The sequence below is a fragment of the Moellerella wisconsensis genome, from assembly GCF_022592395.1.
Taxonomy (GTDB): Bacteria; Pseudomonadota; Gammaproteobacteria; order Enterobacterales; family Enterobacteriaceae; genus Moellerella; species Moellerella wisconsensis.
Window position 1 is genome coordinate 1,557,127 of the sequence record NZ_CP093242.1, and the last position, 57,671, is coordinate 1,614,797.

The 57,671-nt window shown below is 38.8% G+C and carries 56 protein-coding genes and 2 tRNA genes (2 of these 58 only partly in view); 32 read left to right on the forward strand and 26 right to left on the reverse strand.

The window, feature by feature from the left end; translation table 11 throughout:
- The 9 genes from ydiJ to MNY66_RS07030 form a co-directional block, all read left to right on the forward strand.
- Positions 1 to 447: the 3' portion of a D-2-hydroxyglutarate dehydrogenase YdiJ gene (gene ydiJ, locus MNY66_RS06990; RefSeq protein ID WP_241501769.1), read on the forward strand. The gene continues 2,625 nt to the left of window position 1, outside the view; the window shows 447 of its 3,072 coding nt (coding positions 2,626-3,072); the start codon falls outside the window, past its left edge; the stop codon is at positions 445 to 447.
- Positions 444 to 860 (forward strand): hotdog fold thioesterase, encoded by a 417-nt coding sequence (locus MNY66_RS06995; protein ID WP_241501770.1) that lies wholly within the window; start codon positions 444 to 446, stop codon positions 858 to 860. Before ydiJ ends, MNY66_RS06995 begins: the two co-directional genes overlap by 4 nt.
- 499 nt (positions 861 to 1,359) lie before the next feature.
- Complete coding sequence (sufA, locus tag MNY66_RS07000; RefSeq protein ID WP_047255549.1) at positions 1,360 to 1,764, forward strand: Fe-S cluster assembly scaffold SufA; 405 nt, start codon at positions 1,360 to 1,362, stop codon at positions 1,762 to 1,764.
- Positions 1,765 to 1,777: 13 nt separating this feature from the next.
- On the forward strand, positions 1,778 to 3,277 hold the full coding sequence (gene sufB, locus MNY66_RS07005; RefSeq protein WP_241501771.1) for a Fe-S cluster assembly protein SufB: 1,500 nt from the start codon (positions 1,778 to 1,780) through the stop codon (positions 3,275 to 3,277).
- Positions 3,278 to 3,326: 49 nt separating this feature from the next.
- Positions 3,327 to 4,073: a Fe-S cluster assembly ATPase SufC gene (gene sufC / locus MNY66_RS07010; protein WP_047255551.1), complete on the forward strand. Its 747-nt coding sequence runs from the start codon at positions 3,327 to 3,329 to the stop codon at positions 4,071 to 4,073.
- Positions 4,048 to 5,358, forward strand: coding sequence for a Fe-S cluster assembly protein SufD (sufD, locus tag MNY66_RS07015; RefSeq protein WP_047255552.1), 1,311 nt, complete (start codon positions 4,048 to 4,050; stop codon positions 5,356 to 5,358). The genes sufC and sufD overlap by 26 nt, the downstream gene beginning before the upstream one ends.
- A gap of 2 nt (positions 5,359 to 5,360) precedes the next feature.
- On the forward strand, positions 5,361 to 6,623 hold the full coding sequence (gene sufS, locus MNY66_RS07020; RefSeq protein ID WP_241501772.1) for a cysteine desulfurase SufS: 1,263 nt from the start codon (positions 5,361 to 5,363) through the stop codon (positions 6,621 to 6,623).
- 33 nt (positions 6,624 to 6,656) lie between these two features.
- Positions 6,657 to 7,076 carry a cysteine desulfuration protein SufE gene (gene sufE / locus MNY66_RS07025; protein ID WP_241501773.1) on the forward strand — a complete coding sequence of 140 codons (420 nt, stop codon included), beginning with the start codon at positions 6,657 to 6,659 and terminating at the stop codon, positions 7,074 to 7,076.
- Positions 7,077 to 7,543: 467 nt separating this feature from the next.
- Positions 7,544 to 8,506 (forward strand): L,D-transpeptidase family protein, encoded by a 963-nt coding sequence (locus tag MNY66_RS07030; RefSeq protein WP_047255555.1) that lies wholly within the window; start codon positions 7,544 to 7,546, stop codon positions 8,504 to 8,506.
- A gap of 116 nt (positions 8,507 to 8,622) precedes the next feature.
- Here the strand turns inward: MNY66_RS07030 and MNY66_RS07035 are convergent, their stop codons facing one another.
- The 5 genes from MNY66_RS07035 to MNY66_RS07055 form a co-directional block, all read right to left on the reverse strand.
- Positions 8,623 to 8,859 (reverse strand): major outer membrane lipoprotein, encoded by a 237-nt coding sequence (locus tag MNY66_RS07035; protein ID WP_047255556.1) that lies wholly within the window; start codon positions 8,857 to 8,859, stop codon positions 8,623 to 8,625.
- A 411-nt stretch (positions 8,860 to 9,270) separates the two neighbouring features.
- On the reverse strand, positions 9,271 to 10,683 hold the full coding sequence (gene pykF, locus MNY66_RS07040; RefSeq protein ID WP_047255557.1) for a pyruvate kinase PykF: 1,413 nt from the start codon (positions 10,681 to 10,683) through the stop codon (positions 9,271 to 9,273).
- A 651-nt stretch (positions 10,684 to 11,334) separates the two neighbouring features.
- A tRNA-Val gene (locus tag MNY66_RS07045) sits at positions 11,335 to 11,411 on the reverse strand.
- Between the two features lie 42 nt (positions 11,412 to 11,453).
- Positions 11,454 to 11,530, reverse strand: a tRNA-Val gene (locus tag MNY66_RS07050).
- 174 nt (positions 11,531 to 11,704) lie between these two features.
- Positions 11,705 to 13,078: an MATE family efflux transporter gene (locus tag MNY66_RS07055; protein ID WP_047255558.1), complete on the reverse strand. Its 1,374-nt coding sequence runs from the start codon at positions 13,076 to 13,078 to the stop codon at positions 11,705 to 11,707.
- A 204-nt stretch (positions 13,079 to 13,282) separates the two neighbouring features.
- On the opposite strand from MNY66_RS07055, the gene MNY66_RS07060 reads away from it, so the two are divergent.
- The gene (locus MNY66_RS07060; protein WP_047255559.1) at positions 13,283 to 13,912 is read left to right on the forward strand and encodes a riboflavin synthase; all 630 of its coding nucleotides are present in this window, start codon (positions 13,283 to 13,285) and stop codon (positions 13,910 to 13,912) included.
- Positions 13,913 to 14,060: 148 nt separating this feature from the next.
- On the opposite strand, the gene cfa is transcribed toward MNY66_RS07060, so the two are convergent.
- Complete coding sequence (gene cfa / locus MNY66_RS07065) at positions 14,061 to 15,209, reverse strand: cyclopropane fatty acyl phospholipid synthase (protein WP_047255560.1); 1,149 nt, start codon at positions 15,207 to 15,209, stop codon at positions 14,061 to 14,063.
- Between the two features lie 376 nt (positions 15,210 to 15,585).
- Entirely contained in the window at positions 15,586 to 16,809 is a 1,224-nt protein-coding gene (gene punC, locus MNY66_RS07070; protein ID WP_241501774.1) for a purine nucleoside transporter PunC, read from the reverse strand.
- A 309-nt stretch (positions 16,810 to 17,118) separates the two neighbouring features.
- On the opposite strand from punC, the gene punR reads away from it, so the two are divergent.
- A complete protein-coding gene (gene punR, locus MNY66_RS07075) occupies positions 17,119 to 18,021 on the forward strand; it encodes a DNA-binding transcriptional activator PunR (protein WP_047255562.1) in 903 nt (300 codons plus the stop codon).
- Between the two features lie 4 nt (positions 18,022 to 18,025).
- On the opposite strand, the gene purR is transcribed toward punR, so the two are convergent.
- Both purR and sodB read right to left on the reverse strand, forming a co-directional pair.
- Positions 18,026 to 19,051, reverse strand: a complete 1,026-nt coding sequence (purR, locus tag MNY66_RS07080) for an HTH-type transcriptional repressor PurR (RefSeq protein WP_047255563.1) — start codon at positions 19,049 to 19,051, stop codon at positions 18,026 to 18,028.
- Positions 19,052 to 19,574: 523 nt separating this feature from the next.
- Complete coding sequence (sodB, locus tag MNY66_RS07085; protein ID WP_241501775.1) at positions 19,575 to 20,153, reverse strand: superoxide dismutase [Fe]; 579 nt, start codon at positions 20,151 to 20,153, stop codon at positions 19,575 to 19,577.
- A gap of 615 nt (positions 20,154 to 20,768) precedes the next feature.
- On the opposite strand from sodB, the gene MNY66_RS07090 reads away from it, so the two are divergent.
- Complete coding sequence (locus MNY66_RS07090; protein WP_047255565.1) at positions 20,769 to 21,116, forward strand: Grx4 family monothiol glutaredoxin; 348 nt, start codon at positions 20,769 to 20,771, stop codon at positions 21,114 to 21,116.
- An 84-nt stretch (positions 21,117 to 21,200) separates the two neighbouring features.
- On the opposite strand, the gene rnt is transcribed toward MNY66_RS07090, so the two are convergent.
- Both rnt and gloA read right to left on the reverse strand, forming a co-directional pair.
- A complete protein-coding gene (gene rnt, locus MNY66_RS07095) occupies positions 21,201 to 21,851 on the reverse strand; it encodes a ribonuclease T (RefSeq protein WP_047255566.1) in 651 nt (216 codons plus the stop codon).
- A gap of 192 nt (positions 21,852 to 22,043) precedes the next feature.
- Positions 22,044 to 22,451 carry a lactoylglutathione lyase gene (gene gloA / locus MNY66_RS07100; protein ID WP_047255567.1) on the reverse strand — a complete coding sequence of 136 codons (408 nt, stop codon included), beginning with the start codon at positions 22,449 to 22,451 and terminating at the stop codon, positions 22,044 to 22,046.
- 166 nt (positions 22,452 to 22,617) lie between these two features.
- Between gloA and MNY66_RS07105 the strand changes: the two genes are divergently transcribed.
- Both MNY66_RS07105 and slyA read left to right on the forward strand, forming a co-directional pair.
- Positions 22,618 to 22,857, forward strand: coding sequence for a DUF1289 domain-containing protein (locus tag MNY66_RS07105; RefSeq protein WP_047255568.1), 240 nt, complete (start codon positions 22,618 to 22,620; stop codon positions 22,855 to 22,857).
- A gap of 473 nt (positions 22,858 to 23,330) precedes the next feature.
- Complete coding sequence (gene slyA / locus MNY66_RS07110) at positions 23,331 to 23,762, forward strand: transcriptional regulator SlyA (protein ID WP_047255569.1); 432 nt, start codon at positions 23,331 to 23,333, stop codon at positions 23,760 to 23,762.
- 734 nt (positions 23,763 to 24,496) lie between these two features.
- Here the strand turns inward: slyA and MNY66_RS07115 are convergent.
- Positions 24,497 to 24,964 (reverse strand): outer membrane lipoprotein, encoded by a 468-nt coding sequence (locus tag MNY66_RS07115; protein ID WP_047255570.1) that lies wholly within the window; start codon positions 24,962 to 24,964, stop codon positions 24,497 to 24,499.
- Positions 24,965 to 25,263: 299 nt separating this feature from the next.
- Here MNY66_RS07115 and anmK point away from each other — a divergent pair, with 299 nt between their 5' ends.
- The 4 genes from anmK to pdxY all read left to right on the forward strand — a co-directional run bounded on the left by anmK (position 25,264) and on the right by pdxY (position 29,492).
- Entirely contained in the window at positions 25,264 to 26,385 is a 1,122-nt protein-coding gene (anmK, locus tag MNY66_RS07120; protein WP_241501776.1) for an anhydro-N-acetylmuramic acid kinase, read from the forward strand.
- 18 nt (positions 26,386 to 26,403) lie between these two features.
- Positions 26,404 to 27,057: a pyridoxamine 5'-phosphate oxidase gene (gene pdxH / locus MNY66_RS07125; RefSeq protein WP_047255572.1), complete on the forward strand. Its 654-nt coding sequence runs from the start codon at positions 26,404 to 26,406 to the stop codon at positions 27,055 to 27,057.
- Positions 27,058 to 27,244: 187 nt separating this feature from the next.
- The gene (tyrS, locus tag MNY66_RS07130) at positions 27,245 to 28,519 is read left to right on the forward strand and encodes a tyrosine--tRNA ligase (RefSeq protein ID WP_241501777.1); all 1,275 of its coding nucleotides are present in this window, start codon (positions 27,245 to 27,247) and stop codon (positions 28,517 to 28,519) included.
- A gap of 109 nt (positions 28,520 to 28,628) precedes the next feature.
- Positions 28,629 to 29,492, forward strand: coding sequence for a pyridoxal kinase PdxY (gene pdxY / locus MNY66_RS07135; RefSeq protein WP_047255574.1), 864 nt, complete (start codon positions 28,629 to 28,631; stop codon positions 29,490 to 29,492).
- 90 nt (positions 29,493 to 29,582) lie between these two features.
- On the opposite strand, the gene gstA is transcribed toward pdxY, so the two are convergent.
- From gstA to pspF, 8 genes are all read right to left on the reverse strand, one after another.
- On the reverse strand, positions 29,583 to 30,188 hold the full coding sequence (gene gstA, locus MNY66_RS07140; RefSeq protein ID WP_241501778.1) for a glutathione transferase GstA: 606 nt from the start codon (positions 30,186 to 30,188) through the stop codon (positions 29,583 to 29,585).
- A gap of 295 nt (positions 30,189 to 30,483) precedes the next feature.
- Positions 30,484 to 31,272, reverse strand: a complete 789-nt coding sequence (gene fabI, locus MNY66_RS07145; RefSeq protein ID WP_047255576.1) for an enoyl-ACP reductase FabI — start codon at positions 31,270 to 31,272, stop codon at positions 30,484 to 30,486.
- Positions 31,273 to 31,450: 178 nt separating this feature from the next.
- A complete protein-coding gene (gene sapF / locus MNY66_RS07150) occupies positions 31,451 to 32,260 on the reverse strand; it encodes a putrescine export ABC transporter ATP-binding protein SapF (RefSeq protein ID WP_047255577.1) in 810 nt (269 codons plus the stop codon).
- Positions 32,260 to 33,252, reverse strand: coding sequence for a putrescine export ABC transporter ATP-binding protein SapD (sapD, locus tag MNY66_RS07155; protein ID WP_053908590.1), 993 nt, complete (start codon positions 33,250 to 33,252; stop codon positions 32,260 to 32,262). The genes sapF and sapD overlap by 1 nt, the downstream gene beginning before the upstream one ends.
- Positions 33,252 to 34,142: a putrescine export ABC transporter permease SapC gene (gene sapC, locus MNY66_RS07160; RefSeq protein WP_047255579.1), complete on the reverse strand. Its 891-nt coding sequence runs from the start codon at positions 34,140 to 34,142 to the stop codon at positions 33,252 to 33,254. The genes sapD and sapC overlap by 1 nt, the downstream gene beginning before the upstream one ends.
- Positions 34,129 to 35,094 carry a putrescine export ABC transporter permease SapB gene (gene sapB, locus MNY66_RS07165; protein ID WP_047255580.1) on the reverse strand — a complete coding sequence of 322 codons (966 nt, stop codon included), beginning with the start codon at positions 35,092 to 35,094 and terminating at the stop codon, positions 34,129 to 34,131. The genes sapC and sapB overlap by 14 nt, the downstream gene beginning before the upstream one ends.
- Positions 35,091 to 36,773 (reverse strand): ABC transporter substrate-binding protein SapA, encoded by a 1,683-nt coding sequence (gene sapA / locus MNY66_RS07170; protein ID WP_047255581.1) that lies wholly within the window; start codon positions 36,771 to 36,773, stop codon positions 35,091 to 35,093. The genes sapB and sapA overlap by 4 nt, the downstream gene beginning before the upstream one ends.
- 603 nt (positions 36,774 to 37,376) lie before the next feature.
- Positions 37,377 to 38,441 (reverse strand): phage shock protein operon transcriptional activator, encoded by a 1,065-nt coding sequence (gene pspF / locus MNY66_RS07175; RefSeq protein ID WP_241501779.1) that lies wholly within the window; start codon positions 38,439 to 38,441, stop codon positions 37,377 to 37,379.
- 265 nt (positions 38,442 to 38,706) lie between these two features.
- Between pspF and pspA the strand changes: the two genes are divergently transcribed.
- The 8 genes from pspA (at position 38,707) to MNY66_RS07215 (ending at position 45,436) form a co-directional block, all read left to right on the forward strand.
- Positions 38,707 to 39,378: a phage shock protein PspA gene (pspA, locus tag MNY66_RS07180; RefSeq protein ID WP_241501780.1), complete on the forward strand. Its 672-nt coding sequence runs from the start codon at positions 38,707 to 38,709 to the stop codon at positions 39,376 to 39,378.
- A 38-nt stretch (positions 39,379 to 39,416) separates the two neighbouring features.
- Positions 39,417 to 39,644 (forward strand): envelope stress response membrane protein PspB, encoded by a 228-nt coding sequence (gene pspB, locus MNY66_RS07185; RefSeq protein WP_047255584.1) that lies wholly within the window; start codon positions 39,417 to 39,419, stop codon positions 39,642 to 39,644.
- A complete protein-coding gene (gene pspC / locus MNY66_RS07190; RefSeq protein ID WP_047255585.1) occupies positions 39,644 to 40,000 on the forward strand; it encodes an envelope stress response membrane protein PspC in 357 nt (118 codons plus the stop codon). The genes pspB and pspC overlap by 1 nt, the downstream gene beginning before the upstream one ends.
- A gap of 64 nt (positions 40,001 to 40,064) precedes the next feature.
- The gene (locus tag MNY66_RS07195) at positions 40,065 to 40,466 is read left to right on the forward strand and encodes a phage shock protein PspD (RefSeq protein WP_241501781.1); all 402 of its coding nucleotides are present in this window, start codon (positions 40,065 to 40,067) and stop codon (positions 40,464 to 40,466) included.
- Complete coding sequence (locus tag MNY66_RS07200) at positions 40,447 to 41,844, forward strand: YcjX family GTP-binding protein (protein ID WP_241501782.1); 1,398 nt, start codon at positions 40,447 to 40,449, stop codon at positions 41,842 to 41,844. The genes MNY66_RS07195 and MNY66_RS07200 overlap by 20 nt, the downstream gene beginning before the upstream one ends.
- Positions 41,841 to 42,914: a YcjF family protein gene (locus MNY66_RS07205; protein ID WP_241501783.1), complete on the forward strand. Its 1,074-nt coding sequence runs from the start codon at positions 41,841 to 41,843 to the stop codon at positions 42,912 to 42,914. Before MNY66_RS07200 ends, MNY66_RS07205 begins: the two co-directional genes overlap by 4 nt.
- Before the next feature lie 336 nt (positions 42,915 to 43,250).
- Positions 43,251 to 44,810 carry a transcriptional regulator TyrR gene (gene tyrR / locus MNY66_RS07210; protein WP_047255588.1) on the forward strand — a complete coding sequence of 520 codons (1,560 nt, stop codon included), beginning with the start codon at positions 43,251 to 43,253 and terminating at the stop codon, positions 44,808 to 44,810.
- A gap of 254 nt (positions 44,811 to 45,064) precedes the next feature.
- Positions 45,065 to 45,436, forward strand: coding sequence for a hypothetical protein (locus MNY66_RS07215; protein WP_047255589.1), 372 nt, complete (start codon positions 45,065 to 45,067; stop codon positions 45,434 to 45,436).
- A gap of 123 nt (positions 45,437 to 45,559) precedes the next feature.
- On the opposite strand, the gene tpx is transcribed toward MNY66_RS07215, so the two are convergent.
- Positions 45,560 to 46,063, reverse strand: a complete 504-nt coding sequence (gene tpx, locus MNY66_RS07220; protein WP_047255590.1) for a thiol peroxidase — start codon at positions 46,061 to 46,063, stop codon at positions 45,560 to 45,562.
- Between the two features lie 278 nt (positions 46,064 to 46,341).
- On the opposite strand from tpx, the gene MNY66_RS07225 reads away from it, so the two are divergent.
- Positions 46,342 to 47,967 (forward strand): peptide ABC transporter substrate-binding protein, encoded by a 1,626-nt coding sequence (locus tag MNY66_RS07225; protein WP_047255591.1) that lies wholly within the window; start codon positions 46,342 to 46,344, stop codon positions 47,965 to 47,967.
- 205 nt (positions 47,968 to 48,172) lie between these two features.
- Here the strand turns inward: MNY66_RS07225 and MNY66_RS07230 are convergent, their stop codons facing one another.
- Positions 48,173 to 48,730, reverse strand: a complete 558-nt coding sequence (locus MNY66_RS07230; protein WP_047255592.1) for an Ail/Lom family outer membrane beta-barrel protein — start codon at positions 48,728 to 48,730, stop codon at positions 48,173 to 48,175.
- A 243-nt stretch (positions 48,731 to 48,973) separates the two neighbouring features.
- Between MNY66_RS07230 and zntB the strand changes: the two genes are divergently transcribed.
- Positions 48,974 to 49,957, forward strand: a complete 984-nt coding sequence (zntB, locus tag MNY66_RS07235) for a zinc transporter ZntB (protein ID WP_047255593.1) — start codon at positions 48,974 to 48,976, stop codon at positions 49,955 to 49,957.
- 309 nt (positions 49,958 to 50,266) lie between these two features.
- Here the strand turns inward: zntB and ttcA are convergent, their stop codons facing one another.
- Together ttcA and MNY66_RS07245 are read right to left on the reverse strand one after the other, a co-directional pair.
- Positions 50,267 to 51,181 carry a tRNA 2-thiocytidine(32) synthetase TtcA gene (gene ttcA, locus MNY66_RS07240; RefSeq protein ID WP_418298629.1) on the reverse strand — a complete coding sequence of 305 codons (915 nt, stop codon included), beginning with the start codon at positions 51,179 to 51,181 and terminating at the stop codon, positions 50,267 to 50,269.
- A gap of 540 nt (positions 51,182 to 51,721) precedes the next feature.
- Entirely contained in the window at positions 51,722 to 51,889 is a 168-nt protein-coding gene (locus MNY66_RS07245; protein WP_218026259.1) for a YnfU family zinc-binding protein, read from the reverse strand.
- A gap of 928 nt (positions 51,890 to 52,817) precedes the next feature.
- Here MNY66_RS07245 and MNY66_RS07250 point away from each other — a divergent pair.
- A complete protein-coding gene (locus MNY66_RS07250; RefSeq protein ID WP_047255637.1) occupies positions 52,818 to 53,195 on the forward strand; it encodes a hypothetical protein in 378 nt (125 codons plus the stop codon).
- A 1,062-nt stretch (positions 53,196 to 54,257) separates the two neighbouring features.
- On the opposite strand, the gene MNY66_RS07255 is transcribed toward MNY66_RS07250, so the two are convergent.
- Together MNY66_RS07255 and MNY66_RS07260 are read right to left on the reverse strand one after the other, a co-directional pair.
- Positions 54,258 to 54,821, reverse strand: coding sequence for a YagU family protein (locus MNY66_RS07255; RefSeq protein WP_047255638.1), 564 nt, complete (start codon positions 54,819 to 54,821; stop codon positions 54,258 to 54,260).
- Positions 54,822 to 55,259: 438 nt separating this feature from the next.
- The gene (locus tag MNY66_RS07260) at positions 55,260 to 55,700 is read right to left on the reverse strand and encodes a type II toxin-antitoxin system HicB family antitoxin (protein WP_047255639.1); all 441 of its coding nucleotides are present in this window, start codon (positions 55,698 to 55,700) and stop codon (positions 55,260 to 55,262) included.
- Between the two features lie 486 nt (positions 55,701 to 56,186).
- Between MNY66_RS07260 and MNY66_RS07265 the strand changes: the two genes are divergently transcribed.
- The 3 genes from MNY66_RS07265 to MNY66_RS07275 all read left to right on the forward strand — a co-directional run.
- Positions 56,187 to 56,615, forward strand: a complete 429-nt coding sequence (locus MNY66_RS07265) for a universal stress protein (RefSeq protein ID WP_047255640.1) — start codon at positions 56,187 to 56,189, stop codon at positions 56,613 to 56,615.
- Between the two features lie 155 nt (positions 56,616 to 56,770).
- Positions 56,771 to 57,112, forward strand: coding sequence for a hypothetical protein (locus MNY66_RS07270; RefSeq protein WP_047255641.1), 342 nt, complete (start codon positions 56,771 to 56,773; stop codon positions 57,110 to 57,112).
- A 182-nt stretch (positions 57,113 to 57,294) separates the two neighbouring features.
- On the forward strand, positions 57,295 to 57,671 hold the 5' portion of the coding sequence (locus MNY66_RS07275) for a universal stress protein (protein ID WP_047255642.1). It continues 61 nt past the right edge of the window; only the first 377 of its 438 coding nucleotides appear in the window; the start codon lies at positions 57,295 to 57,297; the stop codon falls past the right edge of the window.

The following is a 57,671-nucleotide window of genomic DNA, read 5'->3' on the forward strand; positions in this document are numbered from 1 at the left end:
TATCGTGAAATATTAGGGAGCCAACAGTGTCAATTTACGGTGTTATTAGCCCACGAATGGCTAGATAGTTTACCTGCGCCACAGATTGATTCTAGCCATCAAACATCGAACAATAATCAATCGCCATGGTACTTATTTGGTCATTGTACCGAAACAACCGCATTGCCGAATAGCAGTAAACAGTGGGAAAATATTTTCCGCCGATATGGACAATCATTAGCCAATATTAGTGTAGGATGTTGTGGCATGGCAGGAACTTACGGTCATGAAACGGCTAATTTAGCATATTCAAAAGGGATATACGCGCTATCTTGGCAGCCAGCAATAGAGAAATTACCGCCCGCACGTTGTTTAAGTACCGGCTATTCTTGTCGCAGCCAAGTGAAACGCATAGAGGGAATTGAAATGAAACATCCGCTACAAGCACTGTTAGAGGTGCTCGCATGATCTGGCGTCGCGAGTTTACTTTAGAACAACTTAATACTATGGCATCAAGCTGCATGCTGGGAACTTTGGGGATCACGATTACCGCTTATGGTGATGATTTTATTGAAGCCAGAATGCCCGTGGATCAACGAACCAAACAGCCGTTTGGTTTATTGCATGGTGGAGCATCGGTGGTTTTAGCTGAGTCATTAGGTTCTATGGGCGGTTATTTATGCACTGAAGGGGAGCAAAAAGTGGTTGGGTTAGAAATTAATGCGAATCATTTATGTTCTGTCCGTTCGGGCTGTGTTACCGGTGTCGCCAAACCAATCCATTTGGGACGGCGTCAGCAAGTTTGGTCGATTGAGATTTTTGATGATAAACAACGGTTATGTTGTATTTCACGCTTAACTACCGCAGTATTATCTGATTAATTCAGATTTTTATGCTGTTATCATAATTTAACTCCCTGTTTTGTGAGTATCTAAGTGCGACTTACGGACAGGGAGCCTGTGCAAAGCTATATTTGCACTATATTTTCAACATCATCATCATCTTCAACATCATCCCCTCACTGTATGTTTAATATCTCCTTTAATACCCCCATTTATTTTGTGATTATCTTTTTTTATCGCTGATTTCATTAAGTGGTATAATAAATACCAGTTTATTAATTAATGCCTTTTTTTAAATTTAGTTCAGCGAGAATAAAGAAAAAAACATAAAAAATAAATCCTTTTAATTCATTTAGATATACAATATCCATCCAAAGGAAATAGATAATTTCATCGCTAATTGTTTAAAAAATGGTCTTAAATAGGTATATCCTCTCAAAACAAATGGTTGAAGTGATAACGGTTATCGCTACCATGGAGTTATTGGGTATAATAATAGGCAACTGGCTGAAAAACCATAGGATTAGTGAGGTCAAAAATGACTCAGAGCTTACAAAATAGTGGGGATAAGCACGCAGAGCAGGGCGTAGAAACATTCTCACTTGATGAAACTAACTGGCAAGGCGTAAGCCTGACCGAAAGCGCCGCTGCACAAATCCGTAAACTGATGCAGCAAAACCCGAAGAGCAAAGGGCTCTCACTAGGGGTTAAACAGTCAGGCTGCGCCGGGTTTGGTTATGTGTTTGAAATGATTGATAACCCAACAGATCAATATTTAGTGTTTGAGCAACAAGGCGCATTTTTATTTGTGTCTAAAAAAGCCATGCCGTTTATTGATGGTACTGTGGTTGATTATGTTCGTGAAGGACTTAATCAAATGTTTAAATTTAATAACCCTAAAGCCCAACATGCCTGCGGGTGTGGTGAAAGCTTTGGCGTATAAGTGAAGTCAGATTATGTCTCAGAGCAATGTAGAAATTGGCGATGAAGTTCAAAGCTGGCTGAGCGACAGTCGCTATAAAGAAGGATTTTTTACTGAACTAGCCACAGATGAAATGGCTAAAGGTCTAAATGAAGACGTTATTCGTGCCATTTCAGCTAAACGAAATGAACCGGATTGGATGCTGCAATTCCGTCTGGATGCTTATAATCATTGGAAAGATATGGAAGAGCCTCACTGGTTGAAGGCTAACTATCCATCGCTTGATTATCAAGATTACAGTTATTATTCCGCGCCGTCTTGTGGTTCATGCGACGATAATTGCAGTTCACAAGAGGGGGCGACTCAAAGTACGGGCGCAGAGGCGAACACCAATTATCTGACCGCAGAAGTTGAAGATGCCTTTAATCAGCTCGGTGTTCCGGTGCGTGAAGGTAAAGCTGTTGCTGTGGATGCTATTTTTGATTCAGTATCAGTTTCAACAACTTATCGTGAAGAGTTAGCGGAACATGGTGTGATCTTCTGTTCTTTTGGTGAAGCAATTCATCAATATCCTGAATTAGTAAAAAAATATTTAGGATCGGTAGTTTCCAGTCACGATAACTTTTTTGCGGCATTAAATGCAGCAGTCGCCTCAGACGGTACCTTTGTTTATATTCCTAAAGGTGTACGTTGCCCGATGGAATTATCAACTTATTTTCGTATTAATGCGGCTAAAACTGGACAATTTGAACGAACTATCTTGATTGCAGATGAAGGCAGTTATGTCAGCTATATCGAAGGATGCTCTGCACCTGTTCGCGATAGTTATCAGCTGCATGCGGCAGTAGTTGAAGTGATCATTCATAAAGATGCTGAAGTTAAATATTCTACCGTACAGAACTGGTTCTCGGGTGGTGATAGTGATACTGGCGGGATCCTTAACTTCGTGACTAAACGAGCATTGTGTGAAGGTGAAAATGCTAAAATGTCGTGGACTCAGTCTGAAACTGGCTCGGCGATTACGTGGAAATACCCCAGTGTTATTCTCAAAGGGGATAATTCGGTTGGCGAATTCTTTTCTGTAGCATTGACCAATGGTAACCAGCAAGCAGATACCGGCACTAAGATGATCCATATTGGCAAAAATACCAAGTCAACGATTATCTCGAAGGGAATTTCTGCGGGTAAAAGCCAGAATAGCTATCGTGGATTAGTTAAGATTCTCCCAAGTGCAGAGAATGCACGTAATTTCACTCAGTGCGATTCCATGTTGATTGGTACCGAATGTGGTGCACATACGTTTCCGTATGTTGAAGTTAAAAATAACAGTGCCCAGCTAGAGCACGAAGCGACGACTTCGCGTATTGGTGAAGATCAGCTGTTCTATTGCTTACAGCGCGGTATCAGCGAAGATGATGCTATCTCAATGATCGTCAATGGCTTTTGTAAAGATGTTTTCTCCGAGTTGCCATTAGAATTTGCAGTGGAAGCACAAAAATTATTGGCAATCAGCCTTGAGCATAGCGTCGGCTGATTGAAATTTATTTTCTTAAGAGCGTTATATCGTTCGAAGGCATGTTGATATGTTAAGCGTTAAAAATTTGCATGTGAGTATTGAAGGTAATGAGATCCTCAAGGGATTGTCGTTAGAAGTAAAACCCGGTGAAATTCATGCCATTATGGGTCCTAATGGATCGGGTAAAAGTACTTTATCTGCGACATTAGCTGGCCGTGAAGAGTATCAGGTCGATAGCGGTGAAGTTCAGTTTAACGGTAAAAACTTACTGGAATTAGACCCTGAAGCTCGCGCTGGCGAAGGGATTTTTCTGGCGTTTCAATACCCAGTTGAAATTCCTGGTGTAAGTAATCAATTCTTTTTACAAACGGCAGTAAATGCGGTTCGTGAATATCGTCAACAAGAGCCATTAGATCGTTTTGATTTTCAAGATTTTATTGAGGACAAAATTGAGTTATTAAAAATGCCTCAAGATTTGCTGACGCGCTCAGTGAATGTTGGTTTCTCCGGCGGTGAGAAAAAACGTAATGATATCTTACAGATGTCAGCGTTAGAGCCACAATTATGTATTCTCGATGAGACTGATTCTGGGCTGGATATTGATGCTCTAAAAATTGTCTCCAATGGTGTTAATGCGCTACGTGACTCTAATCGGTCATTTATTATCGTTACCCATTACCAGCGTATTCTCGATTATGTCAAACCAGACTTTGTACATGTGCTGTATCAAGGAAAAATTATCAAATCTGGAGATTTCAGTTTAGCTAAGAAACTGGAGGAGCAAGGATATGGCTGGCTTATTGACCAACAGTGAAAAAGCAGAGAAACGCCAGCAGCTTGATGAATTAAATCAACAGGCGTTACAGAGTTTTGCTCAGGTATTTAAATTGCGCCATCGCGAGTTATCCCAGCACGCAGCTGCGCATTGGGAAAAAGTACAAGCAATAGGTTTCCCTGCATACCGTGATGAAGATTGGCATTATACGCCGCTGGCATCCGTGCTAAAGGCTCAATATCAGCCAAGTGGTCAGCCTGTTGATGAGGCACAGTGTGAAGCCTTAGCCTTGCCGATTGACGCTTATCGGATTGTTTTGGTTGATGGGCATTTTATTCCAGCGCTGAGCTCAACCGATTTTGGCGAATTCCAAGTGTCTTTATTAGATAATAAAGATGAGTTACCTGAGGCAATCAAAGGTGAGGTTTTTTTACATCTCACCGAAAGTCTCGCTGAACAGCCGTTATTGATTAATTTGCCGGCGAATAAAATAGCCGCAAAACCATTTTATGTGCTTAATATTTCTCACGGCGCGGAAGATATGTCTAGCGTGATGACGAGTCACTACCGTTATCATTTTAAATTAGGTGCCAATAGTGCGGCAGAAGTGATTGAACATTTTGCCAGTGTGAATGAAGATAGTGTCCACTTGACCGGCGGACGTTTGAGCGCAGAAGTCGGCGATAATGCCCGTTTTCAGCATTTAAAATTAAATTTTGAAAATGCACTCGGTCAGCATTTTGCGCATAATGATATTTTGGTCGGTCGCGATAGCCAAGTACACAGCAGCGCCTTTTTACTCAGTGGATTATTATCCCGCCACCATACGAGCGTGCGGTTAGAGGGTGAAAATGCTGACGTGAGTTTAAATAGTTTACTGCTGCCAAGAAATAATCAAATTGCAGATACTCGGACATATCTTGAGCATAATCAAGGCTATTGCCAAAGTCGACAATTGCATAAAGTAATTGCGATGGATAATAGCAAAGCGGTGTTTAATGGCATGATTAAAGTAGCACCTGCGGCGTTAAAAACCGACGGCCAAATGACTAACAATAATCTATTGTTAGGTGCGAAATCCGAAGTAGATACTAAACCGCAACTCGAGATTTATGCTGACGATGTGAAATGTGGGCATGGTGCGACAATTGGGCGTATTGATAATGAACAGCTATTTTATCTGCGCTCGCGGGGTATTAGTGAAAAAGCAGCGAAGCATATGATTATTATTGCTTTTGCTGCGGAATTGACTGAACAGGTAGAAAACGAGGTAATTAAAGAGACCTTAATGACTCAGATCCGTAAGCGCTTGGCGGAGGTTTAAGTATGTCATTGCCGGTTAAACAGACTTTAGCTGATCACATGGCTCAAATAAGACAGGATTTTCCGGTCTTAGCACAAGAAATTAATGGGCATCCATTAGTTTATCTTGATAGCGCTGCCAGTGCTCAAAAACCACGTCAAGTGGTGGAGCAAGAAAGCCAATTCACACTTCATCATTATGCTGCGGTACACCGTGGGATCCATACATTAAGCGCCGAAGCGACGGCACGTATGGAACGCGTTCGTCAGCAGGCTGCGGATTTTATTCATGCGGCTTCAGCAGAAGAGATTGTGTTTGTTAAAGGAACGACGGAAGCGATTAATTTAATTGCTAATAGTTTCGGGCGAAAATTTATTCAGCCGGGCGATAATATCGTGATCACGGGTATGGAGCACCACGCTAATATCGTGCCATGGTTTATGTTAGCTGAAACACTGAACTTTGAAATTAGAGTGATCCCAGTTAATACCGAGGGTGAGCTAGTATTAACCGATTTAGCTACGCTAATCGATAGTCGTACCCGTTTATTGAGTTTTACACATATCTCTAATGTATTGGGAACCTTAAATCCCGTACAGTCGCTTATTCAGCAAGCGCGTGAAATTTCCCAGCAATGTGGTGGTAATTTAGCGGTATTGGTGGATGGTGCTCAAGGGATCACTCATCAAATTGTTGATGTGCAGACGCTCGATTGTGATTTTTATGTTTTTTCAGGGCATAAATTATATGGTCCGACCGGTATTGGCATCTTGTACGGCAAAAAAGCGCTGTTAGAGCAACTTCCCCCTTGGGAAGGCGGTGGAGCGATGATAGCTGAAGTTAGTTTAACCCACGGAATTACTTATGCTGGTGTCCCTTGGCGGTTTGAGGCCGGTACACCAAATATTAGTGGCATCATTGGCTTAGGTGCAGCATTTGATTATTTAAATCAACTTGGTTTGGACAATATTTTTGCTTATGAAGCAGAAATGATGGCCTATGCAAACCAACGACTGGCAGAAGTTGACGGCTTACAACTTTACGGCCCCTCAACACGAGAGGGCGTAATTGCTTTTAATTTAGGTCATCACCATGCCTACGATGTTGGCTCTTTCCTCGATCAATACGGGATTGCTATTCGTACCGGGCATCACTGTGCTTTACCATTGATGGAGCACTATGCAGTACCGGCGATGTGTCGTGCATCAGTTGCACTTTATACAACCAAGGAAGAGATTGATTCGCTGGTGAACGGATTACAGCGGATTAAAAAATTGTTAGGATAACAAGTATAATTAAATTGATTAAAGGATGTTGTGATGGCCGCTTTACCAGATGAAAACAAACTGTTACGGAACTTCTCACGTTGTCATAACTGGGAAGAGCGCTATCTGTATATGATTGAGCTGGGTGGCGCATTAGCACCATTGACGGAGCAGCAACGTACCCAAGATAATCTGATTGCTGGGTGTCAAAGCCAAGTTTGGATTGCTATGGAGCCGCAAGCAGATGGACAGATCCTATTTGCAGGTGACAGCGATGCTTCGATTGTTAAAGGCTTAGTCGCTTTAGTGATTATTCTATTTCAAGGTAAAACTGCTGAGCAGATCCTTGCGACTGATGTAAAATCGTTTTTTCATCAACTATCATTGGAACAACATCTTACTCCTTCACGGACGCAAGGGTTGAATGCGATGATCAGAACGATATTACAACGAGCTGAGTTATTACGCCGCTAATCAAGAACTAATAAGTTGATTAATCATATAAATCATTAATTAGCTAATCTATGAACTAACGCTGGCTGAGGCTGGCGTTAGTTTTTTATGCTACTAAATTTTTTAGCCAAGCCATATTTTTTAGATCCATTCATATTCTGGATTACTGTTGCTACCAAGTAATAATTGCCATGAGTCTATTGCCTCTCATCCATAGTTAAGTATAGTTTAGGTTATAGTTTATATTTGGTTTATATAGCTAAGCTTATCGAATACTTAGCACAACTTTATCTTTAGTCTTTAATTCACCCCCTTGAGCAAGCGCTTTATGATGACTGTCTCGATTTATTCATCGCATGTCAGTAAAATACAGCGCGATATAGAAATACTATTAAATCAAGGTTGGATAAAGTTACACCTAAAGGCTGGTTTACTGTAAATACGCTCTAGCCATATTGATTGTATTACTGATTTTCTCTGGAGTAAGTATGAAACGAATATTAGCCATTGCCGGATTATTAGTTTTTAGCAGCATACTACCGACGGCGGAAGCGAAAAATTATCTATTGCCAGAAACAACCGCGCGATTAATTGGTGAGAATGAATATTATACAGTTCCTAACGATGGACGACCTTTAGAAGCGATAGCCAGCCAATATCAAATTGGTTTGTTAGCGATGCTGGAAGCAAATCCCGGAACCGATCCCTATTTACCACAGGCGGGCAAACAATTAATTATTCCTAGCCAAATGTTGCTACCGCCTACGGAAAAAGAAGGCATAGTGATTAATCTGGCTGAATTGCGTCTGTATTATTATCCTGCCGGCAGTAACGAAGTGATTGTTTATCCTATCGGGATAGGGCAGTTAGGGCGAGATACGCCAGAAATGGTTACTTCAGTAAGCCAATTAATTAAAGATCCGACTTGGACACCGACAGAAAATATTCGCAAAAATTATGCGGCTCAAGGTATTACTTTACCGGCGGTGGTGCCTGCTGGGCCTGAAAACCCGATGGGATTATATGCACTACGGTTATCTTATGGGCATGGCGAATATTTAATTCACGGCACTAACGCTGATTTTGGTATTGGCCTGCGTGTGAGTTCGGGGTGTATTCGTTTACGACCTGACGATATTGAAGCGTTATTCAATACCGTACCTAAAGGCACTCGGGTTCAAGTCATCGATCAGCCAATAAAATTCTCCAAAGAGCCGGATGGCAGCTATTTTATTGAGGTACATCAGCCGTTATCAAAAACGGATTCTGATGACCCACAGACGATGCCAATTGATTATTCCGATGAACTCAAAGCCTTTCTCGAAGATGAACAGATAGACCAACAGTTAGTTCAACAAGCGGTAGAAAGACGTTCGGGATTGCCAGTGAAAGTTAATAAAGCTGTTGAGGCGAGTAGAACGACTAGTTATCACTCAGAATGGGTGTATTAATCGACTCAGTTAGTTGATATTATTGATAATATTAAGATGAAAAATGAGGATCCTACAATAGGATCCTCATACCGATAATCTTTAGCCCATGAAATGATGAGCCTTAAATAGGCGATTTATTTTTTGTAAGTACGAACTTGGTTGTCTAAACGTTGGTTAGCACGTGTAGCTTCTTGTTGTGCTGCTTGTACGTCAGTACGTAGAGTTTGAACATCGTTACTTAATTGATCAACTTTACCATTCAGTGTTTGAACATCTGAAGAGAGTTTCTGCACTTCAGTGCTGTTAGAACAACCCGCCAGTAATGCTGAAGCTAGAACAATAGAGCCCAGTAGAAGTTTAGTACGAATCATTTTTTTACCCTCTAAATTTGGTTTATCTCAAACTATTGCCGTAAGTATTTGACCGAGTAACAAAGATAGAAATAACAACCCCATTTTGGTTACCCTCTCACTCGCAGAATATTTGAGCGTCAGGTACCGTATACTTACTCTTTCTTATGCTAGTACTAAATTTACATTTTGGCTAGAAATACTTTAATTTCATCAGCTAGAAATTAGTTAATGATCAAAAGATAGCAGAAAAATACCTGAGTTTTATTCATTATAGAGGGAAAATTCACAGTACATAAGCACAGAAAAATTAAGTTGGAATGAGGCAGATAAATAAGTATAAAAAAACCGCAGAGTGAATTTCCCTGCGGTTAGATTGATTGAGTCTAGATTAGCACGATGCTCAACAGACTCTATCTCAGACAGATTCTATTATAGAACATGAACTGATGAAGTATTTGTGGTTCCACTTGGCACTAATGCACCTGAAATCAATACGATAGCATCGCCTGACTTAGCTAAACCACTTTTCAGAGCCGCTTCTTTACCGATACGATAGAAATCATCAGTAGAAGAGAATCCTTCAACCATTTGAGGAATGACACCTTTAACTAATAATAGTTGACGAGCCGTTTCTTCATTGGTTGTTAGCGCTAAAATAGGCGCTGTTGGGAAGTATTTACGCAGTGATTTTGCTGACTTACCGCCAAAGGTAGCAACAACAATTAATGGTACTTCCAGTTTTTCTGACATTTCGACAGCGCCACGACAGACAGCTTCAGTAACACGTAGTTTCTGACCTGGTTTTTGGCAATCAATACGGGTATGCATTACGCGGTCTGTACGTTCACAGATAGTTGCCATGATTGTAACGGCTTCGATAGGGTATTTCCCTTTCGCACTTTCACCCGACAACATGACCGCATCAGTACCATCTAAGATAGCATTCGCTACGTCACCCGCTTCTGCGCGAGTAGGGCGTGGGTTTTTAATCATTGAATCTAACATTTGAGTTGCTGTAATCACGATTTTACGTGCAGCAACACATTTATTGATCATCATTTTTTGTGCGAAGATAACTTCTTCAACAGGGATTTCAACCCCTAAGTCACCACGAGCGACCATGATGCCGTCTGACGCTTCTAAGATCTCGTCAAAGTTATTCAGGCCTTCTTGGTTTTCGATTTTAGAAATAATCTGGATATGCTCACCACCATGCTGTTTTAAATGCGCACGGATTTCTTCGACATCAGAACGTTTACGAATAAATGAAGCGGCAACGAAATCAACGCCTTGCTCACAACCGAAAACTAAATCTTCTTTATCTTTTTCAGCTAAAGCGGGCAAGCCGATAGAAACGCCAGGTAAGTTGACGCCTTTTTTCTCGCCTAAATCACCGCTGTTCAAAACTTCACAAACAACTTCTGTCGCAGTGACATTTTTAACACGCATACCAATTAGACCATCGTCAACCAGTACAGTATCACCAGCTTTTAGGTCGCGTGGTAAACCTTCATAAGTTACCGCAACGCGATCTTTATTACCGATAACAGAAGTATCGATAGTGAAGGTGAAATCTTGACCAGCAACCAGAGAAACGTCATTACCGCCTTCCAGTTTCATGGTACGGATTTCAGGGCCTTTAGTATCGAGCAGGATAGCGGCTTGTTTACCTGTTTTAGCGCAGACAGCACGTAAATTTTTGATACGTTGACCATGTTCTTCATAGTCACCGTGAGAAAAGTTGAGACGCATGACATTCATGCCTGCATCAAGAAGTTGGTTCAGTTTTTCTTCTGATTCGGTTTTTGGACCGATGGTACAAACAATTTTAGTTTTTTTCATGGCAGTCTATCTAAAGGTTAAAAGGAAAATTGTATACTGCACACCTTGCGTTAGTAGCAATGTAAAATTTTGGCTTGTTGCGCAACAGTCACTACTTACGGGGTGGTGGCAGCCGGTGTTTTAACGGGTTGCTTTAGTGATGTAGATCACATAGTTAAATTATTAATCTTAGTTATTCACGTGCAATACTATCACTAACTTACTGATTATTCTTTGATGAAACCTTTCAGCTACTGGAATAACATTATAGACATTAATTTCTGTGAGTTAAATCAAAATTTAAAAAATCAGTTTAAAAAATGTCTATTATCAAAAAAACAGCCAATAAGTAAGAGCTTAGGTAACTGGTTATTAAATTTTGTTGCGCAAACCAAGATGATTATCTTTTTAAGATAATCTAATGGAGATAATCACTCTAGTTGACGCCACAAAAGTGTTATTCCAAATATTATAGGAGATTTAAGATTATTATGCTAATGATTGAATTGATGAATGGACATCTAGAGAATTATTTGTGATTAAGCTTAAAATTTTGGATTAGTAAAACAAGATTTTAGTAAAGCTAAGCTAAGTAAATAATATATTTAATAATTGATGATGAACAGAAATATAAATAAGGGGATGGGATAAGAAAAATATTGAAAAATAAAATGGTGCGTCCGAGTAGACTCGAACTACCGACCCCCACCATGTCAAGGTGGTGCTCTAACCAACTGAGCTACGGACGCATCGTTAAATCTTTATATTGTCACCATCTGACTGATAATAAATGGTGCGTCCGAGTAGACTCGAACTACCGACCCCCACCATGTCAAGGTGGTGCTCTAACCAACTGAGCTACGGACGCATCGTTAAATTGTCTGGGTGACAACGGGGACGAATATTAACGTTCTGTTGTCATTCTGGCAAGAAGAAAAATGCACTTTATTGTTTGATTGCTCGTATTTGCAGCTATCTGGTTGAAAAACCACAATCGTGGCTGAAAAATCATGCACGATTGTGGTTCATTTAAGAAAATAGCTTAGCGCATAGAGCGTTGTAATACCAATGCATCCGGTTGACGATGGATCCACCAAATCCGCCATGCCATCATAATAGCGGCGGCACTTAAACCAATAATAAATCCAATCCAGAATCCTTCAGGCCCCATATGCGGCACGATAATATCGGTTAAACCTAAAATATATCCACTCGGTAATCCTAAAATCCAATAGGCAATAAAGGTAATAAAGAAAATTGAACGTGTATCTTTATAGCCTCGTAGGATACCGGCCCCAATAACTTGCACTGAATCCGACAGTTGATAGATAGCGGCAAATAGCATCAGGTGCGAGGCCAAAATAACCACTTCTGGATTTTTGTTATACATAAGAGCAATAGGTTCACGTAAGGTCACAGTAACTAATGCAGTCATACATGCCAAAATTAATCCTACACCAAGGCTGGTATATGATGATACTTTTGCCGCAGCGGTAGAATCCTGACCTAAGTTATACCCAATACGGATGGTTGCTGCTATCCCTAATGAAATAGGGAACATAAACATCAATGAACTGAAATTCAGTGCCACTTGATGCCCTGCCACAGCAACTACGCCAAGTGGTGCGACTAACAGAGCCACTATGGCAAATAGGGTAACTTCAAAAAATAATGCTAAACCGATAGGCAGCCCTAAAATAAAGATACGTTTTAACATGACTGGATCGGGCGCTGCAAATTTTTTGCTGGCACGGATATCACGCTGTGAAGGGGCTTTTTCAATATACCAACGCATAAAGAAAAACATTGCCCAGAATACGGAGGCAGTCGCCACACCACAGCCCACGCCGCCAAGTGCGGGCGCGCCAAAGTGACCGTAGATAAAAATGTAGTTAATTGGGATATTTATTAACAATCCTAAAAATCCGATCACCATGCCAGGTTTAGTTTTGGATAATCCCTCACATTGGCTGCGATATACTTGATAAAATAAGTATCCCGGAGCTCCCCACATAATAGCGTGCAAAAAGCGCACTGCTTTATCAGCTAATTCAGGGTCAATATGTGGCATATTGCCGATAATCCATTTGCTGTTATATAGGACCAAGATCACCATGATGGATAAAAGAAATGCCATCCATAAACCTTGTTGGATTTGATTTCCAACCAGATTGCGTCTACCTGAGCCATTCATTTGAGCGACTACTGGCGTTAATGCCATTAACAGACCGTGGCCAAATAGAATTGTTGGTAGCCAGATAGATGTTCCGACTGCCACTGCCGACATATCTGTTTCACTGACACTTCCCGCCATCACAGTATCGACGACACCCATCGCAGTTTGCGAGAATTGAGCGAGAATAATAGGGATCCCTAGAGCGAGCAAACTACGCGCTTCGGTAAAGTATTTCTGCACGCATACACCTTTTGTTGAATAATTTATTATGATGAAATAACGATGATTTATGATAAATCAAACGGTTAATCTAATGCTGCATTCTATATACTTTGTTAATTTAAGCCAACAAAGATAATTACGATTTATAGTTCATTTAAACGCTAGATCTCTACTATTTGTGAGGTAAACTGTGTCAATGCAGATTCAATATGGAGAAGAGTGATGTTTACAGGCATTGTGCAGGGTAAAGCCCCGATCATTGATATTATAGAAAAACCAAATTTTCGTACGCATGTGATCAAATTACCCCCTGAATTACTTCCCGGCCTAGAAACTGGAGCCTCCGTTGCTCATAACGGCTGTTGCCTCACTGTCAGCAAAATTGATGGCGATAATATCAGTTTTGATTTAATTAAAGAAACATTGAGATTAACTAATTTAGGACAGTTGAAAATAGGCTCATTGGTTAATATTGAACGTGCAGCTAAATACGGCGATGAAATTGGTGGTCATGTAGTTTCTGGACATATTGTCACTACGGCAGAGATAGTAAAAATATTCACCTCTGAAAATAATCATCAAATTTGGTTTTCTGTTCACGATAAAACCGTGATGAAGTATATCTTACATAAAGGATTTATTGCTATTGATGGCATTAGTTTGACCGTTGGTGAAGTAGTCAATAATCGTTTTTGTGTGCATTTGATCCCAGAAACCTTAGAAAGAACTACTTTAGGTGCTAAACGTTTGGGTGATACTGTGAATATCGAAATTGATCCACAGACACAAGCTATCGTAGAAACGGTTGAACGGGTGTTGGCACAGCAACAGCAGTACAATACCGTTGAATAATCGGCAAATTGAATTCTTAAATGACTAAGAAGAGTTAATAGCTATTAAGCTTTTTTGTCATGATAGAATAAAAAATAACTCTCAGGCATGAGCTAGAGAGTTATTTTTATTAAATAAATGAGGCAATGTATTATTCTCTCGGGATGAGTTAACGCGGGACTCGGATCCCACCGGAAACACCTTCAGGGCTCCATAATATTTGCCATAATTGAATATCGCGAGCTCGGAAGGCACCGGCACAAGCATTCAAATAATAACTGAACATGCGTTTAAAGCGGGGAGTATAATTTTGCTCTATTTCTTCCCATGTACTCAGAAAACGCTCATACCACGCCATTAATGTTCGATCATAATCTGCACCAAAATTATGCCAATCTTCCATAATAAATTTACCTTCACTGGCATGGGCAATATTTTCAATGGAGGGCAAACAACCGTTGGGGAAAATATATTTGCCGGTCCAAGCATCGACATTGACTTTATGTTCATTGGACCCAATAGAATGCAATAAGAATAGACCGTCATTTTTGATGTTACGACGTACGACATCGAAATAAGTGGCATAATTTTTGGGACCGACATGTTCAAACATCCCCACGGAAACTACCCGATCAAACTTATCATTGAGATCACGATAATCTTGCAGCAGGATATTAACATCTAAGCCTTGGCAGCGTTGTTGTGCCAGCTTTTGTTGTTCTTTTGAAATAGTGACACCAGTGACAGAAACATGATAATGACGTGCTGCATAGGCTGATAGTCCGCCCCAACCACAGCCAATATCCAATAACCTCATCCCTGGTTTTAAGGCTAATTTGCGGCAAATTAAGTCGAGTTTATTTTCTTGTGCTTGGGCTAAATTATCTGCATTATTCCAGTATCCGCATGAATACTGCATATTAGGGTCGAGCATCCGCGAAAATAAATCGTTGCCTAAATCATAATGTTCTTCGCCGACCATCCAAGAACGTTTTTTGGTTTGTAAATTGCGTAACCGAGCCATGGCTATTTTCATTATATCGGTTAAGTTATTGGGCAGTTTCTTATCTAATTTGGCGCGTAATACGCGATCGAAAAACATATCTAGCCGCTCACAATCCCACCAGCCATCCATATAACTTTCGCCCAAACCTAATGAACCTTGCTGTAATACGCGCTTGAAAAATTCATTATTATGCACCTGTATGTCATAAGGGCGGGTACCGTTAATTTCGATACCGGCTTGATTTAATAATTCACTGGCAATTCGTTGCCAAGAATCGGTGCTTGTTTTTGGATTTTCTACATCAGTGCTCATATGCTCTCCAACATAACACGAAGGATTTCGAGATGATTAAATATTCCAAGGAAGTCGAGTAACATAACTTATTGATGTTATATGAGTTATTTCGGCGACCTTTTGCTATCTGTGTAGAGGTAAAAATTAAACCGAGATACTTTCAGACTAATATTTAGACAATTATTATCTAATCAGGCGAGATAATGGGGCCGATCAAGATTAGACGTTATTATTTAGATGTTATTATTCACCTATTATGATGATCACTCAAAAATCACTTCGTAAAAATAAGAAGTGGCATAAGTATATGAGCCGAAGGTTAATTTCTCAATGGCTAAAAAAGCCACTCTAATGAGTGGCTTTTTATTTAAGAATAATCCTAAATCTTATTTGGTTATTGCTCGGTGGCAGTAATTGTATTTTTAGATGTGGATTTTTTATATTGGATAATATAGCCAATAATCATTGGAATAATAGTACCAGCCATTACAGCGGTTGTTGCGATAAGTGGATTTTCAGCTAAAGCAGAAACCAATAGGCTGGCAAAGAAACACAGACCTAATTGCAGTGAGTTTTGTAATGCAGCTGCTTTCCCGCTGGCTTTCGGGAATGCCCCCAACGCGTTACCCACAGCAATAGGATAAGATGCGCCATTCATTGCCGCCATAAAACAGAATGGAATTAAAATCGCAAATAAGTTCGGTGAGCTATATACCGACATTACGAATAACAACGTCATACTGATGGCATAGCCTATCAGCAGTAGGGGAAATAAAGTTTCACTTTTTATTTTGGCTAATAAGAAACGGCAACCATATCCACCAATAATAAAGGCGATAGTCTGCGGAATATAGCTAAGGCCGATGTCGGCAGGGTTATAACCCATATCGCGCAAAATAAAGGGAGAACCGGTGAGCCAAGCAAAGAAACCAGCACTGCAAGAGGCGTAAATTAATACGTTTCCACCAAAGGTTTTAGATTTAAATATTTGCCAAAATGACACTTTTTGCTCTGGCTCTGTGGTTTGCGTTTCTTGGTTATAAGCTTGTGGACGAATATTTTTTAATAATAGTGTCGGTATTAATAACAGTAGAGTGACGAACATTAAGATTAAAAATATATATTCCCATTCACCGTGGACTAATACCCAAGCACCTAATAATGGCGCTAATGCCGGAGATAAAGCGACTAGAGGCATAATGGTGGCAAATACTTTTTGCGTTTGGGTTGAATCATAGCGGTCAATCACTAAAGCCTGCCATAAGACGGCTGCCGAGCATACGCCGACGGCTTGTAAGAAGCGTAAGACTAATAATTGTGTGGCATCAGTTACCCAGATCATACCGAGGCAACTTAAGGTGAATAACGATAACCCGATGATTAAAACTGGTTTACGACCTAATTTATCTGACAGTGGTCCCCATAGCAGTTGGGCAAATGCAAAACCGGCTAAAAAAATACTTAGTGATGCACTAATTGCACCTTCAGAGGTATTTAATGAGATCTGCATCGCACCAAAGGCGGGCAAATACATATCAATAGCCAGGTAGCCAAGCATACTTAGCCCAGCGAGATAAAATAGAAATCCGGAAGAATTTTTTACAGCGTTCTGTGTCATTTTATTAATCTTTTAGATGAAAAATTGAATGATATCCATGAGCTATCGAGAGGCTGATGCTGAATTTATTTTACTGACAGCTCAACCTTATTATGACTCACTATCAGCAATCGACTAATTAAAATATTTATTACTTAGTCTTTATTATTGCTTAAATTTGAATACCGAGCAGGTGTTGAATCGAGGTTTATTGCCACTCAAATTATTTGGAATATAAATTTAATCGATGCTTCATTGTATCGCCTGTCATTTTTCAAAGTAAAACGGTAATATTTGCACAATGCTGTTAAATTTTTTGAAGGGAAGGTTATGTGGTCAGCGTATTCATTGGAAGTTATTGATGCTGTTGCTAGAACCGGTAGCTTTAGCGCAGCAGCAGTTGAGCTACATCGAGTTCCTTCTGCGATTAGCTATACAGTTAAACAATTGGAAGAATGGCTGGCAATACCGCTGTTTGAACGGCGACACCGTGATGTTGAACTCACTGAAGCAGGGCGGGTATTTATTAAAGAAGCGCGCGCTGTCATCAAAAAAATGGATGATACTCGTCACCATTGTCAGCAAATTGCCAACGGTTGGCGTGGACAGCTAAGTATTGCGGTTGATGGGATAGTCAAACCTCAGCGAACGGAACAACTTATTTTAGATTTTTATCAACATTTTCCCGATGTAGAGCTGTATATTTACCCTGAAGTTTTTAATGGCGTTTGGGATGCTTTAGCCGACGGTCGGGCAGATGTTGCCATTGGCGCAACTCGAGCTTCGCCAATTGGAGAACGCTACAGTTTCAAAGATATGGGATTTATGCCGTGGCGCTGTGTGGTTAATCATCGACACCCGTTAGCAAGTGAGGCAGGTCCATTGACCGATGATCAATTGCGACCTTTTCCCAGTTTATGTTTAGAGGATACCTCAAGAAATTTACCTAAAAGAGAAACTTGGGCGTTGAATAATCAGCAGCGAATGATAGTACCGAGTTGGGAAAATGGATTAGCGTGTTTAAAAGCGGGATTGTGCATGGGAGTAATCCCCGAACATCGGGCTTTGCCGTTATGTGAACAAGGGATTTTAGTTGATTTACAACTTTCCCAGCCATTTCCTGAAAGTCCGTGTTGCTTAACGTGGGTCGAGAACCATGCGTCTCCGGCATTAAGTTGGCTGCTCGATTATTTGGGCGACAGCGAAACACTTAATGCCGAATGGTTGCGATAAAAGATTATCGGCGGTAATCGATAAAAGGACCGTCCGCTACTGAGCGGCGTTCAACTAAGCGTGGATGCACTTCAATAGTTTGTGCATCTTCACGTTTATTGACAATCCGATCCAATAGCATAGAAAATGCCATCTGACCTAAACGTTCTTTTGGCTGATGGATTGTGGTCAGTGCCGGAGTAAAATAGCGCGCATTGCGTACATTATCATAACCGATAATTGAAATATCTTGTGGAACGCGCAAGCCCATTTCATCGGCGGCACAAATTGCACCCATCGCCATAATATCCCCACCACAGAATACAGCGGTAGGTTTGTGTTTATGACTTAGAATTTCGCTCATGGCGGAATAACCTGATTCGGGCTCAAAATTGCCTTGGACTATCCACTCATCACGTAAGGTGATTTTAGCTTCTTCCATCGCCTTTTTAAAACCATTTAAGCGTCCAATTCCTGTATTGCGTTCTAATGGACCGGGGATAATCCCTAAATCACGATGACCGCGATCAATAAGATAACGCCCCGCAAGGTAACCGCCATGAAACGCATTATCAATAATGGTGTCAGTAAAATCACCTCGAGCTTCCCCCCAATCCATGACAACCATGGGGATATTTCGATATTCTTCTAACATAGTAATCAAATGGTCAGGATATTCTGAACACATGACTAATAAGCCATCAACACGTTTTTGCGCTAACATTTGTAAATAGGCTTTTTGTTTGCCTAAATTATTATGCGAATTACATAAAATTAGCGTGTATCCTTTGTCGTAACAGCTATTTTCAACTGATTCAATAACTTCAGCAAAATATGGAGCCTCACTCGAGGTTGCCAGTAATCCAATCGACTTGGTGTGATTAACTTTCAAGCTTCTCGCAACTGCACTAGGTGAATAGTTCAGTTCTTTAATTGCCGTCCAAACGGCAATCTTAGTATTTTCGGCGACGAAACGCGTTTTATTAATAACATGGGATACGGTTGTGGTAGAGACGCCTGCGCGTTTTGCCACATCTTTAATCGTTGCCATGATGTAAAAAGACTCCTGACCAATAAGTGGTCTTATAATATAATTTTATTAAAAGTTGTCAGTATATTGAGGCATAAGAGGTTGTCTGACAATAATTTAGCGATTTGTCATGAATTTTGTCTGATCTAGCGCAAAAACGAAAGTAATAATTGATGTTATAACATGTGATATATTGCGTGGTTTTAAATTTTTACTGTGAGATACTAATTAGTAGCTAGTCAATTTTAGTTATTTGATGGGGATTTCTAAGCATCAGCTAGCATAATTAGATATCATAGCATTAGAATATAACGTTATTGGAATATCAATAGGAGCAAATATCATGGATACAGATCTTAAATTCGGACTCTGCACCGCATTAGGCGCATTAGTGATGATTATTTTATTTGTGGTACATATTTTTTGATTGGTCTGTGTGCGAAAACCAACCACTGAAATTATTAGATTAAGGGCGAGACATTTATCCCGCCCTTAATCTATCAGTAAGAGCCAAAAGAGATCTCTGCTCTTACTTTATTAATCACTAAGCCAGATTTTCTGCAACAAAATTCCAGTTAACCAATGCCCAGAAGTTGTCCATATATTGAGGACGAGCATTACGGTAATCGATGTAATACGCATGTTCCCAAACATCAACGGTCAGAAGAGGTTTATCTTCACCAGAGATTGGGGTGGCTGCATTTGAAGTATTGACGATAGCCAAGCTGCCATCAGCTTTTTTTACTAACCAAGTCCAACCAGCACCAAAGTTTTTAATCGCAGAATCAGTGAATTGCTGTTTGAATTCAGCAAAAGAACCAAATGCTTGGTTGATAGCTTCTGCAACTTTACCTGTGGGTTCGCCACCTGCATTTGGTGCTAAGCAGTGCCAGTAAAATGTGTGATTCCATACTTGAGCCGCGTTATTGAATAGGCCACCTTCAGAAGATTTGATAATCTGCTCTAAAGATTTACCTTCAAATTCAGTGCCTTTGATCAGGTTATTCAGGTTTACCACATACGTATTGTGGTGTTTACCATAGTGATATTCTAGGGTCTCAGCAGAGATATGTGGTTCGAGCGCATTTTTTGCGTAAGGTAGAGCGGGTAATTCAAATGACATTGCATACTCCTTGTTAAACTATTGTATTTTATAGTTTGCTACTTCGGGTTTTGCTCGATAATTGAGCCAAAAGGGTGGTTCTATTTCTAAGGACAGCATCGTTAAGGTCAACTGCCTCTATTTTACTTATCATATTAACAACATTAGATAAAAATCACAGTGTCTTATAATATAAAATATTTATATATTATTTATTAGTCCACTTTAATTCATCTTGAGATTAGTTATCTGGCGGGTTAAAAATAGACACAATGCAGGGATAATGATCCCTTTTTTAAACCGGTAATGTTATAGTAATGTATTATTGTAAACAAAATGCATATTCTAGGTAGTGTGTTTGATTACATGGAGTAGGCGGCCTGCATTGAAACGGCGCAGCCCAAAATGTGTGTTTTGCTATTATAAGTATACAGATTAGGTATACAGATACTGGATCTGATGTGGTCGGTTTGGTATCGGTATAGACAAAGACACATACAATGTTCAGGTATTGAACTTTTTAATTCAGCTGCAATTGTTTGATCCATCATTGTTTGATCTACAATTGTTTAATATTGTTTATTACAGCAATATTGGGCTGACAGACCAGCACATATTAGTTTTAAGGAAGTAAGAATGACAACTATTGAAAAAATTGAGCGCCAAATCAAAGAAAACCCGATTCTATTATATATGAAAGGCTCTCCAAAACTTCCAAACTGTGGTTTTTCCGCGCAGGCTGTACAAGCACTATCTGCATGTGGCGAGCGTTTCGCTTATGTGGATATTTTACAGAATCCAGATATTCGTGCCGAGTTACCTAAATATGCTAACTGGCCTACATTTCCTCAATTATGGGTCGATGGTGAATTAGTCGGCGGATGTGACATTATTATGGAAATGTATCAGCGCGGCGAATTGCCTAAGTTGATCAAAGAAACTGCGGATAAATACCGTTCAGCTGATGAAACAAAAGCTGAGTAATTATTAAGTTATTCGTTAACATAAAAAAACCGCAGGAGAATATTATGTTCTCTGCGGTTTTTTTATGGATTATTTAATCGCTGATTATTCAGTAATAGCTAACGGCCAGCCACCTAATTTTTTCCATTTATTAACTATTTCACAAAACAGTAGGGCAGTGCGATCAGTATCATAAAGCGCACCATGAGCTTGTTTAGCGTCAAAGGGAATGCCCGCAGTCAAGCAGGCCTTGGCTAAAATAGTTTGACCAAATACCAAGCCACTTAATGCGGCGGTATCGAAGGTTGCGAAAGGATGAAATGGGTTACGTTTTAACCCCGCGCGTTCTGCGGCATTAATAACAAAACTGTGATCGAACGTCGCATTATGAGCAACAATAATTGCCCGGTGGCAATTAGCGCTTTTCATCCCCTTCCGAACCATTTTAAAAATAGCATGCAGTGCTTCATATTCACTGACTGCGCCGCGTAATGGATTGTTGGGGTCGATACCCGTAAAGGCCAATGCAGCAGGCTCAAGGATAGCACCTTCGAAGGGATTAACATGAAAATGTAAGGTCTCGTCTGTTTTCAGCCAGCCATCATGATCCATTTTTAAGGTAATTGCTGCTATTTCGAGTAATGCATCTGTTTTGGCATTAAACCCGCCCGTTTCCACATCAATGACCACAGGATAATATCCTCTGAATCTATTAACCAGAGCGTTTAAATTATTTTTATCAGACTTTTCAGACATTAGAATTTCATTTACAGTTTTTGAGGTTAATTCATATTATGCCAAAATCAGCATAATTTTGCAGGGATGAATATTGAAGAACCCTCAGAAAAATCACAGTATAGCGATTTTTCCAAGAGTTAAGCACTCTTAGCGGATGGAGTAGTTAGGCTCCGAGCTTAGAACGCGTGCCCATAAAATCTAGGCGTAATATTAGTTACCGAGGCCGTGACTAGCACTTTTATTTTCGATGAGCTCAATCTTATAGCCATCGGGATCTTCAACAAAAGCAATAATGGTTGACCCCCCTTTTACGGGACCTGCTTCACGGGTTACCGTGCCGCCTGCTTTTTTGATATCAGCGCACGTTTGGGCAACATCATCAACACCAAGAGCGATATGGCCATAAGCATTTCCCATGTCATAGCTGTCAACACCCCAATTGTAGGTTAACTCAATTACAGCACCTTCGCTTTCATCGCTGTAGCCTACAAACGCTAGAGAATATTTATATTCGGTATTTTCGCTAGTACGCAAAAGACGCATCCCTAATACTTTCGTATAGAAATCAATCGAACGTTGCATATCACCAACGCGTAGCATGGTATGAAGTAAGCGCATAATAACCCTCTCTTATGTTGACTATTTGAATCAAAAATCGATTTAGCTCCTAATATAACGCGTATACACATGATAATACAATTGATCTGCCTGATATTTTAAAGGTATAAGTGAGTGAGGTGTAATTAATAACATTATAAGTGCTATTTTATTTTAGGGGATGACAATGGCTGAGCAACTTGAATTTTTTGAGCTTCAAAGTCCTTGCCGGGGTATTTGTCAAACTAATGATCACGGTTATTGTCGAGGCTGTTATCGTACCCGAGATGAGCGATTTAATTGGATTAATTATTCAGATAGTCAAAAAAGAACCTTATTACGTCTTTGTCATCAGCGATTTATACGCTTTACACGTCAACAAACAGTAGAACAAAATAATGATACACAGCAACAAAATTTATTTTAATAAATAGCATATTAATTATATTTAATTAGAGCAATAATTGGCTCTATTTGTAATTTATTCAAAATAAGTATAATAAAGTGAAGTTCACAAAATCAGATAAATGCTTTTAAGACTAACTATACCACTTTGTTTTTAAATGTGTTTTATTTGATGTTATTCACTTTATGTAAATTAAACATAATATTAATGTAAAAATAAATAGATTAGAATTTAGAGTAAGGATATTCTTATTGCACTGTCTATCTGCGTGACTATTACCTATAGATAAAAAAAATGGATTTGATTAAATAATATTAATTGAAATCAGATTATTGGTGTTAGGTCGCAAAGTATCAGTGTGATAGTTATTATAACGAGGTATTTTTATATTTTTTGTTCGTAAATATAACGATAAATGTTTATATATTCTGTGAAATAATTTTTTGTTAATGTAATTTTTAACGGCTGAGATATTCTATTTTAAGGAGGGAAAATTGGAATCGAAAATAGGAACGGATCTAGCTCGTTTGGTACGTGTATGGAGGGCTCTGATAGACTATCGATTAAAACCGTTGAAACTGACACAGACTCATTGGGTGACATTGCATAATATTAGTCAATTACCGCCCGATCAATCTCAAATTCAGTTGGCTAAAGCGATAGGAATCGAACAACCTTCATTGGTGAGAACGCTTGATCAACTCGAGGAAAAGAAACTTATCACCCGTCATACCTGTGCGAATGATAGACGAGCTAAAAGAATAAAACTAACTGATGAATCAATACCATTTATAAAACAAGTCGATGATGTGATTAGTTCTACTCGGGATGAAATTTTGGGAGGGATCACAGAAGCAGAATTATTCACGCTATCATCATTAATATTAAAATTGGAGAAGAATATTCTTCATTTACAAAGTAGATAGGTTTTATTTTTTTAAATAATAATACGCACATTAAATTATTCATTTATTATATTTAATGTATATTATTAACGGCATAAAAAATTATAAACAATCATGGTGTATGCATAATGTATGATTATGGGAACTATCATACGATGATTTATTATGTATGCGCTTTGATTGTTGGTGATTGATGAAGGAAGACAGGGCGTCACTCTATATTGACACGAATAAAATAGTTTCCTCCAGTACCAAATTTCAATCATATAATTAAATAACCTCTAAATCAGTGAATAATTATCTAAACAATAAAAATAAGATTTCTTTTAGTTCATTGAGTGATGATATGTAAAATAAGAAACCACAATGCATAACAATGATTAATACCATACTGAAAATATATTCAAATCATACTAAATCCCTATTAAAAACATGCTCAAGATCACATCTAAACTAGCTTAGTGATAAATAGCTTTAAAAAATTATTAATTAATGAGCTTAATATTGCATATGGAATAATTATATTCTAATAATTAAACGTTATTCAGTATGGCGGAGGATAATTAAACCAATCAGAAATGAAATGCAAAGAATTTAAAAAATATTAAATATTAATTGAACCGCTCTAAAAAGGGTTATGGCTTAGAATCGTGAGGTTTAGTCTAGTAAAATGCTAATAAGACGTAATTAAATAAATTACAATTTAGAATATAAACTCACCTGCAGTAGATGCAGGTGAGTGATAGCAGGGAGGTTTAGCGAGGAGAAACAGTCACTGAACCGCCGCTGTTAGCGATTAATACGCGTTGGCCAACAGTAAAGGTGCTTGGATCTTCTTTTTGCACCACAACGATATTTTTACCGCTGTCTAGACGAATTTCCAACTGTACGCCTTTAGTTTTATTGACCGCACCTTCGATATTTTGACCAGCGACCCCTCCGGCTATTGCTCCCGCCGCAGTTGCCAATGTATTCCCTGTGCCACCGCCGATAGTATTGCCTAGCAGGCCACCGAGTACAGCGCCTCCGATAGCTCCTAAGATATTTTCATCACCACCAGCTTGAATATTTACCGGGCGGACATTAAGTACGGTACCATAAGTGACAGTTTGTACTTGTTTGGCTTGGCCAGCAGAGTATGTATCACCTGAAAGTGTGCTGGTATTCACACAACCTGCGAGCGATGTCACAGCAACCACACCAATGAGAACTTGCTTAAGCATAAAAACTCCTATTAGACTTTACTGATTAGGTTATCGCAGCGCGTAAATAATCATATTCAGTATGGCCTTATCATGCGCTATTAGAGAAATAAGTGATTTCTAAAATATTGATTGTGATCTAAATATCGCCTAAACACTAGGGAAAATTTCTCAAAAATAGTAAATATTAATTTCTCACTCTTTTTATGAATTGCTCCTCGGTGTAGAGTGATGATTATTAGTTTCAATAAATGACTATTTATATGAAAATAAAGCGCTTTATGGTGGTAACCACATTTATTATTTAAAGGACAAACAAAATGTTGCAATCGGGTCGTTATATCGGCGTTATGTCAGGTACAAGTCTTGATGGTGTTGATGTGGTTATGGCCGCTATTAGCGACAATATGGTTGCTCAGCAAGCCAGCTTATCTTTTCCGTTCCCAATAGCACTGAAACAACGCATTTTAAATATTTGCCAAGGACAGCAGACGACATTGTCTGAAATAGGAAAAATTGACTATCAATTAGGTACATTGTATGCAGAAGCCATTAATACACTACTGCAATCAACGGCTTTAACTGCAGATCAAATACTGGCGGTGGGTTGTCATGGGCAAACAGTTTGGCATGAGCCTGAGGGCGACTTTCCTTTCACTTTGCAGCTGGGCGATAATAATCGGGTGGCTGCATTAACGGGGATCACCACGGTAGGGGACTTTCGTCGCCGTGATATGGCTTACGGTGGTCAAGGCGCACCATTGGTACCTGCGTTTCATTTAGCGGTGCTAGGTGAGCCACATGAAAGGCGCATCGTATTGAATATTGGGGGAATTGCTAATATTACGGCATTGCTGCCAGGTTCTGCGGTGAAAGGCTATGATACCGGACCCGGTAATATGTTAATGGATACTTGGATTTGGCGGCATCAGCAACGTCCATATGACGAAGCTGGCCAGTGGGCGCAGCAAGGGCAAGTATCTCAATCTTTATTGATAAAGATGCTCAACGATCCTTATTTTGCACGCTCGGCACCAAAAAGTACCGGCAGGGAATATTTCAATATACAGTGGTTAGAATCACAATTAATTGACTACTCTGATTTATCACCGGTTGATGTACAGGCAACATTACTCGAACTAACCGCAATGTCGGTGGCGCAACAAGTTCTATTATCAGGCGGTTGTGAGCGCTTAATTGTCTGTGGTGGTGGGGCTAAAAATAGTTATTTGATGCAGCGTTTGGCTATTTTATTACCGGGGACAGAAGTCACGAATAGTGATAAATTTGGTTTAAGCGGTGATGATTTAGAGGCGCTAGCATTTGCTTGGTTAGCCGCGAGAACTCTGTCAGGATTGCCCGGTAATTTGGCTTCTGTCACCGGGGCATCCCAAGAAACGGTCTTAGGCGCCATTTATCCGGTGAATACGATAACTGATTAGCGAGAGGATATACAATAAATGAGTGGCGAACATCAAGTCGATCTTACTGCTATGCGCAGAGAATACATTAAAGGTGGATTGCGCCGTAATGACTTAACTTCTGAGCCATTAGCGTTGTTTGAACATTGGTTAAAACAGGCCTGTGAGGCACAATTGAGTGATCCGACCGCGATGTGCGTTGCTACTGTCGATGAAACCGGTCAGCCTTATCAACGGATTGTATTACTTAAGCATTTTGATCAACATGGGCTGGTTTTTTATACCAATCTTGGCAGTCGCAAAGCACAACAACTAAAACATAATAATAAAGTCAGCTTGCATTTTCCGTGGTATCCGTTAGAGCGACAGGTCTGTTTTCTTGGCGTTGCTGAAAAACTATCGCCCTTAGAAGTGCTTAAATATTTCCATAGCCGACCTAAAGATAGCCAGATAGCTGCATGGGCGTCACATCAATCATCGCGTATATCCACTCGAGGTATTTTAGAAGGTAAATTCTTAGAATTAAAACAAAAATTTAAAAATGGTGAAGTGCCTTTACCCAGTTTTTGGGGGGGATTTAGAGTGAAATTTCACAGTGTCGAATTTTGGCAAGGAGGCGCAAATCGCTTGCATGACCGTTTCTTGTATCAAAAAGAGGGATTAGGCTGGAATATTGAACGCTTAGCACCTTAATATACTGGATGACAACTGATGATAGAAGCTGATTAGCTTGCCTGCAACTTGATGTATAATAGGTATAAATAAATGATTTTTTAGCTGGCACTTAATTGTTACGGGCTTTATGCTATAGGTTCGTTTCTGGAAACTAAAAAGTTTACTTAATAACATAATAGACAAAATACAACTGATGGAGTCATTGATGTCTAGCAATAACCTGATTAAACAATTGCAAGAGCGGGGCCTAGTTGCCCAGGTAACGGATGAGGACGCGTTAGCAGAGAGACTGGCGCAAGGCCCTATCTCTCTCTATTGTGGTTTTGATCCTACCGCCGACAGCCTGCATTTGGGACATCTGGTTCCCTTGCTGTGTTTAAAACGATTCCAACTAGCCGGGCATAAGCCTGTGGCGTTGGTCGGTGGCGCAACGGGTCTAATTGGTGATCCGAGTTTTAAAGCGACTGAACGTAAATTAAATACTGCAGATACAGTACAAGAGTGGGTAGCAAAAATCCGTAATCAGGTTTCGCCTTTCTTGGATTTTGATTGTGGTGAAAATAGCGCAGCAATTGCCAATAACTATGATTGGTTTGGCAAAATGGATGTGCTGACTTTCCTGCGTGATATCGGCAAACACTTCTCTGTAAACCAGATGATCAACAAAGAAGCGGTCAAACAACGCCTTAACCGTGATGATGTGGGTATTTCTTTTACTGAGTTCGCTTATAACCTGCTTCAGGGCTATGATTTTGCGAATTTAAATAAAGAGCATAGCGTAGAACTGCAAATTGGCGGCTCTGATCAATGGGGTAACATTACTTCAGGGATTGATTTAACTCGTCGTCTTAATCAAAAACAAGTTTTTGGTATGACGGTGCCGTTAATTACTAAGGCTGATGGTACCAAGTTTGGTAAGACAGAAGGCGGCGCGGTGTGGTTAGATCCGAAGAAAACCAGCCCGTATAAATTCTATCAATTCTGGATTAATACGGCGGATGCAGACGTCTATCGCTTCTTGAAATTCTTTACTTTCATGCCGCTGGAAGATATTGCCGCATTAGAAGAAGAAGATAAAAATAGCGGGAAAGCACCTCGTGCACAATACGTATTAGCGGATATGGTCACTGAATTAGTTCACGGTGCTCAAGGTCTGGCGGCAGCAAAACGCATTACTGCCAGCTTATTCTCTGGTGCAGTCTCTGAAATGACCGAAGCTGATTTCGAGCAGTTAGCTCAAGACGGCATGCCAACTATTGATATGGAAACTGGCGCTGATTTACAGCAAGCATTAGTTGATTCTGAATTGGTGCCATCACGCGGTCAAGCACGCACCGCGATCAGCTCAAATGCTGTGTCGATCAATGGTGAAAAACAAGCTGAACCGATGTATGTTTTCAGTGATGCCGATCGCCTGTTTGGACGTTTTACACTTATCCGTCGCGGTAAGAAAAATTATTGCCTGATTAACTGGAAATAATTGTCGTTATGCCCTAAATAGCCGGTATTATTTGGGGCATATTCAATATTAATATCTCGGATTATCGGTTGTTTTTTCCGCTTATAATACTTTCAATATTAGGCATCGAATGAAAAGTATTCTCTCAATTCAATCACATGTCGTCTACGGACATGCTGGAAATAGTGCAGCTGTTTTTCCTATGTGCCGAATGGGGGCAGATGTTTGGCCACTCAATACAGTACAGTTTTCTAACCATACGCAGTATCCTCAATGGACTGGAATGGTATTCCCCGCTCAGCATCTAACTGATATTGCACAAGGTTTGGCTGATATTAACCAATTAGCTCAATGCGATGCAGTATTAAGCGGCTATATTGGTTCAGCGGAGCAGGGACAAAATATTCTGCATATCGTTAAACAGGTTAAAGCAGCTAATCCCAATGCGGTTTATTTTTGCGATCCTGTGATGGGACACCCAGAAAAAGGCTGTATTGTTGCTCCCGGTGTTGCTGAATTCTTTTGCCAACAAGCGTTAGCGGCTAGTGATATTATTGCACCAAACTTATTAGAGTTAGAAACGCTGACCGATCAACATATTAGTTCCGTGGAGCAAGCGGTGAATGCCGCGCGTTCATTATGCCAGCAAGGGCCTAAAACAGTATTAGTTAAACATTTAAGCCGAGCTGGATACCGAGCTGATAGATTTGAAATGATTTTAGTTACCGCAGATCACAGCTGGCACGTTAGCCGCCCATTAGTGGATTTTGGTGTTAAGCAGCCGGTAGGCGTCGGTGATTTAACTAGTGGTCTAATGTTGGTTAATTTGCTCAAAGGTGAAAGTTTACTGAAAGCGTTAGAGCATGTCGCGGCAGCCGTTTATGAAGTGATGCTACAGACCAAAGTGATGAACCAATATGAACTTCAGTTAGTTGCTGCCCAAGATAAAATGGTCAGTCCGGAACACCATTTTTGTGCTACACAACTCGACTGAGGTTAGCTTTCTCCAGGCCTTTTGACCTGGAGATTGTTGATTCATAAGTTTTTAGTACGATTCATTAGCCAGAGGCGTGAATAATTATTTTTAAATCAGACCTTCAATTTGCAGGGCTTTTTGTACTTCAGGACGTTGGTTGATTTTTGCCAAATATTTCTGTAAATGATTTAATGCCGAAATATCTATTCCAACCAATTTATTCCAACCGCTGACCGTAAATAAATAAGCGTCAGCCACAGTGAAATGTTCACCACAAATATAGTTTTGTTGTGCCAGTATCTGATCAAGATAGGTAAACTTTTTGATCAAATTAGTACGAACACTGTGCTTATATTCTTCAGGCGTACCCGGTGTAAATAGCGGTGCAAAACTTTTATGCAATTCGGTAGAAATATAATTTAGCATTTCAAGTTGATGATAACGCTGAAGTGTTCCTTTCTCTGCAATCAAATTTCTGGCAGGTTTTTGGTCGGCAATATACTGCACAATCACCGCGCCTTCAGATAAAGTATCTCCGCTGTCTAACACTAAAAATGGAACCTGACCTTTAGAATTGATGGTATTAAAATCAACCCCATGTTCGGTAGTTTTAGTTTTAAGATCAACGCGTTCAATTGAAAAATCAATACCGACTTCGCGTAAGATAATATGCGGTGACAAAGAACAGGCCCCCGGAGAGTAATACAATTTCATTATAGAACTCCTTCTTGATGATAGAGATGTCCTGTTCAGCCTATCATTGAGATGATGATTTAACTACTTAATATTAGGTACGCCGAATAATTAATATAGCGATATCTGAGGTCGTAGACTGGCGCGAGATAAGATATAAAAGAGTGAGTGGTATAGTTTAAAATAAAGTGTTAGAAATAGCATGAAAGAGAGAATATTAGGATATCATTAAATATCTGATTTATATCGCTAGCATAAAAATCCCCACCTAGAGAATTGTTCTCATCGGCGGGGATTTTTATTTAGTGAATAGAAATTATTTCAGTTCTAGTTCGTTCATTGCGGCGATGCTGAAACCGCCATCAACATGAACTACTTCACCGGTGATCCCCGCAGCTAGATTTGAGCATAAAAATGCCGCTGTATTACCTACATCTTCAATCGTTACAGTACGACGAATCGGGGTGACAGCTTCACAATGTGCCAGCATTTTACGGAAATCTTTAATACCTGAAGCGGCTAATGTGCGGATAGGTCCCGCAGATACAGCATTAACACGAATTCCCTGAGGACCCATCGCATTTGCCATATAACGTACGTTGGCTTCTAAAGAGGCTTTCGCCAGACCCATGACGTTATAGTTAGGAATTGCGCGTTCAGCACCTAAGTAGGTCAGAGTGAGCAATGATGCATCGGGCGTTAACATAGGGCGGCAGGCTTTAGCCATCGCCACAAAGCTGTATGCGCTGATATCATGGGCGATTTTGAATCCTTCACGGGTGACGGCATCAACATAATCACCGTCTAATTGGTCTGCAGGGGCAAAGCCAATTGAGTGAACGAAACCATCGAATTTTGGCCAGGATTTTCCTAATTCAGCAAACATCGTTTCAATGCTTGCATCGTCAGCAACGTCACATTCGAGAACGATAGAGGAATCCAATGCGGCGGCAAAGCCTTCAACACGCGGTTTTAATTTGTCATTTTGATAGGTGAACGCGAGTTCAGCGCCTTGGTCGCGCATGGCTTGCGCAATACCATATGCGATTGATAATTTACTGGCAACACCAGTGATCAGAATGCGCTTGCCGGTTAAAAAACCCATAGCATTATCCTTGTATATTTTCGATTAAAAACGCGAATATATCAGAAGACCGATGGTCTTGGATAGAATTACACGTTTTGTAGTTAATAAATCTAGTTATTTTATCAAATATTATTTTAACATGTATTTGATATAGAAGTGCAATCCGCGTGTCTGCTCGGAGCAGTCACTGGTAAATTTACACTGTATCTTGTCGCCATGCTTCAATAGACAACGGCTCGCCAAAGTGACTTTCGATCAATTTGCGTGTCACTTCATGTAGTGGGGCGGCTAATACCTCGGCGGTATTTCCTCTTTCAACTACTTCGCCTTTATCCATAACTAAAACTTTATCGCTGATATGTTTCATCATGCCTAGATGCTGAGTGACATAAATATAAGCAATTCCATGTTTTTCTTGCAATTCCAGCATCAGATTAATAATTTGTGAGCGCATAGACATATCCAGAGATGCCAATGCTTCATCAGCAATAATAATTTCGGGCTGTAAGATCAACGCGCGTGCGAGGGCAATACGTTGTTTTTGCCCTGCTGCTAGCATATGAGGATAATATTCGGCGTGATCAGATAACAAGCCTACTTGCCGTAGGGTTTCAATAATCCGTTTTTGGCGTTCACTGGCCGTTAAATCAGTATTTAATTTTAGCGGGTTTTCCAGTGTTTGCCCGATACGTTGTCGCGGATTGAGTGAGGTGCTAGGGTCTTGAAAAATCATACGGATCCGCTGGCTCCGATAACCATAATCGCCATATTCTAGCTGATGATTATTAATAAAAATTTTTCCTGAGGTCGGTTCAGTTACACCGGATAGCATGCGTGCAAGAGTAGATTTCCCCGAACCATTAGCACCAATAATAGCTAAAGTTTGACCTGCTTGCAGGTTAAAGCTTACAGGTTTGACCGCTTCAAGCTGGTGTCGCTTAAATAATCCGGTACGAAAGCGAAAAATTTTGGTCAGATCTCTGACTTCAAGCAGAGTTTCAATCATCAGCTTTCCTCGGTATTGAGCGGAAAATGACAGGCAAAAGCATGATTTCTTACGTTACGTAGCGGCGGAGCAACGATACAGGTTTTTTGAGCGTATGGGCAGCGTGGCCCTAGCCGACAACCTATGGGCAGATGCTCTAACGAAGGAATAGCGCCAGACAAAGTATTTAACCGACCTTTATGCGGAATAGGGCTTTCAAAATCAGGAATTGCACGAATTAATGCTTGGGTATAGGGATGATGCGGGCGCGTTAATAGATCATTCGGAGTAGCGCTCTCTACCGTTTGTCCACAATAAAGAACATTAATACGATCGACCAATTTTGACATAATTTGCAGGTCATGGCTGATCAGTAAAATAGTCATGTTATTGTTTTGATTAAGTTTATCTAGCAGACGAAAAATCTGTGCTTGAGTCGTTGGTTCCATCGCATTCGTCGGTTCATCGGCAATTAATAATCGAGGTTGATTAGCGATAGCAATGGCAATCATCACTTTTTGGCATTCACCTTCGGTTAATTCATACGGATAACTGCGCATGATATCTTGGTGATCTTTAATTCCAACGCGATGTAATAATTCAATAGCTCGGCGCTTACGCCAGTTAAAGCGTTGCCACCAGCGGCCTTTATAGGTCCAACCCGGAATGGATTGAATCAACTGCTTTCCAATACTTTCTGCAGGATCTAAACAGGATTGCGGTTCTTGGAAAATCATCGAAATATTATGCCCGATCAGCTTGCGCCGTTTACGTGGGCTAAGTTTAAGTAGATCAATATCTTGGAATCGGAAACGGTCAGCAGTTACCCGCAAGTTGTCTTTAGTCACACCACTAATAGCTTTAGCTATTAAGCTTTTGCCTGAACCTGATTCGCCAACTAAGCCACGGACTTCACCTTCTGATAACGTGATAGAGACGCTTTCCACGGCTTTGACAGGGCCGTTCGCCGTCATAAATTCAATCGTTAGATTGCGAATATCAAGTAGCGGCATTATTCCACTCCCGCATTAATAGCTCGATGTAAACCATCACCCAATAGATTAACCAGTAATACGCTGATCATGATAGCTGCACCAGGTAGGATAACTGCCCAAGGGGCGACATATATTAATTCCAGCGTATCACCGAGCATCGCTCCCCATTCAGAAGAGGGAAGTTGAGCGCCTAAATCTAAAAATCCGAGTGCGGCGATATCTAAAATTGCGATCGAAAGAGCTCGAGTTAATTCAGTCACTAAGATAGGCGTAATATTTGGTAGTACGGTATACCACAGAATATAGATATTAGATGCGCCGTCCAGTCGTGCGGCGACAATATATTCTTTATCCAGTTCATCATGCACTGCAATATATAGCGTTCGAACCATTCTTGGAATTAAGGCCAACCAAATCGCTAGCATGGCATGCTCTAAACTAGCGCCGACAAAGGCCACCACAATAATTGCCAGTAATAAGGATGGAATCGATAATAAGGTATCTAAAATGTGATTTAAAATTGCTGATTTAATTCCGTGGCTCATGCCTGCTAAGCAGCCTAATACTAATCCAACGACAGTTGCTGCGAAGGTGACAATAATCGCGGAGCCGAAGGTGGATTTGGTCCCAATTAATAAGCGACTTAAAATATCGCGGCCTAAATCATCAGTCCCTAAAAAAAACGCTACGTTGCCATAATGCGACCAAGACGGTGGGATCAGTTGATAGCCTAAAAATTGTTGGTCGATAACATAAGGCGCAATATAGCTGCCAAAAAAGGTCAACAGCAGTAATAATAATACGCCATAAAAACCAATCATCGACACCACATCGGAAGAAAATAAATTCCACACAACACGTGCCGGTGAAGGCATTTTTTGTTCGCGATAAAAATTATCTGAGGACATACCAATCCTTATGTTTTAGAGGATCCATCATGGCCCCTAAAATATCCGACAGGACATTAACCGTTATGACTAACGCACCAATTACCATCACACCAGCAGAAATAGCCGAATAATCCTGCTGGCGAATGGCAGCAACTAACCAACGACCTAATCCTGGCCAGTTAAACACCAACTCGGTAACCATAGCTAATGTGAGCATGGTTGAAAATTGCAATCCAAGTTTAGGGATAACTGGGGGAATAGCATTATGCAATACATGGCGACGAATAATGGTTAAGCGTGATAGCCCACGCGTAGCTGCGGCTTTAATATAGTTTTCGCTGGCGACTTCTTCTGTACTATTACGAACTAAGCGGATCACCTCGGTTAATGGAGCTAAGGCCAGCGTTAAAACAGGTAATATCATATGTTCTAATACATTGATAATCATCTGGTTTCTATATGGAGAGTCAGATAACCATGCATCAATAAGAGCAAAACCAGTGACGGTATCTAAATTATACAATAAATCAATACGCCCAGACACGGGTAGCCAGCCTAATCGTAATGAGAAAAATAAGGTTAGCAGCAGCGCTAGCACAAATACGGGGATAGAAAACCCGACTAAAGCAAAGGTACTGATGGCAAAATCTATCGGTTTATTACGCCAGAAGGCAGCAATAATACCGAGAGGAATACCAATCACTAAGGCTAGCATAAAGGCTAAAATACACAGTTCCATGGTGGCAGGGAAGGTATCTTTTAATTGTTCGGTGATGGGTTCGCCGTTAATACTGGATACCCCAAAATCCCAATGAATTAATCCATTGAAATAGAAGCCATAAGCATCAAATAAAGATGCGCCACTTAAAGGAGCATTCGGGGTAAAATAACTTAGGCTAAAGCTTACCAGTGACAAAAAGAACAGTGTCACTAGCAGCAGTAAAAAGCGCCGCAGTGAATAGATAATCATGGCTGTATCCCTTCGGTCTTTTTATCTTCAGTTTCATCGCCAAGATCACGATAAGCACCAGCAAAAGAAGCATTACCAAAGGCACTGATTACTAATCCTTTCATATCATAGCGATAGGCTTGTAATCGCAAAGAATAGGCCAGCGGTAAAATCGGTAAGTCTTGCGCTAAGATAGCCTGTGCTTGATGATAATAATCAATACGTGCAGCTAATTGCTGAGTTAATAACGCTTTATGCAGAATCTCATCAAATGCCGGATCACACCAATGGCTTAAATTAGTTTGTGAGTTAATCGCTGCACAGCTTAATAATGGACGGAAAAAGCTGTCGGGATCATTACTGTCTGTTGACCAACCCGCTAGCGTCATATCGTGTGCGCGATCCATTAATTGATTCTCTAAAAAACGACCTTCAACCGGGCGAATATTCATGGTAATCCCAACTTGTGCTAAATCTGCTTGAATTAATTCAGCCATTTTTAATGGGCTAGGATTAAAAGATTGAGAGCTGACAGGAACCCATAAATCCAATTTTAAACTGTTTAATCCCAGCTCGGTCAAAATCTGTTTAGCTCGTTGCGGATTGTAGTCGGTAACTTGTGCTTGGTTATCATACGCCCATGATGCTCTTGGTAAAATTGATGCCGCAGTTTCTGCCGTTCCGTAATAAATTGATTGCATTAGACGTTCATTATTGATGGCATAGGCAATAGCTTGACGTACTTTTAGCTGATTAAGAGGGGGCTTATTAGTATTAAAGGCTAAATAGGCGATATTCATACTTGAACGCATCGATAAACGCAAACGAGGGTCATTACGCAGTACTTTAAGCTGGCTGGCGGCAGGATAGGCCAGCACATCACATTCGCCGGTTAATAATTTAGAAATTCTGCCAGTTCCCCCCGCACCCATATCAATTACTACCTCTTCCATACGAGGTTCACCTTTCCAATAGGCTCTATTCCGCTGTAATTTAACAAATTGTCCAGATTGATAATCATCAAGCATAAAAGGCCCGGTACCTACAGGACGCCAGTCAATGAGCTCCTGGCGATTTTGTAGGGCTAATTTTTCGGCATATTCAGCGGAAAGGATCGGCGCATAGTGAGTGGCTAAATGCCATAAGAATGAAGCATCAGGAGACTTTAATTTAAATTCGACAGTCAAGTTATCGATTTTACGGATACTTTGCACACTTTCAGCAAATTGCAAACTGTCAAAATAGGGGTAGCGGCCACCATTAATGTAGTGATATGGATGGTCTTTCTCGAACATGCGGGCAAAACTAAATATCACATCATCAGCGTTCATTTTACGGCTGGGCGTAAACCACTCAGTGGTTTGAAATTCAACATCTGGGCGCAAATGCAGCCGATAAGTAGCGCCGTTATCGGTTATTTCCCAGCGCGAGGCAAGCTCAGGAGTGAGGCGATAGGTAAAGGTATCCACATCAAGAAGGCGGTCATAAATTTGCGCGCCTAGCGGGTCAATAATTAAACCATTACTGGCCAGCTGCGGATTAAAGGTGGTGACTATGCCATTGACACAGTAAACAAAACCTTTTGCGCGGATATCGCGAGGTACCGTATTCGCAGTCATATTATCAAGCGATGTGGAACCACTAAATGCTTGCGATACTGCGGTAAATAAGAAAAGGAACCAATATATCAAATGACGCATAAATAAGATGTCTTTAACCTAAGTTGCCGTATTATAGCGTAAAATCGCCGCCTGCCCAAACTGGTCGTAATGTTGAGAATAGATATTATCTCTTTTTTAGCATAATAAATCACTGAATACTGAGAAGATGGATGATAAACAGAGATTCGCTATGCTCTAAAAAATAAATCCATGTTATTCAATAGATTAAATTTTAATGAGAAAAATTCTCATAAAACCACTTTACAAATACTATTGATAACCATTATCATTCGCTTTGTCGGTTGAATAACTGAGTTATTTCAACCAACACGACATTGCTCACATTGCTTCCAGTATTTTTTATAGCCAGCTTGGGTGCTGGCTTTTTTTTTGTTCTCACGCCTTGTAAATCAAAACTCACTAAACTAATTTACTAAATTACCTACTAACTAAATTACCCCACTAAAATAGATAATTAACTCGCGAAATTAGCTAAATATTGCTGATTAAGCATAAATCGATAATTTCTGAGTTTATTGAATAATATCAATATATTAATTAATACTTTTATTTCAAGCAGCGACTAAACAATCGGTTAAGTAAGCTATGTCTCGTCACTGAGAGCAGTGATATATCGATAGACTAATTGCCGCTTAAATTATGTTTTTTAATTAATCCGCGTAATTGATCATAACTGAGCTGCAATAATTCGGCGGCTTTACGTTGATTGTATTGACTTTGGATTAGTGCTTGCTCTAAAAATTGTTTTTCTGAGTCCAATTGCCATTGCTTTAGATCACAAGGTAATGGAGGCAAGACGATGTTAGATATGTCGGTATTAGGTGAGTTAGCATTAGATAAGTCTGGGTCGGGTAACGTCATGTGAGATAATGACGCCGTCGGTTTTAGATCTAAACATCCAACGGGAGCTAAGGCATCACCGAAAGGATTGATCACAATATTATCGAGCTGAGTATCACTGCTGCCGTGGCGATATACCGATCGCTCAATCACATTTTTTAATTCTCGCACATTACCGGGCCATGAATAGCTAAGTAATTGTTGCTGAGCATAGTTACTGAAACCAGTAAAATAGGGCAGCCCTAATTCGCGTATCATCTGAATGGCAAAATGCTCAGCTAATAACATAATGTCAGGTTTTCTATCTCGTAAAGGCGGTATACGAATGACCTCGAACGCTAATCGATCGAGCAAGTCAGCACGAAAACGACCTTCCGCCGCTAATTGCGGTAAATTAGCATTCGTTGCACAAACTAAGCGCACATCTACCCGTAATGATTGACTACCCCCAACGCGTTCTAATTCTCCGTATTCAATGACACGTAGCAATTTTTCTTGTACAGAAAGTGGCGCTGTTGCGAGTTCATCGAGAAATAGCGTTCCCCCATCCGCTCGTTCAAAACGGCCTTGATGTCTTTTTTGTGCGCCAGTAAACGATCCCGCTTCATGGCCAAAAAGTTCTGATTCGAGAAGATTATCATTTAATCCGCTGCAGTTAAGTGAAACAAATGCTTCTTGCCAGCGTGGGGAGAGATAATGCAGCCGATTAGCTACCAGTTCTTTACCGGTTCCGCGTTCTCCGATGACCAGTACTGGCTTATTTAATTTCGCCAACGCTGAGGCTTGCTCCAGTACTTCAATAAAATTAGTTGAAACAGCAAGAATGTTATCACTAACAGATTTCATGGTTTATTTGACCTCATTTTGGCTATATTTACCATATTTTCATTATCAATTAACTATAGAGCAAATTAATCAGAAAGAAAGATAGTTCTAATACTTGTTAATTTTCAATATGTTATTATTTCTTTGGGAAGTTGGCATAGCATTTGCAAACTATTAAATACAACCAATTACATTAACAATGACACTATCTGAGCATCACCACTGGTGAAAACCCGATTTAGGTTGAGGCTCTAATGAATGACAACATCCAAAAGGGGTAACAATTATGGGTATTTTTTCACGTTTTGCCGATATCGTTAATGCCAATATTGCATCATTACTGGATAAAGCGGAAGATCCACAAAAAATGATCCGTTTAATGATCCAAGAAATGGAAGATATGCTGGTAGAAATCCGTTCAACATCAGCGAGAACGTTAGCTGAGAAGAAAGGGTTAGAGCGCCGTATTGAAATGGGCGTAAAACAGATTGCTGACTGGCAAGAAAAAGCAGAATTAGCGCTGGTGAAAGATAAAGAAGACCTGGCACGTTCTGCGCTGATAGAGAAACAAAAAGTGGCTTCAATGGTGGATACCTTGAAACACGAATTGATTATTGTTGATGAAACCTTAACGCGCATGAAGAGCGAAATTACGGAACTTGAACAAAAGTTAAGTGAAACGCGTGCTAAACAGCAAACTATGGTCTTGCGTCAAAAAGCGGCTGAATCAACCTTAAATGTTCGTCGTCAGCTCGACAGTGGTAAACTAGATGCGGCGATGGCTCGTTTTGAACAGTTCGAACGTAAAATTGATCATATGGAAGGCGAAGCCCAAAGCTACAGTTTCGGAAAAGAAAAAACACTGGACCAGCAATTTGCTGAGCTAAAAGCTGACGATGAAATTAGTGTACAGCTGGCAGCATTAAAAGCTAAATTAGCGCCTAAAGATGAAAAATAAGTAAAATAGATAACTCCATTTGAATATAAGGAAATGTGATGGCTTATGTTTTTCTGGTGCCGGTATTACTGATATTTATTATTTTTATTTTACCCGTATGGTTATGGCTGCATTATAGTCGGCAAGGGAAAGGTAAAAATCAGTTAACCGACAGTGAAATACAACGCCTAGTTCAGTTAGCTGAACAGGCTAAATCAATGCAGCAACGAATCGATACCCTCGAACAAATATTGGATGCCGAGCATCCACATTGGAGAGAGCGATAATGAATAATTTGCAAAATCGTAAACTTTATCGATTAAGCGATAACCGCATGCTGGGCGGTGTATGCTCAGGAATTGCTCAGTATTTAGGCATGCCGGCTGCGTTAGTAAGAATTTTAGCGGTAATTGCTTTATTCTCGAGTTTTGGGCTTACGTTGATTGTTTATGTGGCCATGTGCTTTTTTTTGGAAAGTGCACCGCAAGATCACCAACAAACCGCAGATGGTGGGCCAGAGGTCAATCATTTAATTAATGAAATTGATCACCAGTTGAATTCAGGCGAAATGCGTTTGCGTCAGATGGAACGCTATATAACTTCAGATAGCTATTCGATTAATAATAAATTTCGCCAGCTATAACGCAGAGTAAGGCCATCACATCCGCTGAGATAACCTATATGCAGGGGATCTCAGCGATTTACCTTTGTCTTTAGATTGGAGGAATGATGAGAATAAAAATGGCTTTATCCGTAACAACCAACCATTAAAAATAGCACCTAGCTTAGAGCATGGCGTAGAACCTAGTTTAGGCTATAGTTTGGGGCATAGTTTAGAATCTCATTCCAACACTTATTTTTCAGCGGAGCATATACCAACGATGGCAAAAAAAAGCGTACAAAAAATAGCTCTGAGTGGTCTAAAATTAGCCACTAGTGTGGCTATCCATTACGGCCCTGCTGGAATTGTGGCAGGATTACTAAAAGTGGTCACGCGTAAACCGTTACGCTGGTTGATATTAATGATTATGCAGCCCATATTAAGTGCATTGCTAGTACGCATTGCCGCTTTGTTACCTTGGGAGAAACATGAAACGCCTGCAAAATGAATTATCAGATTTGGTGAATCGCGGGGTTGATCGTCATGTGCGCCTTGCAGTCACGGGATTAAGTCGGAGTGGTAAAACTGCCTTTATTACTTCGTTGGTTAATCAACTTCTCCATGTTCATAGTAGTGCGCGATTACCATTATTTTCAGCGGTACGTGATGGGCGATTATTGGGCGTAAAACGGATCCCACAGCGAGATTTTGGCATTCCTCGTTTTACCTACGATGAAGCGCTAACCTCCTTAAATAGTACCCCGCCAGAATGGCCAGTGCCTACCCGTGGGGTCAGTGAAATTCGGTTGAAATTACGTTACCGCTCAGAAGATTCTATTTTTCGACATTTTGTTGAAACTTCATCTATTTATGTTGAAATTGTCGATTATCCCGGAGAATGGCTACTGGATTTACCGATGCTTGATCAAGATTTTTTAACTTGGTCGCGTCAGATGAAAGTGCTGTTAAAAGGCGAGCGATTAGCTTGGGCACAAGAATGGTTGGATTTATGTAATAGCTGTGATCCATTAGCGCCGGCAGATGAAGGTTTATTGGCGCAAATTGCTGATGCTTATAGTCGTTATTTATCTTTATGCAAAGAGAAGGGACAGCATTTTATCCAGCCCGGCCGTTTTGTACTACCTGGTGAATTAGCTGGGGCGCCTGCCTTGCAGTTTTTCCCGTGGTGGGATATCGATAAAGTAGGCGAAGCAAATTTAGCCCGTGCGGATAAACATTCAAATATCGGAATGTTAAAACAGCGATATAACTATTATTGCGAACATATTGTTAAAGGCTTTTACAAAGACCACTTCCAGCGTTTTGATCGCCAAATTGTGCTGGTCGATTGTTTACAGCCACTAAACAGTGGCCCGGATGCATTTAATGACATGCGTATGGCATTGACTCAGTTAATGCGCAGTTTTCATTATGGAAAGCGAACTTTGCTGAGACGAGTATTTTCACCGTGTATTGATAAATTGCTATTTGCTGCCAGTAAAGCCGATCATGTTACTCCCGATCAACATGCTAATTTAGTTTCTTTATTGCAGCAGTTGGTGCAAGAAGCGTGGCAGAATGCCGCATTTGAAGGAATTAAAATGGATTGTATTGGCTTAGCATCCATTCAAGCTACTGAAAGTGGCATCGTTGAATATCAGGGCGAACATTTGCCGGCGTTAAAAGGCCACCGATTGAGTGATGGCGCACCGCTGACATTTTATCCGGGCGAAGTACCTCAGCGCTTACCTAATGCAGAGTTTTGGCACAAACAAGGTTTTAGCTTCGAAGATTTTCGCCCGCGACCAAACATGATAGATCAACCATTACCCCACATTCGGATGGACAGTGCATTGGAGTTTTTATTGGGAGATAAATTGAAATGAGTGAGCCTTTAAAACAACGGGTTGATTTTAGCCAACAATCTGCGGTTGATGTTGATAGCCCACTAAAATTAAAACAGGCGCAGGCATTTGATCCACAGACACTAGAGCGTTTTATTCCCCAAAATCCAGAACTAGAACAGCAAGAACAAGAGGGTGAAGTCGAAGGATTAATTAATGCTGCACTTAAGCCCAAACGTAGCTTTTGGCGTCGTTTAGTGACGGCGGCTATCGCTATTTTTGGTGTCAGTGTATTAGCTCAATTAGGGCAGTGGACCTATCAATCGTGGGTAACTCAAGATTGGACTGCGTTAGGAGTCGCGGCGGCGGGTAGTATGGTTGTGGTGGCTGGGGTTGGTTCTTTGGTCACGGAATGGCGCCGTTTATATCGCCTACGTGAACGAGCCGAAGAAAGAGATACCGCGCGCGAATTACTGCATAGTCATGGCATGGGGCAAGGCACTGAATTTTGTGAAAAATTAGCTAAGCAGTCGGCTCTACCGCCACAGCATCCCGCATTACAGCGCTGGAAAGCGATGTTACACGATAGCCATAATGATCGCGAAGTAATTGAGCTATATAGTCAATTAGTTCAACCCGTATTAGATGAGCAAGCACGTAAAGAAATTAGTCGCTCTGCAGCTGAATCAGCGTTAATGATTGCTGTCAGTCCGTTGGCGATTGTTGATATGGCTTTTATTGCTTGGAGAAATATACGATTAATTAATCGTATTGCGGCTATTTACGGTATTGAGCTAGGTTATTATAGCCGGATTCGATTATTCCGTTTGGTATTATTAAATATTGCATTTGCTGGTGCATCTGAGCTTATTCGTGAAGTTGGTATGGATTGGCTGTCTCAAGATTTAGCGGCACGATTATCAACACGCGCTGCACAAGGAATTGGGGCGGGGCTATTAACTGCGCGTTTAGGGATTAAAGCGATGGAGTTGTGTCGTCCTTTACCGTGGATTGATAATAAACCACGCCTGAGTGATTTTCGTAGCCAGCTCATAGGGCAGTTAAAAACGGCAATGCCGCGTAAATCAACCAAAAAACAGACTGAAGTTTAATTTTTCTTTTATCGCAGTGAAATAAAATAATGTGAGTTCTAACAGGCTATTTTTTTGTGGCTAAGATAAAATACAACACGATATTTAACTGGCATTTTTACTTGACAGATAAGTAGTAATGCCAGTTCATACCTCAATTTTTTTCGAAACCGATGCAATATACTGTGATTGATATCAGTTAAATAGACTAATTAGTAGAAAATCTAACTTTATATTCAGTGGATTCACACATCCAACAGAAAGCTGTCAACATTTTTTGACACAAAGGCTGCATTTAGCCAGAATTTATCTATAATAGCTATAATCATCATGGTTATTTAAATAAGGTTCTCATTCATGCGTCTTGAAGTGATTTGTCAGGATAGAATAGGATTAACTCGTGAACTTTTGGACCTGTTAGTTCTGCAAAATATCGATTTGAAAGGTATTGAGATTTCGCCCCAGCGAAGGATTTATCTTAATTTCGCCCAAATAGATTTCCATATATTCAGTTCATTGATGAGCGAAATCCGGCGGATTAACGGAGTTATCGATGTACGTCGTGTGTCATTTATGCCCTCAGAACGAGAACATAAAGCCATGTGGACATTGCTCGAATCATTCCCTGAGCCGGTATTATCCATTGATACTAAAATGAATATTGAGCTGGCTAATCCAACCTCACTGGTCTTATTTGGCTTAGATGAAAATCGTATCAAACAAAAAACTTTGACTCAATTGATCAGCGATCACGGTTTACACCGCTGGTTAGAATTAGATGATCCCCAGACGTACTCCGAAAAAGTGTTAATTAAAGGGCGAGATTATTTAATCCAAGCTACACCGATAATACTAACCGATGAAAATAATCATTCGCATTGTACCGGGGCGGTTATCTTGCTTAAATCAGTGGCAAGCATCGAGCAGCAGCTTAAACAAATCACTATTAATGACGATCGTAGTTTTGATCAAATTGTCGCCGTCAGTCCCGCTATGTCTCAATTGGTTGAGCGGGCAAAAAAAATCTCCATGCTCGATGAGCCACTATTAATAGTCGGTGAAACCGGGACCGGTAAAGATATGTTAGCGAAAGCCTGCCACTTACGTAGTGCGCGTGGACATGCTCCATTTTTAGGCCTCAATTGTGCTTCATTGCCCGACGATGTCGTGGAAAGTGAACTTTTTGGTTATGCCGCAGGAGCTTATCCTAACGCCCTAGAAGGGAAAAAAGGCTTTTTTGAACAAGCTAATGGCGGAACTGTTCTGCTGGATGAAATTGCAGAAATGTCGCCACAGATGCAAATTAAATTACTTCGTTTTCTCAATGATGGTACCTTCCGTCGAGTGGGTGAAGAGCATGAAGTAAAAGTTAATGTGCGGGTAATATGCGCAACTCAAAAAAATCTACTGGAGCTGGTGGCACAAAAAAAATTCAGAGAAGACCTCTATTATCGGCTCAATGTATTGACCATCACTATTCCGCCTTTGCGCGAGCGACAGGCTGATATTTTGCCATTAACGGAAATGTTTATTCGACGTTTTTCTGAAGAGCAAGGCATGGAAAAACCAACGCTCTCCTCTGATTTACTGGCTCACCTTGCGAGTTATTCGTGGCCGGGTAATGTACGTCAATTACGCAATGCGGTTTATCAGGGATTAACCCAGTTAGAGAGTAGCATTTTTGGCCCGCGTGATATTGCGTTGCCGGGAAGCGAGATGACGCCTGTAGTCGCGGTTGATTGTTTAAATGGCAGTTTAGATGAGATAACCAAGCGCTATGAGGCTTCTGTCTTAGAAATGTTATATCGTGATTATCCGAGCACCCGGAAATTAGCCAAACGGTTAAATGTTTCTCATACTGCGATTGCGAATAAACTGCGTGAATATGGATTGAGCAGTAAAAAAGAGGATGAATAGCCAATTCGTTTAAATAGCTAATTATATCAACGATACGCAGCTAAATTATCCAACTAATACGTATACCTCAGCGAGTAACGCTCGTTTGAGGTATTTTTTTGTTTAAAATGTGATCTTCACAAAGTTATTGCGACAGAATATCCATGAATGTGTTTTTATCTTGTCTATACTTAAATAATAAATAGCGGCTAACGATAGGGGGCATATTAGCCAGTAATGGGATTGAATATTCATACTTACACTAAGGAGTTGCCATGGATCATTTTGTGATTAATTTTATTGTTGGTATGAAAATTAGAGACTACCTAAATAGTCGTCATTATCAGCGCGATATGCTTGAATCTGCCGCCTCTGCTGCAGAAATTTATCGATATAATAAGGCAGCAGCGACTTATTTATCGCAAAAGAATCGTTTCACGTGGGAAGATTTAGTTAAGAATGGTAATAAACCGAGAGATTTGATTATTGATATTGTCACCACTTTTTGTCCTGCAAATGGAGAGCAGGCGATGAAAATATTAGGGGCGATAACCCACTCACTGATCGGGGTAATGAAAGATAATCCACTCTTTATTAATCAAGTGCATGCTAAAATTCATAAGCAAACAAATTGGTGGTACATCTAGTTGATGTAAAATATAGCGACTGATAAGTTAGTTGTGATTAAAAATACAGCCAGCCTGTGAGGGCTGACTGTTATATTTTTTGACTGAACTTATAATTAACTATAATTCAATTAGTTACTGTTATTATTTCAGTGCAGCTAATGCGCATTCATAATCTGGTTCTTCAGTAATTTCATTTACCAGTTGGCTATAAATGACGTTGTTAGAACCGTCGAGAATAACCACAGCGCGAGCATTCAGACCTTTTAAAGGCCCGTCAGCAATAGCCACACCGTAATCTTCACTGAACTCTGGGCTACGGAAAGTAGACAGGGTGACTACATTATCTAGCCCTTCAGCGCCACAAAAACGAGCTTGTGCAAAAGGTAAGTCCGCAGAAATACACAATACAACACTGTTATCTAACTCACTGACTAATTGGTTAAATTTACGTACTGATGCTGCGCAAACACCGGTATCAACGCTTGGGAAAATATTCAGGATTTTACGTTTGCCTTGATAGCTTTCTAAAGTAGCTTCTGACAAATCTTTCGCCACTAATTTAAAATCTTTAGCAGTATTGCCAGCCTGTAAAAAGGTTCCCTTAACGGTGATGTCATTACCTTGAAGTTTTACTGTCTGTGACATTATTAGCGTCCTCTCATATTATTGTTGATTCGAGTAACGCAGGTATCCTACCTGCGAGTATACATAAATAACAATTAGTAAAAAAAACTAACATACTCATATAATTTTTACAATTATAGAGCAAACTCGTTACTTAATCATATATAACTAAGCTTAGCTGAAAATAATATTTTTTGCGCGTAAAGACTTTCTTAAAAAACCAAGTTTCTCTGATTGTTATCTGATCGAGAGGTTTTATAATAGCGCAATAAATAAATTAAAATTCATCAGGATACATGATGTTAAAACGCATACTATTGCCGCTCACTTGGTGGCTATCAAGCTCATTACTTGTAGTAACTCCAAGTTATTCTGCCAATATACCCGCAGGCACAATATTAGCTGAAAAGCAGGAAGTGATTCGCCACCTTAAAGATGAGCCGGCTTCATTAGATCCAATAAAATCGGTTGGTTTAACCGAAGCACAAGTGATGCGAGATTTATTTGAAGGTTTAGTTAATCAAGATAGTGACGGGCAGGTAATACCTGGAGTCGCTGAACATTGGCAAAGTGAAGATAATCGAGAGTGGATATTTAAATTACGTCCAAATGCTCGTTGGTCAAATGGTGAGCCAGTTACTGCAAATGATTTTGTGTATAGTTGGCAGCGTTTAGTTGACCCTAAAAATACCTCACCTTTTGCTTGGTTTGCTGCATTAGCGGGTATTAACCATGCACAGCAGATTATTGATGGTCAAAAAAATATCAGCGAGTTGGGTGTGGAAGCGCTCGATGATTTAACCTTGAAAATTACACTTGATAAACCGGTAGCCTATTTCCCTGCGTTAACCACCAATTTTAGTTTATTCCCTGTCCATCAAGCGACAGTTGAGCATTATGGTAATGATTGGATCCGCGTGGGTAATATTATCGGCAATGGCGCATTCCAATTACACGACCGCATTGTGAATGAAAAGATTGTCTTAATACCGAACCCATATTATTGGGATCATAAAAATACTCAGCTCACAAAAGTTACTTTTGTACCAATAAACCATGAATCACAAGCGACTAATCGTTATTTAGCTGGTGATTTAGATATTACCGAATCATTTCCTAAGCAGCGTTATCATAAATTAATGCAAGAAATTCCTGAGCAAGTGTTTATTCCTAATCAGCTTGGCACGTATTATTATGCGTTTAATACTCAGCGTGCACCGACTAATGATGCCAGAGTGCGTAAAGCATTATCAATGACGATTGATAGGCAAATTATTGCTCAAAAAGTGCTAGGGACGGGGGAAAAACCAGCGTGGCATTTTACTCCCGATGTTACTGCTGGATTTACGCCACAGCCGGGGCTGTATCAGCGCTATTCACAACAAGAGTTGGATCAACAAGCACAAATTTTACTGGCCTCAGCAGGTTACGGCCCACATCACCCATTAAAATTAACTTTACTGTATAACAGCTCAGAGAATCATCAAAAAATTGCTATTGCAGTATCATCGATGTGGAAGAAAAAACTTGGTGTACAGGTTAAATTGGTTAATCAAGAATGGAAAACTTATATCGATAGCCGTAATAGTGGAAATTTTGATGTTATTCGAGCATCATGGGTGGGAGATTACAATGAGGCTTCTACCTTTTTATCGTTGCTGACATCCAAACATAATGGCAATATCCCACAATTTCATCATGATGAGTATGATCAATTGATTGAATCGGCAAGTAAAGAAACTGATCCTAAAGTACGAAATGATGATTACAATCAGGCAGAGGCGCTTATTGCAGAATATGCGCCAATTGCTCCTATTTATCAATATACTAATGGCCGTTTAATTAAGCCTTGGCTCAAGGGATATCCTATCCAAAATCCAGAAGATACCGCATATAGCCACACTTTCTATATTTTAAAGCATTAATTCAGCTTAAATAGCGCGGCAAATAATGTCGCGCTATGGATGACGATACAATATCAAGCTAAATAAATAGATTTATATTTAATGTTATAACCACTGTTATTATTTTAAATAAATTAGTCTGTTGATGGCGTTACCAATTTAGATATTATTAATTTAACAGTTAGATTAATAATTGATTTTATTTTCAATTAAACTCTTTAACTAATTAAAAACGATAACCTATGCCGATATTAAATGCTTTAAGTATTTCATCTTTTTTTCTATAGCTGGTTTTTGCACCTTCATAACCGACTTTAATTGCGATAGACTCGATCGGATTAAACATAAAACCAGAGCCCCATGCTAATCCACGGTTCTTAGAGAGATTAGTTATTCCATGTTCACTTGTTTTTTTCAAATCTGAACTGGTAGCTAAATGAAATCCAATAGAACCGTATACAGAAACATAAGGATTAAAGCGCCAAATAGGTCCTGATGTTAAACTGAGGTAGTGGAATTTTTTACTGATATCAATAATTTTATTATTATGTGTACCTTTTGATGATGCTTTGCCATTAACCCAACTTAATGAGGTTAAAATACCTAATTGCTCATCAAATTCTAAGGTATAACTACCATGTAGGCCATTATACAGAGTATTGGTAAAATAATATCCGCCATATCCCAGGTTAAAAGTATGTTTTTGGGATGATGCATCATTCGATAATGCATTAGAGGAATAAATTAAAGGTAAGAGCATAGAAATAATTAATGTTTTTTTCATATTCATCCTTGAATTGAATAGGTAATTTTCGCTTGCGTATTTTGTGTTATTTTTTAATTAATTTCAATATTAAATTCAATTTCAAAATTAATTATCGATGTTTTTATATATATTAAATAATATCGTTCTGATTTATATTTAATGTTTTTATTCTAAATACAATAAATTCTAGGGAATAGCTTGTAAGTGTTATTATTATTGTTAATATTTACACCAATAATTATTGGCGAGGAAGCAAGTCGAATGGCGACAATTTATGGTTCCCTGTTTCAGAATTCAGATCCGGTGCATGGCTTTCAATTAGATGGTAAGGGAGGTGTGTTACCGATTGATCTAAATGCGAGCGCGACGCAAAATAATCCATTTTGGCTGCATTATGATTATAAAAATCAACAAAGTAAACAATGGATACAGCAGACAGATTTACTGAATGAGACGGCGAAAGCTGCACTGAGTGGAGAAGAAGGTCGCTGGCGAATATTACGAGCCGGAGATGGTTTATTACTTACATTACAAACTCTAAATAATAATCCCGGGCACTCTCCAGAGCAGTTGGTGGCATTTCGGATATTTATTAATAATCGGTTAGTCATTTCTAGTCGTCACCGCAAAGTACAATCACTTGAAACGGTAGTCAGTGAATTCTCTATGGGAAATGGTGCAGAATCTACCGCCGATTGGTTAGTCGAAACTGCCGATGCGGTGACCGATGAAATTAGTGAATTTACCGATACTCTGCACGATAGATTAATTTCTATTGAAGATAGCTTACTGCATGATCAAATACCTGAACGTGGCGAATTAGCATTACTGCGTAAGCAAATTATTGTTATTCGCCGTTATATGGCACCACAGCGTGATGTATTTTCACGTTTAGCTACTGAAAAATTATTATGGGTTGATGATGCATCACGGTTAAGAATGCAGGAAATTTCAGATAGATTAGGTCGTTGTATTGAAGATCTTGATGGTTTTGTGTCTCGTACTGCAATTATTGCGGATGAGATATCTTCCATGATGACTGAGATGATGAATCGACGTATTTATACTATGTCTATGTTGGCAATGGTTTTTTTACCAACAACCTTTTTAACCGGATTGTTTGGTGTTAATTTAGGTGGAATACCGGGTAATGAATTTCGTTTTGGATTTAGTTTGTTCTGTATATTACTAACCTGTTTAATTGGTATCGTTGTATGGTGGTTAAGAAAAAGTCGCTGGCTATAGTTTGAAAGGCTTAAGAGGTGGTAGTTTGAGCTATATCAATAAACAAATGACTTATTTAAGGCACTATATACCCCGCAGGTGAATGCAACGTTGAGCGATGAACGTTGTGCTCCATAATTGTAGTTTTTCTCATGTTGAGTTTTTATACAGAATAATAAATCACTGTAATGCCGATGTTATCTCAGACATCGGTTTTTTTTTACATCTGATTATTCCTACAAATAATCTATATGATGAACCACCGTAAATTGAAAACTTCACGGTGGTTAGATAAATCATAATCGAGAGTTATTATGGTATTATTTTGTTTTATTGAACTTCAATAACATCAACGCGAGCATGGGAAAAATCCGGCTGATCATCCTCATCAATCTTTGGCTGCGCCGGAAGTTCTTCCCTATCAAAGGCTAGATCCCCACCATCAACAACTTCACTACCATGAGTGATATGGTAAAAATCAAATAGTTCCGTATCACATAAATGAGAAGGTACGACATTACGTGTCGCGCTGAACATAGTTTCTATTCGTCCTGGATAGCGTTTATCCCAATCACACAGCATTTCTTTGATGACTTGTCTTTGTAGGTTTGGTTGTGATCCGCACAAATTACAGGGAATGATAGGAAATGCTTTGGCTTGAGCAAAACGTTCAATATCTTTTTCACGGCAATATGCTAATGGACGAATGACAATATGTTTACCATCATCACTCATTAATTTAGGTGGCATTCCTTTTAGTTTCCCACCATAAAACATATTTAAAAATAGGGTTTGTAAAATGTCATCGCGATGATGCCCTAATGCAATTTTAGTTGCTCCTAACTCCGTAGCAGTGCGGTACAAAATGCCCCGACGTAAACGAGAACACAGAGAACAGGTTGTTTTACCTTCTGGGATTTTATCTTTGACTATCGCGTAAGTATTTTCTTCAACAATTTTATATTCAATCCCCAGTTGTTCTAAATATTCAGGCAAAATATGCTCAGGAAATCCGGGTTGTTTTTGATCAAGATTAACCGCTATTAATGAAAAGTTAATCGGGGCACTTTTTTGCAGACTTTGTAAAATCGACAGTAGGGTATAACTGTCTTTACCACCCGATAAACAGACCATAATTCGATCGCCGTCTTCTATCATATTAAAATCGGCAATGGCTTGTCCGACATCACGACGCAGTCGTTTTTGTAATTTATTGAAATTATATTGTTCTTTTTGAATATTCATTTTCTACTGTTCTATATTGTTGCTGATTGTTATTTAATTTGCTGATATTTAAGTATTTTATCATTGATTATCATTTGCGATTATTCCTTAGTTGATATCATTTTTGGCGTGAATTTCATTTAAGAATGAGAATCTAAACGCTAAGAAATCAACAATTTTTGGGATGAAAAACGCAAAGGTTAGTTACGCTAAAAAATAGATAAGGCACTAATGATAGCAGATGGGCGTGGAGTTTCGATACTATTCGATGCTATTCGACATTAATAAATATATAAATCTCTATATTAATAAGTGCATAAATTGAATGTCATAGAGAATGGCCCTCATCACGCAAGGGCGCTGAATAAAATGATTATAAGACAATATTTATCACCATAAGGGCATAAATCCCCGTATATTTGTCAACCAGAACCATTACAGGTTAGGGTGCTTGATAGTAAATAGATAAATATTAGAGTGATTTATCGATTTTACAATATACGGATAGGGATAATTACTATGATTTATATTTCAATGTAATATCGATTTTTGGTCATGATTTTATTTGTGTTTATTGTTAGGTAAAAAATAATAGCCGCATTTTGGGCAAATAATCGTAATGTTTTCATGCATGTTACGTTTATTTTGTGCTGAAACATAGGTGCAATTAGGGCAGCTTATTTTGATTTTTTTATCATTAAACATCTTTAGAGCATTGAAGATACTCATAACTTTTACCACGTCGATGTACGGTGACTGAGTATACAACAACCTTGTGGTGATAGCTTATAGATTAACCAAAAGTTATCTAGATTTACCTTATTGGCAGATATTATTTTTTGAGTATCTTCTTAACAAGAAACCATATTTGTTTATGATGCATAGAAAAAGACTCTTACTGTTGGTGAAAATGTGCTAATAAGAAAGTGTTTAATCCTAGTCGCTATGAATTTCATTGACTTATTAATGGATTTTATTTTTGTCACTAAATATATTTAATTCAACTTTCTGGTGATGAATGGAAAAGATTTATTAGGTAAATATTATGCTCATAGCTGATTAGATTAATGGATTAAGTTAAACTTTCTTTATAAAAAACTTTCATTTATTCACTAATTGAATAGATAAAATGCTTGGTTTACATACTATTTATTGTTTTTAATCAACTACTGTCGTTAAAGAAAACCTAATTATTAACTATACTTATATGATATTAAAGAGGATGTAAGCACATATGTTCAAACTAATCATTATTACATAAGGAATTAAAATAAATATATGGTATTAATTAATAGTTAATAAACTGATTTATTAATCACCTATAATTAGTTTTATTACAGGATTTTATTGGATAATGTTTGTTATTTTTTTACAGGTAAATAAATCTTTTTGCTATTTTCTTTTATTACATTTCTTATATACTAAGAAAAAACCAATTGACTAATGATAAGTTAGAGTTACAAAATAATTTTTTGTATTTTTACAAGAAAAATTGTTAAATATCTATTGAATATAATCATGCTATCTTAATTTAAGGTGAATTATTTACTTTAATAATGAGTTTTGAATTTTATATAACTTTTGTGATTGTAAGTTATGAGGGTTAAGTGTGAATATACATATTTTAAATACTATCTTTATATTGATTTGAGTTAATATGAAAAATAAAAATATATCTGATTTTCAATCATTAAGTGCTTATATTTGTGACTGCGTTAAAAACAGTAGCTTATGTAAAAGCTATGATTTACAAAATAACGCTAATCGATTAGATATCACCTTATATTTAGATCAGCAAAATGAATTAAGAGTTGAGCTACGTAGCAGCTTTCTCGGTGAAAAATCTGTTTTTTTGTTGCTAATCCGTAATGATAGTCACTGGAACAAGGTGACACGGATTTATTTAGTACCTACTAAAAGTCATTCATGGCGGATTCTATATTTGAAAAAGCATAATTGTCGTTATCGTTCACTGTTCTTTAAGCGTAATTTCAACCATAATATATTTAATAGTTATTTATCTGATTTTGCATAGAATGAAGTTTGTCTTTTCAATTAATTAATTTTATATCAATAAGTTACACTAATTGTAACTTATTGATAAATTATTATTTGTATTCACGATTTAATAAAGTCATTTTTTCTCATTACCTCCCCGCAAAATGTGTTTAAATTAATCCATATATTATTTATTTAGTTGGATAGTCTAATAGTCTTCAATTAAGTGTTATTATGAATATTGTTAATAACAGCTTGAATAACCTAATCTATTGTCCTATCTAATTAATAGAGCCATAGATGATATGACGATGTACTATTTTCTTACTAATGTGGCTTGCAAGTAGCTGTATGACTAAAGTGGTATCAGTATCCGATAAGGTACTTTACAGATCAAAGTGATATTGAATGCTTAACAAGGTATGATTACAGTGTCAGCTAGCATTCATTATATATTTTCACCAGTCTACAGGCATAACAAAGATCACAGCTATTCCGCCCATAGTTATGGCTGCTTTAAGGCGAATAAAATAGTTTATGGTTCACAGTCAGCATCTTTTAGATGATGCCTCCTTTATGTTCGTGTTTTGGCTATTCCTTTGATGATCCATTTTATTATGGAGCATTATCGCGTCTGTTAACCACATAAAAATTAATTGGTGACTTGATTATGAAAATTAACGTGAGTCTATACAGAATAACAATGGAGGAATGACGGTGAAAATTTAAGCTAAAAAAAAGCTTCTAAGTGATTAAAACTCAGAAGCCTATGAGAGTGCTTTAATACAAAGCAAAAGTATTAGTATTTACAATAGGAATAATAAATTAAATCGGGCAGAAATCCTAGCTTATTACTATCAATTTATACGATTAGCCATTACATAATGTAAATAGGGTAACAAAAATATCTTTTTTAGAAGGATATACTGTAAGTTATGACTAATTAAGACGAGATAAATAACAGAAATAAAAATAATAAAGATGATATCTAACAGTAAGATAATGTTAATTGACTAGTTTAGTAGCAAGGAAGTAAAGTGAGAGGATAAAAATAGTGACGTCCATTAGTACATATTGGACGTCACTTTTTAGCTATTGATTATCTGAATGGGGCATTTAACGGGACTTCCGGGTCTGGCTGATGTGTAATGCGGTTTCTTAAATCACGACGCACAATTTCAATTGACCAGAACCAAACTGCATGACCAAAAATTTCTGAAATATATTCATCAATTGGCAGCATAGACAATGGAGGTGTTAAACCTAACAGTGGGAAGCTAATACCATGAACTGCAACGGTAGCTAACAGACCGGCCATTACACCTTGCCACATTTTAATTTTAGGAAAGCGTTCAGCAACGATACAGTAACCGATCGCAAAAACTAAAGAGAAAATGATGTGGGTGATCATCACTGGATTGATAATATGTTCAGAGAATGTATATACAGTTGATGTCGGGTCAATACCTAAATAATCACGTAAGAATAAATAAGGTGGATTGAATTCATTACGGCCACCAGTAAAGGTCCTTGGTGGTAGTGGAACCTCAGCCCCCCATTTAACAAAAGCAGAAATAAAGCCTGCAATTATTCCTACAAAGATTGCAACACCATAACGACGACGAGATTTGTCGGTTTGAGCAAATAGATCTTTTAACGCCATATAACATCCCTTAAATATTTATTTTTAATCTGTTTATACTAAAGTTCATTTTTGTGACTTTTGCAATATTTTTCTCGTTATATTTATTGATTTAGATCACTGTTTTTTTAAAAGTAGGTGAAAAATGAGCATTATTTAAGTATTAATACGTGAATAAACTAGGGGGTGATGAATAATCACTCTATTATGAGAAATGAAGTTACGGTTATTATTCATGTTTTAATATTGAATGTAAAAAATAGTTTATTTATGTGGAGAAAGTCGCTATTAAATATAAAATTAATTTATCAATTAAGGTCCTGAATGAATATGAACACTGAACATAAATATAGCCAAAATATTGAAGGCTGGGTATTCGCCATCCTATATCTATTGTGAGTATTTAAACCAATTAAAATACTAAAATTTAAGATGACGAATATTTAGACTAAATAAGTTTTATTTATCTGATTTTTTATTAACGGTAACGGAGACTTCAAAGCCTAATAAATACAGTGCTTGTTCAAGCGTTTCTACTTTAGACGCATGATTAACATCAAGCAAGCGATCTATCTGTGGGGCTTTTTGATTTAACTTTCGTGCGAGATCTGCTTTACGTGTACCAGTTTGGATCATGGCATTATGCAGGGCTATTTTCAAACAGACTAAGAGAGGCAAATGAACAATGATATTAGTATCATTTATTGGTTTTGAGGGGGCAGGGACAGGAATACGTGAGGCGATTAAATCTGCTAATCCGGCAATTAGGGTATCAGACGCATCTAGCTCTATATCTTCTTCAGCGTATGCAACCCCTTGTAATTCACTGAAATCATTATAGGTTATTTCATAACACTCTGTATCTTCATCATATTCTACTGTAGCAGGATAATTAAACATGGATATTTCTCGGTTTGGATAACGCGATGGCATTATCATCTATTATTTGGTTATTATTATATCAGATAAGGTTAAAAAGACAACAAATGTGTTGTGTTTTATGTGGTCATGAGAGTATTCAATCCTATTTCTCGTTTAATATCAGTAGGTCATTTTAATTATCAAGTTGTTACTGCGGTAAAGTAATTATTTATAGAAATTAAAATAATGTCTTTTTTATTGTACAATTAGTGATGACTGCTTATTAAGCAAAGCAGTTAAATAAACCTCAAACTAGTCTATTAAAATAAATACTGCATTTTTATTTTTAATCAATGACCTATTATGATGATAGTGTAGGCTGATTAGAGACAGTTATTAAAATGATTATTGTCATAGGTCTCATTTATATCTTGATTTAGAAGACAATTGATCGTAATTGTTTATACTTTTCTCATTTGTTTTAGCTGGTTTTAAGATGAATGTTCAAGATGAATAGGGGTATGTATGTATAAGACAATTTTGGTTCCGATTGATTTAACTGAAGATGAGTTAACCAGTAAAGCAGTCCGTCATGCACTAAATCTAGCCAAGCAATCTGGGGCTAATTTGCATTTGATCCATGTTTTACCGATTTCTTCAGCTATTATCAATGCTTATGCCTTGGGATATATGGAAATCAAAGATAGAGCTACGGTTAAAGCTGAAAATGATATGAAAATATTGATGGATACTATTGATCTGCCAGTGGATAAAATTAGTTATACCATCACCTTTGGTTCACCGCGTGATGAAATAATCAATACCGCTAAGGATGTTGATGCCGATATTATCGTGATTGGTTCACGTCGTCCGAATATTAGTACCCATTTATTAGGCTCAACAGCAGCTGGTGTAGTCAGATACGCGGAATCATCGGTACTGGTTGTACGATAATTATCATAATGTTCTATAAAATGTCGTGCTGTACAATGCAGGTTGAATTTAATCCGCCTGCATTTATTGAGTTATTTTTTAGCTGATTTAAAATAGGTATACTTTAAATATATTTTTAATAGATGAATACTTTATTTTAATAGTTGGAAATAAATATGGAGAAATTTTCCAAAAAGTTACTCAGAATTGATCATTTTATTTTGAGAGTATTACGTTTTTATTGTTTATCTGTATTGATCTTCTTTTTAGGACTACTTCCTGGGATTATAGGATTTTATTTTATCGAAGGGCATTCGTTAACTGAATCCATGTTAAATGCATTATCTATGTTGAGTGGACAATCAATTAATCCTGCACCAGTGACTTCAGTAGGGCGTTTTTTCATCGCTATTTATGGTCTGTTTTTACAGAGTGTATTTATTATTACTATCGGGTTATTAGTTACTCCTTTTATTCATCGTATTTTACATAAATGGCATTTAGAAGATACCGAGTAATGGGTAGCACATGTAAGGATGATAAGATTTTTGGCGTTAATCGATTAGATTAATATTACATCCAATAATAAATTTAAATGACTTGAGAACTTAATTAGATTAGAGAAATGCTTGTCTTAATAAGAACTTCTTTATAAGTGGTTTTCCGATAATATCATCATTGATTATATGAGAGGCATCACATGTACAATACAATCTTAGTTCCTGTAGACATCTCTGAAAATGTATTAACTGACAATGCGCTGAAACATGCATTATATTTAGCTAAAATGTCAAATGCAAAAATTCATTTATTTCATGCGATACCTGATATCTCTCGTTTCTCGATGAGTTATAGCTATCATTATGATTTATTGTCTTCTTTTGCAAAAAAGGCAATTGAACGCTCAGAAGAACAATTAAAAGAATTAATCCAACAAATTGATTATCCACAAGAATTACTATCCTCTAGCGTAGCTTTTGGTTCCCCGCGAGATAAAGTATTGTCTGCGGCGCAAGAAATTAACGCGGATTTAATTGTGATTGGTTCTCGCCGCCCTAATATATCTACTCATTTGCT

What these genes read in the sequence shown, in the direction of transcription:
- tpx (WP_047255590.1), bottom strand. Translation starts at nt 46,063, where the DNA reads ATGTCACAGACAGTAAAACTTCAAGGTAATGACATCACCGTTAAGGGA.
- fabI (WP_047255576.1), bottom strand. Translation starts at nt 31,272, where the DNA reads ATGGGTTTTTTAACCGGCAAGCGCATTCTGATCACTGGTGTTGCCAGT.
- sufC (WP_047255551.1), top strand. Translation starts at nt 3,327, where the DNA reads ATGTTAAGCGTTAAAAATTTGCATGTGAGTATTGAAGGTAATGAGATC.
- sapB (WP_047255580.1), bottom strand. Translation starts at nt 35,094, where the DNA reads ATGATTATCTATTCACTGCGGCGCTTTTTACTGCTGCTAGTGACACTG.
- pspA (WP_241501780.1), top strand. Translation starts at nt 38,707, where the DNA reads ATGGGTATTTTTTCACGTTTTGCCGATATCGTTAATGCCAATATTGCA.
- sufA (WP_047255549.1), top strand. Translation starts at nt 1,360, where the DNA reads ATGACTCAGAGCTTACAAAATAGTGGGGATAAGCACGCAGAGCAGGGC.
- cfa (WP_047255560.1), bottom strand. Translation starts at nt 15,209, where the DNA reads ATGAGCACTGATGTAGAAAATCCAAAAACAAGCACCGATTCTTGGCAA.
- rnt (WP_047255566.1), bottom strand. Translation starts at nt 21,851, where the DNA reads ATGTCTGAAAAGTCTGATAAAAATAATTTAAACGCTCTGGTTAATAGA.
- MNY66_RS07205 (WP_241501783.1), top strand. Translation starts at nt 41,841, where the DNA reads ATGAGTGAGCCTTTAAAACAACGGGTTGATTTTAGCCAACAATCTGCG.
- zntB (WP_047255593.1), top strand. Translation starts at nt 48,974, where the DNA reads ATGGCGACAATTTATGGTTCCCTGTTTCAGAATTCAGATCCGGTGCAT.
- tyrR (WP_047255588.1), top strand. Translation starts at nt 43,251, where the DNA reads ATGCGTCTTGAAGTGATTTGTCAGGATAGAATAGGATTAACTCGTGAA.
- gstA (WP_241501778.1), bottom strand. Translation starts at nt 30,188, where the DNA reads ATGAAATTGTATTACTCTCCGGGGGCCTGTTCTTTGTCACCGCATATT.
- sufD (WP_047255552.1), top strand. Translation starts at nt 4,048, where the DNA reads ATGGCTGGCTTATTGACCAACAGTGAAAAAGCAGAGAAACGCCAGCAG.
- pspB (WP_047255584.1), top strand. Translation starts at nt 39,417, where the DNA reads ATGGCTTATGTTTTTCTGGTGCCGGTATTACTGATATTTATTATTTTT.
- MNY66_RS07265 (WP_047255640.1), top strand. Translation starts at nt 56,187, where the DNA reads ATGTATAAGACAATTTTGGTTCCGATTGATTTAACTGAAGATGAGTTA.
- sapD (WP_053908590.1), bottom strand. Translation starts at nt 33,252, where the DNA reads ATGCCGCTACTTGATATTCGCAATCTAACGATTGAATTTATGACGGCG.
- MNY66_RS07230 (WP_047255592.1), bottom strand. Translation starts at nt 48,730, where the DNA reads ATGAAAAAAACATTAATTATTTCTATGCTCTTACCTTTAATTTATTCC.
- pspF (WP_241501779.1), bottom strand. Translation starts at nt 38,441, where the DNA reads ATGAAATCTGTTAGTGATAACATTCTTGCTGTTTCAACTAATTTTATT.
- MNY66_RS07200 (WP_241501782.1), top strand. Translation starts at nt 40,447, where the DNA reads ATGAAACGCCTGCAAAATGAATTATCAGATTTGGTGAATCGCGGGGTT.
- MNY66_RS07245 (WP_218026259.1), bottom strand. Translation starts at nt 51,889, where the DNA reads ATGAGTATCTTCAATGCTCTAAAGATGTTTAATGATAAAAAAATCAAA.
- MNY66_RS07215 (WP_047255589.1), top strand. Translation starts at nt 45,065, where the DNA reads ATGGATCATTTTGTGATTAATTTTATTGTTGGTATGAAAATTAGAGAC.
- MNY66_RS07250 (WP_047255637.1), top strand. Translation starts at nt 52,818, where the DNA reads ATGAAAAATAAAAATATATCTGATTTTCAATCATTAAGTGCTTATATT.
- MNY66_RS06995 (WP_241501770.1), top strand. Translation starts at nt 444, where the DNA reads ATGATCTGGCGTCGCGAGTTTACTTTAGAACAACTTAATACTATGGCA.
- pykF (WP_047255557.1), bottom strand. Translation starts at nt 10,683, where the DNA reads ATGAAAAAAACTAAAATTGTTTGTACCATCGGTCCAAAAACCGAATCA.
- sapC (WP_047255579.1), bottom strand. Translation starts at nt 34,142, where the DNA reads ATGTCCTCAGATAATTTTTATCGCGAACAAAAAATGCCTTCACCGGCA.
- MNY66_RS07225 (WP_047255591.1), top strand. Translation starts at nt 46,342, where the DNA reads ATGTTAAAACGCATACTATTGCCGCTCACTTGGTGGCTATCAAGCTCA.
- purR (WP_047255563.1), bottom strand. Translation starts at nt 19,051, where the DNA reads ATGGCAACGATTAAAGATGTGGCAAAACGCGCAGGCGTCTCTACCACA.
- sufE (WP_241501773.1), top strand. Translation starts at nt 6,657, where the DNA reads ATGGCCGCTTTACCAGATGAAAACAAACTGTTACGGAACTTCTCACGT.
- MNY66_RS07105 (WP_047255568.1), top strand. Translation starts at nt 22,618, where the DNA reads ATGGCTGAGCAACTTGAATTTTTTGAGCTTCAAAGTCCTTGCCGGGGT.
- MNY66_RS07255 (WP_047255638.1), bottom strand. Translation starts at nt 54,821, where the DNA reads ATGGCGTTAAAAGATCTATTTGCTCAAACCGACAAATCTCGTCGTCGT.
- pdxY (WP_047255574.1), top strand. Translation starts at nt 28,629, where the DNA reads ATGAAAAGTATTCTCTCAATTCAATCACATGTCGTCTACGGACATGCT.
- sapF (WP_047255577.1), bottom strand. Translation starts at nt 32,260, where the DNA reads ATGATTGAAACTCTGCTTGAAGTCAGAGATCTGACCAAAATTTTTCGC.
- pspC (WP_047255585.1), top strand. Translation starts at nt 39,644, where the DNA reads ATGAATAATTTGCAAAATCGTAAACTTTATCGATTAAGCGATAACCGC.
- gloA (WP_047255567.1), bottom strand. Translation starts at nt 22,451, where the DNA reads ATGCGCTTACTTCATACCATGCTACGCGTTGGTGATATGCAACGTTCG.
- ttcA (WP_418298629.1), bottom strand. Translation starts at nt 51,181, where the DNA reads ATGAATATTCAAAAAGAACAATATAATTTCAATAAATTACAAAAACGA.
- MNY66_RS07030 (WP_047255555.1), top strand. Translation starts at nt 7,544, where the DNA reads ATGAAACGAATATTAGCCATTGCCGGATTATTAGTTTTTAGCAGCATA.
- punR (WP_047255562.1), top strand. Translation starts at nt 17,119, where the DNA reads ATGTGGTCAGCGTATTCATTGGAAGTTATTGATGCTGTTGCTAGAACC.
- MNY66_RS07115 (WP_047255570.1), bottom strand. Translation starts at nt 24,964, where the DNA reads ATGCTTAAGCAAGTTCTCATTGGTGTGGTTGCTGTGACATCGCTCGCA.
- MNY66_RS07260 (WP_047255639.1), bottom strand. Translation starts at nt 55,700, where the DNA reads ATGTTTAATTATCCTGCTACAGTAGAATATGATGAAGATACAGAGTGT.
- MNY66_RS07035 (WP_047255556.1), bottom strand. Translation starts at nt 8,859, where the DNA reads ATGATTCGTACTAAACTTCTACTGGGCTCTATTGTTCTAGCTTCAGCA.
- sufB (WP_241501771.1), top strand. Translation starts at nt 1,778, where the DNA reads ATGTCTCAGAGCAATGTAGAAATTGGCGATGAAGTTCAAAGCTGGCTG.
- MNY66_RS07270 (WP_047255641.1), top strand. Translation starts at nt 56,771, where the DNA reads ATGGAGAAATTTTCCAAAAAGTTACTCAGAATTGATCATTTTATTTTG.
- sapA (WP_047255581.1), bottom strand. Translation starts at nt 36,773, where the DNA reads ATGCGTCATTTGATATATTGGTTCCTTTTCTTATTTACCGCAGTATCG.
- MNY66_RS07060 (WP_047255559.1), top strand. Translation starts at nt 13,283, where the DNA reads ATGTTTACAGGCATTGTGCAGGGTAAAGCCCCGATCATTGATATTATA.
- tyrS (WP_241501777.1), top strand. Translation starts at nt 27,245, where the DNA reads ATGTCTAGCAATAACCTGATTAAACAATTGCAAGAGCGGGGCCTAGTT.
- sodB (WP_241501775.1), bottom strand. Translation starts at nt 20,153, where the DNA reads ATGTCATTTGAATTACCCGCTCTACCTTACGCAAAAAATGCGCTCGAA.
- pdxH (WP_047255572.1), top strand. Translation starts at nt 26,404, where the DNA reads ATGAGTGGCGAACATCAAGTCGATCTTACTGCTATGCGCAGAGAATAC.
- sufS (WP_241501772.1), top strand. Translation starts at nt 5,361, where the DNA reads ATGTCATTGCCGGTTAAACAGACTTTAGCTGATCACATGGCTCAAATA.
- anmK (WP_241501776.1), top strand. Translation starts at nt 25,264, where the DNA reads ATGTTGCAATCGGGTCGTTATATCGGCGTTATGTCAGGTACAAGTCTT.
- punC (WP_241501774.1), bottom strand. Translation starts at nt 16,809, where the DNA reads ATGACACAGAACGCTGTAAAAAATTCTTCCGGATTTCTATTTTATCTC.
- MNY66_RS07090 (WP_047255565.1), top strand. Translation starts at nt 20,769, where the DNA reads ATGACAACTATTGAAAAAATTGAGCGCCAAATCAAAGAAAACCCGATT.